The sequence below is a fragment of the Streptococcus gordonii genome (genome assembly GCF_001553855.1).
Classification (GTDB): Bacteria; Bacillota; Bacilli; order Lactobacillales; family Streptococcaceae; genus Streptococcus; species Streptococcus gordonii.
The window spans coordinates 116,041-158,251 of the sequence record NZ_LQWV01000037.1; the positions used below are offsets into that span (position 1 = coordinate 116,041).

Genomic DNA, 42,211 nt, shown 5'->3' on the forward strand with positions numbered 1-42,211 from the left:
GGTTAAGGTTATATTATTCTCTTATAACTGGAAAACAGTATCAAGAAATAAATTGTAGATATATTGTAACCAACGCTAAGCCAGTCGTCAAGCGACTTTCAGGCTTTTTAGGCAACTTGAGTAAAAAATCATATAAAGGATATAAGAACTACAGATGAACATAGAAAAAAAGTAGATGATGACCTACCTTTTTGGTTGGTCTCGCCTACTTTTTTAGTTTAGAAGATATTTTTCAATAGCTTTTGCTACCCCATTTTCGTCATTGGAGTCAGTGACGTCATCAGCGAGTGATTTAACATAGTCGCTGGCATTCCCCATGGCAATACCTAGACCTGTAAATTTTAGCATTTCAAGGTCATTGTTGGCGTCGCCAAGAGCCATGATTTCCTCTGCTTGGATATCTAATTTTTGGGCTAGTTTTTCTAATGCAAATGCTTTAGTGATACCTGCCGGCATAACTTCATAAATCACATCCTGTGAGCGTACACCGCTGAAATGCTGGCAGATATCAGAGGCATATTTTTCTTCAAAAAAATCGACTGTCTCTTTTTCTGCTAAGAACATGGCCTGGAACATCGTATACTTACCACTAACTGCCTCCTCAAGGCTGATTTCAGTGGGTGAGGTAAAAACATAGCCTGTGTCTCGAACTACGATAGGGCTTGGTGTCTCTCCGACAACGAAATAGTGTTCTTCGTCAAATAAGGTAAGTTGGATGGAGCTATCTTGGGTTAAGCTATAGAGATAGTGGATATCTTGCTTATCCAAGGCGACTGAGTCTATTACCTTCCAATCACTGGTTTGGTGGATGGCACAGCCATTGTCAACAATCACATATTCATCTTCTTGGGCGAGGCCTAAAAGTTCGTAATATGGTCGAACACCAAAAGGAGGACGACCTGTACAAAGGACCAGTTTCACACCAGCCTTTATAGCTTTGTGGATAGCAGAGATATTTTCTTGGGAAATCTTTTTTTGAGAATTCAAGAGAGTTCCATCCATATCAAGTGCAAGTAATTTTATCATTGTTTATCTCCAATATTAATCTGTGATAAGTATAGCATAATTTATGGATAAAGTCCGAGTCTATAGGAAAAATCGCGGGTCTTGTGTTATAATAAATAGAATACCCTAAAAGGATGAGAAAAATGAATTTAGAAGATTTGAAAAAACGTCAGGAGAAGATCCGCAATTTCTCCATCATTGCCCATATCGACCACGGGAAATCGACCTTGGCTGACCGGATTTTGGAGGCGACTGAGACGGTTTCCAGCCGGGAAATGCAGGCCCAACTCTTAGACAGTATGGACTTGGAGCGGGAGCGCGGTATCACCATCAAACTAAATGCTATCGAGCTTAATTACACAGCTAAAGATGGTGAAACCTATATCTTCCACCTCATTGACACGCCAGGACACGTGGACTTTACCTATGAAGTATCGCGGTCGTTAGCAGCCTGTGAAGGAGCTATTCTGGTCGTTGATGCAGCTCAGGGGATTGAAGCTCAGACCTTGGCTAATGTCTATCTAGCGCTGGACAATGACTTGGAAATCCTGCCGGTTATCAATAAGATTGACCTGCCAGCTGCGGATCCAGAACGGGTGCGAGCTGAGATTGAAGATGTGATTGGGCTAGATGCTAGCGAAGCCGTATTAGCTTCTGCCAAGGCCGGTATCGGGATTGAAGAAATCCTTGAACAAATAGTAGAAAAAGTTCCAGCTCCGACTGGAAGTGTAGAAGCACCACTCAAAGCCTTGATTTTTGACTCAGTCTATGATGCCTATCGTGGGGTAATTCTGCAAGTGCGGGTTATGGACGGTGTGGTCAAGCCGGGAGATACCATTCAGCTCATGAGCAATGGCAAGACCTTTGATGTAACTGAGGTCGGCATCTTTACTCCAAAGGCCATTGGTCGCGATTTCCTAGCGACAGGGGATGTTGGCTACATCGCTGCCTCTATCAAGACAGTGCAGGATACTCGAGTTGGAGATACTGTAACATTGGCTGACAATCCAGCTACAGAACCTCTGCATGGCTACAAGCAGATGAACCCGATGGTTTTCGCTGGACTCTATCCAATCGAGTCTAATAAATACAATGACTTACGTGAAGCACTCGAAAAGCTCCAGCTAAACGATGCCAGTCTGCAGTTTGAACCAGAAACATCTCAGGCATTAGGATTTGGTTTCCGCTGTGGCTTCTTGGGCTTGCTGCATATGGATGTCATTCAGGAGCGCTTGGAGCGTGAATTTAATATTGATCTGATTATGACAGCGCCATCTGTTATCTATAAGGTCAATATGACAGATGGTGCTTCGATTGATGTGTCCAATCCGAGCGAGTTTCCGGATCCGACCAAGATTGACTCCATTGAAGAGCCCTATGTTAAGGCGCAGATTATGGTGCCGCAGGAATTTGTCGGAGCGGTGATGGAGTTGGCTCAGCGCAAGCGCGGTGACTTTGTGACCATGGACTATATCGATGATAATCGGGTCAATGTCATCTATCAAATCCCGCTTGCTGAAATTGTCTTTGACTTCTTTGACAAGCTCAAGTCCTCTACTCGTGGCTATGCTAGCTTTGACTATGAAATCTCTGAGTATCGCTCGTCCAAGCTAGTTAAAATGGATATTCTCCTCAATGGCGACAAGGTTGATGCTCTCAGCTTTATCGTTCACAAGGAATTTGCCTATGAGCGTGGTAAGCTGATTGTAGAGAAGCTCAAGAAAATCATTCCTCGTCAGCAGTTTGAAGTACCTATTCAGGCCGCTATCGGTCAGAAAATCGTGGCTCGGACAGACATCAAGGCCCTGCGTAAGAATGTCTTGGCCAAGTGTTATGGTGGTGACGTTTCCCGGAAGCGCAAACTCCTTGAAAAACAAAAAGCCGGTAAGAAACGGATGAAGGCTATCGGTTCTGTTGAAGTTCCCCAAGAGGCCTTCCTCAGTGTCTTGAGTATGGATGATGAATAATCTCTTAAATCCCTAGGTAACATGTTCCAAAAAGGAGGAAAATCATGAAACGATCGTACTTACTTGGTGCAGTCCTTGTATTGACTTCACTTACACTTATATCTTGTGCAAAATCTCAACAAAAAAGTGAACAAACGAGCTCATCGACCAGTTCAAGTGTTCAAGTGAAAAAGGATAGTTCAGACTCTTCTTCTAAGGAAAGCAAGAGCAAAGACAATCAAGAAAGAAAACGTGTTGGCTCCCCTGAGTTTGGCTATATCGATATCCCAAGTAAATGGGTTAAATTTGTTGATGTAGATGTTGAGGGACTCGTTCAATATACAGATGGCTCTACCTATAATATCGTTACCATGAATGCCATTTCTAAGGCAGAGGCAGAAGTAGGTGAGGGGGAAACCTTCAATGCAGAAACGATTGCTCAACGCGTCGCCTATAATTGGAGTCAAAAAGATAATCTTGAAAAGATGTGGGGAACTAAGAATACCGTATCTGGCCAAGAAGCATTTCAACTTAACATCATCTTGAAGTCAGGACAACTTGCTAATACATTGGTTTTCCAAAAGGATGATAAAGTCTATATACTGTCCATTGAAGGTGACAAAGAAACGATCAATGACTTCTTGGAAAACATGAAGGATACATGGAGTCTCGACGAAAAAAATTCAAATGCTAAGATCTAAAAGACTCAAAAAAATGAGATTGACTGAAAGGTATCTCATTTTTTGATGTGTTGATGATAAACACTAAAAAGATAATTAGAAAGTAAAATATGACTCAAGAAATCGACCTTGAAAAGTACCATCAGCTAGCCCTGCAAAAGCAGAAAGAGCACCGAAAGTTTTTGGCTAACTTGAAGAAAAAACCACCAAAAAACCTCGATAAGATTGCCCAGCAAATCCATGATGAGGTCTTTGAGGAGATTGACTGCACAGCTTGCGCCAATTGTTGTAAGACCCTGGGACCAGATTTTAAGGAAGCTGATATAGTCCGTATTGCCAAATATTTCAAGATGAAGCTGCCGGCTTTTGAAGAGGAATTTCTACAGGTAGACGAAGACGGTGACAAGGTTTTCAAGGCCATGCCTTGTCCTTTTTTAGGTGGAGATAATCTCTGTTCGATCTACGATGTCCGTCCCAAGGCCTGCCGAGAATTTCCCCATACAGACCGTAAGAAGATTCATCAGATTAATCATCTGACAATTAAAAATACCCTGACCTGCCCAGCGGCTTATCTCTTTGTGGAGAAGCTGCGGGATAGGTTGTAAAATCCCCCTCTAAATCTTGTACAAAAATTCTAGGGCGGAAGTATCTTATATCTGTTAGACTATAATAGATAGGAGGTAAGAAGAAAAGAATATGATGCATCAATTCAATCGAACCATGGAATACCTGGAAAGTAAGTTAGACGCAGAAGTGGACTTGCAGAAATTTCAGCAGATATCAGGCTATTCTTATGCTCTCTTTAGCAGGCTCTTCTCCATCCTAGCAGATATGACTTTAGCAGAATACTTGCGCAATCGCAGGCTGTCTGAAGCTGTGACGGACTTGCAGGAAAGCTCTGAGAAAGTCATTGACATAGCGATGAAATACGGCTATGAGTCTTCGGATGCCTTCAGCGCAGCCTTTAAGAAATTCCATGGTTCGACCCCCTCAGAAGTTCGAAATGGAAAACCTTATCGCGTCTTTCCTAGACTTCAATTATCCTTAAAGATTACAGGAGGAAAGAACATGGATATCAAGATTCAAAAGAAACCTGCTTTTACCGTAGCAGGCGTCCTATTGGAAGCTATTGACAATAGTCAGTGCCCATCTGCTTGGGATCAACTCTATGCCAATCACAGCTTTGAAAGCCTGGAAAGTCTAGGCAGTGGCCAATCTTTTGGCGTCTGCTCGGATGTCAAAGAAGGCGAAATTATCAACTATATGGCCGCTTATGATGTGACGGATAAAGCCAAAGCAGAAGAACTTGGTCTGTCAATCAAAGAAATCGCAGAAGCTGAATATGCTATCGTACCAGTCAAGGGGGCTATACCAGCCAGCATTCACCATGCTTGGAAATATGTTTTGGAAGTCTTTTTCCCAGAAACTGGTTATCGCCACTCAGGAGCACCAGATTTTGAAGTCTACACCGAGGGTGATATGTCCTCCCCAGACTATCAAATGGAACTCTGGATACCAGTGGTGAAATAAAACGATGATTGCAAGTCATTTTTTAGGCGTTGATTACAGAGGAGGATGATGCTATGCAGATGTATTTTGGGGACGTTTCTCTTTGTTATACATATTCACTTGCGATGGCGCTGCATTCGTATGGTTATGATGTTCGCCCTGAGTTTTTGGAAGCCATTATGGTGTTGGGAAATGGCGCTAGTATTGTAAAGGAAGATGAAAAACACCCCTTAGTCTTCTTTGATAATGGAATGCCAGACAGTTCTATCAGTCATTCTTTAGACATTCTGGGCTTTACATATGACGAATACTATATAAAGGATTCTAATGCAGTGGATCTTCTCTCTATCAGAAAAATCTTAAGTAAGTTCTTACTCAGTGGGCCTCTTGTTCTTGGCCCTTTGGACATGGGTTATCTGACTTATAATCCCAATCATATTCATTTGTATGGGGTGGACCATTTTGTTTCAGTTTATGATTTAGATGATGAGTTTATTTATTTCCATGATCCAGCAGGCTTTGCTTGTATGAAAATGAGTTTCTCAGAATTTTCGAAAGCCTGGGAAGCTAAAAATATCGACTATAAAAGAGGTTCTTTCTCCATGTGGGGAAACTTCAAAAAAATCAAATCTCCAACTTCCAAAGAGATTTATCAGAAAACATCTATGCTGATGAAGCAACAATATGAACGTGGCGAGGAGAACGTGATAGCAAGATATGCTAAGTCGGTAGCGGACAATGGCTTGAATGAAGAACAAAAGCATCTTCATCAATACTTTAGTTTCAAATTAGCTTCTATCAGAAATCTATACATGAGCAATTTCTTAAAAGACCACGATACGGTCAGATCTGAACTAAAAGAAAATTTAGCAAAATTGTTTGGCCAAGCTCATTTATTTTGTATCAAGGAAGATTACCAAAAATTGTCAGAAGTCTTGTATGATATTGCAGTGCTAGATAATAAATTTAGAGATTTGTGCCTTCACTATAAGGAAGAGTAGAAGAAGTGAGAAAAACGAAGATGCTGTTTGGTAATGCAGCAGGATCGAAACTAGGGGCACCAGACTATCAAATGGAACTCCGGATACCAGTGGTGAAATAAAATGTGAATCGAGGCTGGGACAAAAGTCCTAGCCTCTCAATTGTCTTTGGATTGTCGAGCAAGACGCAGTGGTTGAGTGGGCTCTACTACGCTGATTCCATCAGCTTTTACAGCCCAACTCAACTGTGCGGAGGTGGGACGACGAAATCGAATTCTAACGAATTACCGATTTCTGTCCCACTCTCGTTTTTTTGTGGCTTGTGGTATAATAAACCTACTACAGTTACAGAAAGGATTTCGACCTTGTCATACAAATTTCTACTTTTCGACCTTGACCATACGCTGCTGGATTTTGATACGGCAGAAGACATCGCCCTGACTCATTTTTTGGAGGAGCAGGGCGTAACGGAGATTCAGACCTACAAAGACTATTATATTCCCATGAACAAGGGCCTTTGGCGGGATTTGGAGCAGGGGAAAATCACCAAGCCTGAGCTGGTCAATACGCGCTTTTCTCGTCTTTTTGCTCATTTTGGCATTGAGAAGGATGGCGCCGAGTTGGCCCTTCTCTATCAGCAGCACATTGCTCAACAAGGACAAACCTACGCTGGTGCAAGCGAGCTTTTGGACAGTCTGACAGCAGCTGATTATGAGATTTACGGCGCGACTAATGGCATCACAGCTATTCAGACTGGTCGCATGGCCCATTCCGACATCTCACCCTATTTTAACCATATCTTTATCTCGGAGCAGATGGGGACTCAGAAGCCTGAAGCATTGTTTTATGAAAAAATAGCAGAGCAGATACCAGCTTTTGAGAAGAGTCAGACTTTGATGATTGGAGACTCCTTGACAGCTGATATTGCCGGTGGAAACAATGCAGGGATTGATACGGCTTGGTATAATCCGAAGGGACTGATTAACCAAACACAGGCTAGACCAACCTACATTCTCCAATCTTATCAAGACTTGTTGGATTTGTTGTTACAATAATAAGAAGAGGCGGTTCGGCCTCTTTTCTGCTATAATAGACCTATGAATAAGCTAATCCAATCAAAGCTGGAACTGTTGCCAACCAGTCCCGGCTGTTACATTCACAAAGACAAAAACGGTACTATTATTTATGTCGGCAAAGCCAAGAATCTTCGCAATCGGGTTCGGTCTTATTTCCGTGGCAGCCATGATACCAAGACCGAGGCTCTGGTATCAGAGATTGTCGATTTTGAGTTTATTGTCACCGAGTCCAATATTGAAGCTCTGCTTCTGGAAATCAATCTAATCAAGGAAAACAAGCCTAAGTACAATATCATGCTCAAGGACGATAAGTCCTATCCTTTTATCAAGATCACCAATGAAACCTATCCGCGCCTGATTATCACGCGCCAAGTTAAAAAGGATGGTGGTTTATACTTCGGTCCCTACCCTGATGTCGGTGCGGCCAATGAAATCAAGCGTCTCTTAGATCGGCTCTTTCCTTTCCGCAAGTGTACCAATCCGCCTGAAAAGGTCTGCTTTTACTACCATCTGGGACAGTGCAAGGCCCACACTATTTGCCAGGTAGACAGCCAGTATTTCAAGGAACTAGCCCAGGAGGTAGCGGCCTTTCTCAAAGGGCAGGATGACCAGATTATTGAGGATTTACGGGGAAAAATGGCTGGCGCAGCGCAAGCTATGGAGTTTGAAAAGGCAGCAGAGTACCGCGACTTGATTCAGTCCATTGGCACCTTGCGAACCAAGCAGCGGGTTATGGCCAAGGATTTGCAGAATCGCGATGTCTTTGGCTACTATGTGGACAAGGGCTGGATGTGCGTACAGGTCTTCTTTGTCCGCCAGGGCAAGTTAATCGAGCGCGATGTCAATCTTTTTCCTTATTACAATGATCCTGACGAGGATTTCTTGACCTATATCGGCCAGTTCTACCAGGAAAAATCCCACCTCAAGCCCAATGAAATTTTGATTCCAGCAGATATTGACGAAGAAGCTGTCCGAGCCATGGTGGATACCAAGGTGCTTAAGCCTCAGCGAGGCGAGAAGAAGCAGTTGGTCAATCTGGCTATCAAAAACGCCCGAGTCAGCCTCCAGCAGAAATTTGACCTCTTGGAAAAATCTATTGAAAAGACTCAAGGTGCTATTGAGAATCTAGGGCAGCTCCTTAACATTCCAACGCCTGTTCGTATTGAGTCTTTTGATAACTCCAACATCATGGGGACCAGTCCTGTATCAGCTATGGTGGTCTTTGTCAATGGTAAACCAAGCAAGAAGGACTATCGCAAATATAAGATCAAGACTGTGGTGGGACCTGATGACTACGCCAGTATGCGAGAGGTCATCAAGCGACGCTACAGTCGGGTGATTCGGGATGGACTGACTCCGCCTGATTTGATTGTCATTGATGGTGGACAAGGTCAAGTTAATATCGCTAAAGAAGTTATCCAGGATCAGCTGGGACTAGATATTCCCATCGCTGGACTGCAAAAAAATGACAAGCACCAGACTCATGAATTGCTTTTTGGCGATCCTTTGCAAGTGGTAGAATTATCCCGCAATTCGCAGGAATTTTTCCTACTTCAGCGTATCCAAGATGAGGTCCACCGCTTCGCTATTACCTTCCACCGCCAGCTCCGCTCTAAAAATTCCTTCTCATCGCAGCTAGATGGTATTGAAGGATTGGGACCAAAACGCAAGCAAAATCTTATGAAACACTTCAAATCTCTAACCAAGATTAAAGAAGCCAGTGTAGATGAAATTGTCGAAGTCGGCGTACCTCGAGCAGTAGCTGAAGCGGTGCGGGAGAAGCTACATCTAGCAGACCAGCAGAAAGCAACGCTACCTGAAGTAGCAGAGCCGATTGAAAATATGGAATGAGAAATTAAATTGTCTGACTGGTAAAAATGTTTATTTAAGACCCATAATGTCGGATCGTAGTGTAAATGTTTCTGTATTTATGGTAAACTAATACAAATAAAAGTGATTTTGAAAAGGGCAAAAATTTGGGCATCATGGAGAACAATGTTCAACAAGTTGTTGACTTGCTCAATGATATTTCTAAAGTCGCAACCATCGTCCAAGATAATGACTTGGCTGACCTTTATATTGCTCAAGGAGGTGCCAATCTGGGCAAGGAAATGCCAGAAAAAGACTTTCTTGAAGCCGAACATAAAGTTCTGAAAATAATGGATGCTCTGAAGGATATTCATCGCGAAGTTGTTCAGAATATCGAGAATAAGTATATCAGTGGTCTTGAAGATGCAGTAGAAGCTCTCAATAAGGTCAATGAAGGGAAAAACCAATACAAGTCAGATCATTTGACCTATGAAGAAACAACAACAACCTATATAAACAATGGGTTGGCTGGGCCGGTAGAGCAGACGTCAACAGAAACCAAACATTTTACCCTATCTGATATTCTAAATAGCGATAAAAGTCCGATCCCTGCCGCTGCAGCTAAATACAATGAAAAGCTAAAAGTTGCCAAAGAGCGTCTAAAAAAACTTGAACAGTCAGACAAAGAAACCTATAATAAGATTAAGGACCTGACAGATAGAAAGTTGGTGGATAGCTTCTATCCAACCGAAATGGGGGAGTACAAGCGTCTCAAGTCTACTTGGTCCAAGGACAATGAACAGTGGCTTGGCTGGGTAGAAAACGGTGTTAAAATCGTTGGTGTTGGCTTGTTAGTTGTCGGTAGTATTGCTTCGGGAGGTACCCTAGCACCAGTAGCATTTGGGACAGGTACAGCTCTTTTAGGAGGAGAAGCACTCTATCGAGCAGGAGTTGGAGAGACGATCTCTGGAGATGTACTCTCAACAGAGCAACGCTGGTGGGCAGGAGCTGAGGCAGTTACGACACTGGCGTCTGGTGGTCTATCTACAGCTACTAAGGTAGCAGGCACTACAGCTTCGGAGTCTCTGCTAGCTGCTGAGAAGTTTGCTCATATGACTGCAAACGTCTATGATGCGGCTCAGTTTGGGCATGACTTTATGGAAGACCCTCAGATGGCCTTGACAAACCTAGCAACCAGTCAAATGATTGGTCGTACTATTGGTCATCTTGGTAGTAAATACAAGGCCTACCGAGCAAGTCAAACAGGCAATGTTGATATCCGTAGTGGTGAAGCAACCAGCTTCAAGGCCAACATCAAAGAGCGAGCTAACACAGCCTGGACGGACATCAAGACCAAGGCAGGTGATGTCAAGGTTCAAGCAGGAGAAAGTTTTGAGAACTTCAAGAATCGTGTCTCAAATGTGAAGAATCAAGCCATCTCAGCTAGTACAGAGGGGCTTTCAAACAAGGTACGGAACTTTAGCGATGCCATTGAAACTGGCCGACAAAATATTCACAACACGCTTGACTCCCTTGGGAATAAGAATCGACTTTCTTTTGTGACTGTAGATGACGTCCCAGTCGATCTACCAAAATCAAAAGTCTCAACCAAGATGGATGACTTCGCCAATCGTATCCAACAAATCTCAGTCGAACATAAACAAAAGATTGAAGCGTTTGAAGGCAGAGGTGGGGGAAGCGTTGATCCAAAAGTTAAAGTTGATGATATATCAGATACGAAAATTCACACTCCAGAGAGTATCATCTCAGAAAGAACCAAAGGTTTAGATTTAGAGCCCCATCCAACTACTCAGAAGCAACTCAGTCAAAAGAGGATGAGAGAACTGAAACAAAAGATTGCCGATCGAACAATTACAAGAGAAGAATATGAACAGTATGATTGGAATAAGAGATTTTCAAAAAGACGTAGAGACGGTGTGGATTTATTTTGGCTTGATGAACGTAAAAGGTTAATGAACGGTGAAGCGAGTAGCAGAGCATGGACCAGTTCGCAACGACAAGATATTATTGATGGTAAAAAACCAACATATAATGGCAAAACACTTCAAGGGCATCACACTTATAGTGCTTCTCAATATCCTCACTTAGCAAATAGACCCGAAGTTATTTTTCCAGCTACTTTTAATGAGCATTTTTACGGATGGCATGGAGGAAATTGGAAGATGAGTTTACCAGGTGAACGAATAAATACAATTGAAGATTTTTAAAAGGAGAAATTATGCATAAATTTATCGCTAAAATAAAATCGGATTGTAATGAGATAAAAATCGTGAAAATTATACGAGATTTTAGTCATGAACCAATTGGAATAATTAAAGAAAAAATGGCCAATAATACATCTGTAGTTGAAACAGAATATTTGAATTTAGAACAATTGAAGGTTTTTAGAAAAAAACTGGAAGAAATAATTGAATTGGGTGGGAAGGTTCAATTATTTCTTGATGACGAAATTGTATCTATGCAGTTTTTAAGTAATGTAATAGAATCACAGGAAGATACAAAAAATCAAATTGAGCAAGATGACTCTTATATGTTTGATGAAGAAGATTGAAATTCATAAAATGAAGCAGATTTATTATTTTTAAAATAAACAATATTATTTAAAATGTGATATCCAAGTGTTATCACATTTTTTATATTCTCAAAAGTTTTTGCTATACTAGATTTATACTTCTAATACTTTACTACCAGTCAAATGATTGGTCGTACTATTGGTCATCTTGGTAGTAAATACAAGGCCTACCGAGCAAGTCAAACAGGCAATGTCGACATCCACAGTGGTGAAGCAACCAGCTTCAAAACCAATCTTAAAGAACAGGCCAACACAGCCTGGACGGACATCAAGACCAAGGCAGGTGATGTCAAGGTTCAAGTGGGAAAAGGTTTTGATAACTTCAAGAACCGAGTTTCGAATGTGAAGAATCAAGTCATCTCAGCTAGCACAGAGGGGCTTTCAAACAAAGTACGGAACTTTAGCGATGCCATTGAAACTGGCCGACAAAATATTCACAACACGCTTGACTCCCTTGGGAATAAGAATCGACTTGCTTTTGTGACTGTAGATGACGTCCCAGTCGATCTACCAAAATCAAAAGTCTCAACCAAGATGGATGACCTAGCAGATCGCATCCAACAAATCTCAATCGAACATAAACAAAAGATTGAAGCGTTTGAAGGTAAAGGTGGGGGAAGAACTAGTAATAAAACTCCAAAAATTCAACATATAGATGACATTCCACGCATTGAAGAGATACAAGTTGAATTTAATCGCAATCCAAAACATCCTGAAGAAGAATTCTCACGTCAATTAGCAGATCAACAAAATGGAATGAACGAGTTGACTGTTCAGGAATATCTTGATAATCGTGAAAGATATATCGCTGAAGGTCGTGCTTTAGAAAGAAATGCTGCTCAACGAGTCGCAAGGGAGAATGCTTTCTCAGATAAGTATAACGAGTTTATTGAGAGTGGTTTATCTCGTTCAGAAGCAAAACTGAAGGCGCAAGAATGGCTAGATACCCAAGCTGCTCTTCACAATCCTGACCAGATAGCTGGAGGATATCCAGATAAGATTGGTGGCATGGGCGATACAGGTGTCAACTCATCTATTGGAATTCAATGGAGATATCGTATTGATTATGTTGATGAGCAGATTCGGGCAATGGCTAAAACAATGTCTCCAGAACAACTACAGAGTACATATTTAAATGTAAGGCTTACTTATTGAAAGGAGTATCGATGATTTCAGATTTTTTAAAAGTTGCAGACATGCCAAAAGAGGTGATTGAAAATTATAAGGATAAAGTCCCTGTTGAATTGGTTGAGATTTGGGAAAACCAAGGTTTGGGTACCTTTTTAAATGGTTATCTAAAAGTTATAAATCCAGATGACTATATTGAGTTAATTAAAGATTCATATTTTAGGGGTAATGTTGCTATTCCAATATTTGCGACGGCTTTTGGAGATATGATTGTATGTGAAGAAGGAAAATATTTAAGGATGGTAAAATACAAAGATGGAGTATTTATGACTATTTTTGAGAACCTCCCTTTGTTTCTACAATTTGTTAATGAACCCGATTTTGCAGATGATTATTTTGAATTGCCACTCTACAATGAAGCGATTGAACAATATGGCCTGTTAGATTACGATCAGTGTTTTGGCTTTGTACCCTTGTTAGCATTAGGTGGATTCAAAGATGTGGATCATCTAGATAAGGTTAAGATGTATGAGCATATCTTGTCAATTACTACGTTGGTTGGCAAGATTGGAATGTAGAATATTAGTTTAAGATATGGTGATAAGCTGAACTGAGAATAAGGAAATGCTATGTTAAGAATTTTTCCATTTAAAACGGATGGAGTACTAGATGAAGTAGAAAAATTGGAGAAACATTATTCTATTTCATTACCTGAAAAATATAAAGAGTTTTTATTAAAGTATAATGGAGGAGATACAATTGATGCTACCTTTAGAATTGATAAAGTAAGTTCAGATATTCGAGCTTTCTATGGGTTTGAAAATGCTGACTATGAATATAACTTCCAGTATTTAATTGATCATGATTTTCTATCAGATTATATTGAAGTTGATTATCTACCAATTGCAGAAGATAGTTTCGGGAATTATATTCTTCTGGGAATTGCAGAACAAAATTATAATCAAGTAGCATTTTTTGATCACGAGAAGCAAAGAATTATCCCCTTTCATGTTTCATTTAAAGAATTTTTGGGAAGTATAAAAAGTAAAGTCTGCAAAATTAAATCCATTGATGAAAGAATTCAAAAAATGAAAGAGGTAAATAGTCCAGTTATTGTTGACGACGAATTAAAGGCAATTTGGCAAGAAGAAATTGATAAGTATGCAGGCCTTGAGCAAGTCATTGTTAAGCTTTAATCTTATTGTGATAAATGTAAGACTTTGTGTTGACAGAAGTAGATTTTGGTTTAGAAAGGAATTATTATGAACGATACTATTACAAACGAGACTATTGAAATGGTCGATAAATTTTTAAGTTTAGTTACGATCGATTTGGATGAGGATCTTGACAGACAGTTAGCAGCAGCCTATATTTTCGGGATGTTAAACGGGAAGGCACAAAAGAATTCTATTTCACCAGAAAAAGTCCAAGCCTTGATGATTCGAATTGGTATTGAGAAACTTCAATATACTCCCGAGGTGGCCTTTGAAATGACACAGTTTGTCATTAATGCGACGGATAAAGAATTTCACCCGACAGTTAACGCTATTATCCATAGAGGCATAGAAGGCTACTTTCTATATGAGGGCAATCAATATGATGCTCTTTCAGAGGATTTTCAAGATATTGTTCAAGTAGTGAAAAGCTAGGTATTACAACAGAGTAAGTCTGATTTTATAGCCGGACTTATTTACTTAATTTTCAAATCATTGATAGTCACATAGTGAGAAAAATTCAAGCAATGTGAAGTAAGCATTAGAAGGCTTAGAATATTTGATAGCGAAATAATTTGACATTGAAATAATTTTATAATATAATATTCCTATTCTTTATTAATAGGAGACACTAATGAAAAAAATTGTTACAGCTAGTGTAGCGCTTTTGTCGGTTATAACTTTAGCAGCATGTTCTGGAAAATCAACTTCAGAATCTTCTGAGAAAGCTTCAAGTTCTGTAGAAAAAACTTCTACTTCAAAGAGTTCATCAAGTAGCTCTGAAACTTCATCAAAAACAGCTAGTTCAGATCTAAAAACACCAGAAATTGTTCTTTTGACAGATGAAGAAATTGACAATGCTAAAACAATTGGCGATATGAAAGCTCTTTTTGGTAAGTTGATTGATAACTATAAGAAATACATTACCGAAATCGGTAATAAAGTTCCAGAAGCTGGAAAAGAAGCATACAATCAACAAGTAGAACCAGCAATTGAATCTATGGAAACTTCGAGAGAAACATTTAACAAAACGCTTTCAGCCGCTGGTCCGGATGATACAGTAGTTCCAGAACAAAATCGTAACCTATTTCTTCAACAGTTGAAGACAGGACGTGATGCTATGAAGCAGGCTATTGAAGGTGCTTATAAATCTCTTGCTCCGCTTATTTCTGGACAATAATATCTCAACAAAGTAGGTGATTGTCACCTGCTTTTTTTGTATTCAAAATTAATAGTTTTGAAGTATAGCGAGTGACACATAAGAAGTAGATGAAATGTGATTGCTGGTGAGGAGTAAAAATCATAAACTATATCGTTTCTAAAATGATCCATAAGTTCTAATAAGATAAATCGTGCAGAGGATGGATTTTACGTTTTCAGTCATATTTTGATATACTAGATTCAAACTAAACAGTCATTTACTTAAGGAGCAAGCATGAAACAAAGAATTGCCATTTTATCTGATATACACGGAAATACGACGGCCTTAGAAGCAGTCCTAAATGATGCTAAAGAGCTAGGAGCGACCGAATACTGGCTTCTGGGTGATCTTTTTCTTCCTGGTCCGGGTGGAAATGATTTAATGGATCTTTTGGAAGGTCTGCCAATCACTGTAGCAGTCAGGGGAAATTGGGATGACTGTGTTTTAGAAGCTTTAGATGGTGTCTATGGCTTGGAAGATCCTCAAGAAATACAACTTTTGCGCCTAACCCAGTATTTGATGGAACGACTTGATACTCGCCATATTGACTGGTTGAGAAGTTTGCCACTTCTTGACAAGATTGAAGTGGATGGTTTGCGTTTTTCACTTAGTCATAACTTACCTGACAAAAACTACGGTGGAGCTTTACAGGTGACAAATGATACTTCAAATTTTGATCATTTGCTGGATGAGGAAACGGATATAGCTGTTTACGGTCATGTTCACAAGCAGTTGCTTCGTTATGGAAGTCAAGGACAACAAATTATTAATCCAGGTACGATTGGCATGCCCTATTTTGATTGGGAATCATTAAAAAACCATCGCGCCCAGTACGCCGTAATTGAAGTTGAAGATGGCGAATTGGTAAATATGCAATTTCGTAAGGTCGCTTATGACTATGAAGCGGAGTTGAAATCGGCCAAAGAAAAAGGACTTCCTTTTATTGAAATGTATGAAGAACTACGACGTGAAGATAACTATCCAGGCCATAATAAGGAACTGTTAACTTCCTTGATTCAGCAACATGATTACATGGAGGATGTCAAAGATTTCCTTCAGAAAATAAAAAATGAAAGTTAAAGAAAGATGACCTTAAATTTTGACAAACATAGAGATCATTTGGAACAAGATATTCGAGAAGAACTTCAGAGTATTTATATAGACAAATTCAAAATACTAGACATTAAAGAAAATAACATGGATCCCTATTGTCCGATCTTTTTATTTGAGATAAAGCTTGAGGACTATCGGGATAGATTAGATATTTTAGTTGATGGTAGTGATCTGATACTAGAGTGGGGAGAGGAAAAATACGCGATTCAGTATAAGTATGATCGCGAAAATCTAAAGGAAGGACTGGAAAGAATTAAGCTCTATCTAGATCAACCAGAATTGATTTTTTCTGAACCTCTAAGTCCTATAAATGTCCAACTGAAGTCTAAAGGCATTGAAAGAATGATTGCTAATGTCTTTGAGGGGAAAACGAGAACCAACTGCTGGGAAAAATCTGACCAAAAGGATGGAGATTATAAAGCTCTTATTACGACTCTCTTGCCTCGCTACCAGGCTTCTTTTACCCTTGAGCTAGCAGAACAACACTTTATCGTGAAAGATATCTTTCCTATCAAGGCCGGCATAGAAAGTCAAGGTTTTCAGATGCATCAGCCGATTGATTTAACCTCCTCAAATATGGCTTCTTTCTTGAGTGAATTTAAGGAATTTATAGAAGATGACTGGGAAAAGTGTGAAGAAAAATTAACTGACTCAATGTCTGTCTTCGAGCTCATTTTGACTACTCCTCTTAGGCCTGATACGGTAGGGGCAAAGGTTTTGCAGGTACGGAGAATTATTAGCACAAGCTTCACAAAGGACGTTTCTTTTTTTGAAACGACCAAGAGGATGAAGGATGGTAGTCTTTATGAGGTTGATTTTTTTGCAAAATCCAACTTTTATTCGGCAATCTTCTCTATTACTTTGATCGGCAGGCATTTTTATCTTCACGTGACTAGGCCAAATAAAGCAGACTTGAAAGATTATTGGGATTTATTTGGTTACCCTTATGAGTTAACTGAAGAAAATCTTAGAAAGGTAATAAAGACAGCAGAGACATATTTTGCTAGTCATCTAAAAAAGGAACAAAAGCCATCAGGTTCTAATAAGAGTAAATCTCAACTAATCCATCAAATTAAAGCCAAAGCAAGAAAAAAGAATGAGGTGCTCGCGAAAGAAAAAGCTGACAAGGAAGTTTATTTAGGACTACGAAAATTGTTGAAACTGCAAGTCCTCATTTTCTTTATCTTGATGATTTTGGCATTTGTCGTAGAGGTGTATATGGCTGGAGCAGGCTATAAAGCCTTTAAAATGAGAATTCAGTTTAGTCGGGTATCAGTGCATAGTTTTTCGCTTCTTTTTCTTACCATGTATGGTTTTTTGACGCTCTATATCACTGGGCTGAAGATTAATGGATTTTTAAAGCAGTATCCTCGTTGGAAAGGACTTCCGACCAAGGGAAGTAGTCTTCCTAAAAAAGAGACCGGTTTGACATTCTTGGTGCTTTTTCTTGTTCTTTTTCTAGGCGCCATTGAATTGACCCTTCGCAAACCTGAACCAAAAGTGGAAATACCTAAGATAGATCAAAATTTAAACAAGGTTTTTGAGCAAGAAAGAAGTTCTAGTTACAGTGATTTAATAAAGGGCTTGAGAGATTCAAGTAGCCAGAATGGAGAAAACGAAACCTCTGCTACAGAATAATCTTATTAAGTAGCAAGGGCTGATAGTTCTATCTAATAGAGAATGAAAAACCTCAGCAAACTCTTACAAAATATGATAAAATGAAGCTAGTATATTAAGAAAAGGAAGAGACCTATGAAATTTCTAGAACTCAATAAAAAGCGTCACGCAACCAAGCATTTCAATGATAAGCCTGTGGATCCAAAGGATGTTCGCACAGCGATTGAAATTGCGACTTTGGCTCCAAGTGCCCACAATAGCCAGCCATGGAAATTTGTAGTAGTGCGAGAACGCAATCAAGACTTAGCAGAAATTGCTTTTGGCTCTAACCAAGATCAGGTTAAAGAAGCACCAGTAACCATTGCCCTCTTTACGGATACTGATTTGACCAAGCGGTCTCGTAAGATTGCACGTGTGGCTGGAGTTAAAAATTTCTCTGATGAGCAGCTTCAATTCTACATGCAGAATCTACCAGCTGAGTTTGCTCGCTATAGCGACCAACAAAAGAGTGATTACTTGGCCCTTAATGCTGGTCTAGTAGCTATGAATCTCGTTCTGGCTTTGACTGACCAAGGTATCGGATCCAATATTATTCTAGGTTTTGATAAATCTAAGATTAATGAAGTCTTGGAGATTGATGAGCGTTTCCGTCCGGAACTCTTGATTACGGTTGGTTATACTGATGACAAATTAGAGCCTAGCTATCGTTTGCCAGTTGACGAAATCATTGAAAAACGTTGATACAGCAGTATTGATTTAAATCGAATTAGAGATTGGGGTAATATAATGACAATTGATTTTAAAGCAGAAGTTGAAAAACGCAGAGAAGCTCTCTTGGCCGACCTGTTCAGTCTTTTGGAAATTAACTCAGAGCGGGATGACTCTAAGGCAGACAAGGAGCATCCTTTTGGACCTGGACCTGTTCAAGCCCTACATAAGTTTTTAGAAATCGCTGAACGAGATGGATATGAAACCAAGAATGTAGACAATTATGCTGGTCACTTTACTTTTGGCGAGGGTCAAGAAGAACTAGGGATTTTTGCCCACATGGATGTGGTTCCTGCCGGAAGTGGCTGGAATACAGATCCTTACAAACCTGAAATCCTTGATGGTAAGCTTTATGCGCGTGGTTCATCTGATGATAAAGGTCCAACCATGGCTTGTTACTATGGTTTGAAAATCATCAAAGACTTGGGACTGCCAGTATCGAAGCGTGTGCGCTTTGTGGTGGGGACTGATGAGGAATCCGGTTGGCAAGACATGGACTATTATTTCAAGCATGTTGGTCTGCCTGAACCAGACTTTGGTTTCTCACCAGATGCGGAATTTCCAATCATTAATGGAGAAAAAGGGAATATCACCGAGTACCTCCATTTTGGAAATGACAACACTGGGAATGCTAAACTTCATAGCTTTACAGGTGGCCTCCGTGAAAATATGGTGCCAGAGTCTGCAACAGCAGTTGTATCTGGACAATTACCGGATCTTGCTGGTCTCTTAGATGCCTTTGCCAAGGAACACAAGCTTCAGTATGAAATCTCAACTGTTGATGAAGAAACCTATACCATTACGATTATTGGTAAGTCTGCTCATGGATCAACTCCTGAAGATGGAATCAATGGTGGGACCTACTTGGCCCTCTTGTTGAACCAATTTGACTTTGGTGGTGCTGCCAAGTCTTATCTGGAAGTGGCAGCTCGAGTACTGCACGAGGACTTTACTGGTGAGAAGTTAGGAATTGCATATACAGATGCTAAAATGGGCTCTCTCAGCATGAATGCTGGTGTCTTCCATTTTGACAGTGCTAAGGCAGACAATACTATTGCTCTGAACATCCGTTACCCGCAAGGAACTGATCCGAAAGCGATTCAGGCCAGTCTTGAAAAAGTTGCTGGTGTTGTGTCAGTAAGCCTATCTGAGCACGGACACACTCCACACTATGTTCCAGCAGATGATGAATTGGTAGCAACTCTTTTGAGTGTTTATGAAAAACAAACAGGTCTCAAGGGACATGAGCAAGTCATTGGTGGTGGAACCTTTGGCCGTCTTTTGAAGCGTGGTGTGGCTTTTGGTGCTATGTTCCCAGACTATGTCAACACTATGCACCAAGCTAACGAATTTACAGATGTAGAAGATCTTTTCCGTGCTGCGGCCATTTACGCAGAAGCTATCTACGAATTAATCAAATAAAAAAGAAGAACTCGTTTGGTCTTTCCAAATGAGTTTCTTTGCAAGGAGCTATCATGCAAACAATAGAGGATATTGCTAAGGCCATCATGGCCGACCCAGAAAATCAAGCATATACAAAGCAGGGAATCAAGCCACTCTTTGCGGCACCAAAGAATGCTCGAATTAACATTGTTGGTCAAGCACCGGGACTTAAAACTCAAGAGGCTGGACTTTACTGGAAGGACAAGAGTGGTGACCGTCTTAGAAAATGGCTTGGTGTCGATGAAGAGACTTTTTATAATTCTGGTTACTTTGCAGTTTTGCCCATGGATTTTTATTTCCCAGGGCATGGAAAGTCTGGGGACTTACCACCTCGTAAGGACTTTGCAGATAAATGGCATCAACCGATTTTAGATCTTTTGCCAGATATTGAGCTGACTATTTTGATTGGTCAGTATGCGCAGAAATACTATCTACATCAAACAGGAAATGTCAAGTTGACTGAGACGGTCCAACGTTATAAAAACTATCTGCCTGACTTTTTTCCTTTAGTTCATCCATCGCCCCGCAACCAAATCTGGATGGCTAAAAATCCTTGGTTTGAGGCTGAAGTGGTGCCAGAATTGCAAGGATTGGTACAAAAGATTATTCATCAATAAAGGAGTAAAACTATGGATGCATATCAACAAGTGGCTAACAAGTTGCAAGAGTTGGGGATCACTTTTGATGTAGTGGAGCACCCACCTGCATTTACGACAGAGCAGGCAGATAGTTATATTGAAGGCATGGAAGGCGTTCGAACTAAGACCATGTTTTTGACTAATAAAAAGAAAACTCAGTATTACCTACTGATTATGGATGACAAGAAAAGTCTGGATATGGACTTGTTTAAAGAGCTAGTTTCAGCCAATCGTATTCGTATGGCTTCAGCGGATTCCCTCTATGAAAAAATGCAGTTACCACCAGGAACGGTATCACCTTTTGGTCTGCTCAACAATGAGGAAAAGGATATTCAAGTTTATTTTGATAAGGACATTGTATCAGAGGATATCATGACTTTCCATCCCAATACCAATGAAAAGACCATCTTTGTCTCTACAACAGATTTGTTTAAGTTCCTGCAAGATCTGGGATATTCTTATGAAGTACTGGAGCTTTAGCCAGCTAATTCTCTGAAAAAGAGGAGTATTAAAAGTAGAGAGGAGATAAAAAGATGGCATCTAGCAAGGAATATCTGACTTTTATCTTGGAGCAGTTATCTGATTTAGATGAGATCAGCTATCGGGCTATGATGGGGGAGTATATTATTTATTACAAAGGGAAAATAGTCGGTGGCATCTATGATGATCAGCTCTTGATCAAACCAGTCAAAGCGGCTCAGAAATATCTGTCTGAAGCTGTGCAGGTGTCTCCCTATCCTGGTGCTAAAGAAATGCTACTGGTAGACAATTTGGACAGTAAAGACTACCTAACCACTTTATTTGAAGCTATGTTTGAAGAGCTACCAGCTCCAAAACCCAAAAAGAAGAAATAAGTAGTAAGAAGCCGCTTTCTGATGAAACTGGTTTTTCTTGTCATAATGAAATGCTCCTTAACAGTGTTGTAAGTGTTTTACAGTGAAAACTAAATCTTTGACAGCTATTATTCTATTTAATATAATTAGAAAATAGTTCTATATCGTAGATTATAAAGGAGGAAAAATGACGAAACAGCTTAACTGTGGTTTTTATATCGGGAAGATCCACAGATTATCCAACCGACTGATGAATCGGATATTACTGGACCAAGAGATTCAGGATTTTAATGGTGAACAAGGACGGATTCTTCATGCTTTGTGGCAGCAAGATCGACTGAGTCAAACGCAACTAGCAAATAAGACAGGTCTTACACTCAATACTCTAACAAAGATGTTAGAGCGGATGATGGAGATGAATCTGGTTGAACGTTGTCCCCATGAAAAGGATAAGCGAAAGAAAGTCATTTGTTTGACTGATCATGCTAAGAGTTTGAAAGATGATTATGATCGAATTTCTAAGGAAATGACAGAGATCATATATCAAGATTTTTCCCCAAAAGAAGCAAAAGATTTTGAAACTTGTCTTGAAAAAATTCTGCTCAATTTGGAAAGAGTGGAAAAAGAAGAAGGATGAGTGAGCCTATAGTATTATCTTGAATTTAAAAGAAGTCTTAGCATAGTGGTGATGGATTCAAATATAAAATGCCTTCCAGAGCCTTTTACAGTTTTTGGTTTTCACTATAAGAATTGTCGATTAAGTTAAGTCTAAGTTTGATTAGTTACACTATCCAAAAAAAGGGAGGTGATCCTATGAAAAAAATGAGAGCTATTGTTATTTATGATCCGGGAGGACCAGAAAAACTTCTTTTAGAAGAAAGACCTATTCCTGAATTACGAGAAGGATGGACTTTGGTTAAGGTTAGAGGATTTGGAATAAATCATTCAGAAATCTTTACACGACAAGGCTTGTCACCTAGTGTTAGCTTCCCTAGAATTTTAGGCATTGAATGTGTTGGCCAGGTAGCTGAGACGACCCGGACAGATTTAGAGATTGGTCAGAAGGTAGTCTCTATTATGGGAGAAATGGGGCGAGCTTACGACGGCTCATATGCTGAGTACGTCCTCCTGCCAAATGACCAGGTTTATCCTGTCGAAACCAGTCTGTCTTGGGCTGAGCTAGCTGCGGTTCCTGAGACCTATTATACAGCTCTTGGCTCTTTAAAAAATTTGCATATTAAGCCCGAAGATAAGATTTTAGTTCGGGCGGCAACCAGCGGTGTTGGTCTAGCTTTTGCTCGCCTTGCCAAAGCTCAGTTTCCTGATGTTCATATCGTTGGTTCGGTTCGAAGTGGCTCTAAACAATTTTTACTTAAGCATCAAGCTTATGATGACATTGTTATTGATCAAGATGGTCGCTTGGAGACTGAGGAGCAGTTCGATAAAATTCTAGAGTTGGTAGGTCCATCGACTATTAAGGATTCATTTGTTCATATTGCTCCGGGCGGAATTATCTGTGTAACTGGTCTCTTAGGGGGACAGTGGGAGCTAGAAGGATTTAACCCAATTGAAGAGATAAGGAATAATAGTTTTATGACGACCTTTCATTCAGCTCAAGTCAACCAAGAATTGATGGATGAGTTGTTTGACTATATTGACCGATACCAAGTAGATGTTTCCCCGAGGCGCGTTTTTTCCTTGGAAGAAGTGCCCGAAGCTCATGCTTATATTGAAGGGAAGACAGGTTTTGGTAAGGTTGTGATTATCAATGAAAATAAATAGGAGAAGCATGATGAAAAAGATTAGTGCAAAAGAATTACAAGGTCTTTTACAGACTGAAAAGATTGAATTGATTGATGTTCGTGAAGTAGATGAGTTTGCGAATGGGCATGTAGCTGGCGCTCGCAATTTGCCTCTTAGTGGCTTAGCAGAAAACTATCTTAGCTTAGATAAGAGGATTTCCTACCATGTCATCTGCCAAAAAGGAGGTCGGTCTGCACGGGCATGTGAATTTTTGGAAGGCCAAGGTTATCAGGTGACCAATGTAGAGGGCGGAGTCGAAGCTTATCCAGATGAATTGACGCAATAGAAATTTTGAGAAGACCACTAAAATTCATTGAATTTTTGGTGGTCTTTTTGTAGAATGTAGGTAAGAATTTCTCTTGTTTTATATGTCTTGTGAATGGAGGATCTTTTCCTATGAAAATGAAAACAATAGCTTATTTATTGCTTGGCTTCTCTGCCTTTACATTAGTTGCTTGTTCACTTGATAAGAAAGCTAAGGAAAGTTCTAAGACGTCAGGATCAACTTCTGTTCAAACAAAAGAGCATTCTGTCAATCAGCAAATAGAAAATCAAGCAGAAGATAAGAAAACAAATAAAAAACAAAAGGATGCAGAGCTTTCTTATAACGGAAGTTATTATAGTCTACAAGGAAAGTATGAGGAGATCCTGATTGTAAATAAAAAGTACCCTCTCTCTTCTCATTACAATCCTGGAGAAAATCCTACTGCTAAGGCAGCCTTACTTAAGCTGATTGCGGACATGAAAGCCGCTGGTTATGCTGTAAGTGACCAATACAGTGGTTTCCGCAGTTATGATACTCAGCTAGAACTTTACCAAAATTATGTCGATAGAGATGGAAAGGAGGCTGCCGATCGTTATTCAGCTAGACCTGGATATAGTGAACATCAGTCTGGTTTAGCCTTTGACTTGATTGATACAGAAGGAAATCTGCTGGAAGAACCAGGTGCCAGCCAGTGGCTTTTGGATAATGCTGCCAATTATGGCTTTATTGTGCGGTTTTTAAAAGGTAAGGAAACTTCAACAGGCTACATGCCAGAAAGCTGGCATCTGCGTTATATTGGACGGGAAGCTAAGGAAATTGCTGATTCAGGGAAATCATTAGAAGAATACTTTGGTATTTCTGGAGGAGATTATCAAGATTGATAGAATGGGGCTCCGTCTTTTCTATAGGTCATTATAAAATAAAACAAGGAGGATAAATTTATGAAATTTTACAAAATTGATCCATCAATTGATGTTGTTGAGACACCTGTTGAAGAAAGAGGTCGTTTGATCCGTCATCTTCATTTGGCAAAGGGGAAGGAAATTCCTGAACATAAGGCTGATGCATTAGTGACAGTAGTTTGCTTGGAAGGTAAGGTGAATTTTACTGCTTTAGGAGAAACTGTTCAAATGCTTCCAGGAACTTTTCTTACAATGGAACCCAATGAACTGCACAGTTTATATGGTGTGGAAGAAAGTCACGTCCTAGTTATTCAGCAATTGATTTATTAAGAACAAAAAAGAAGTCTGATGTTTTACATCAGACTTCTTTTTTAATCGAGTTCTAAGGTGGATTAAATAAAGAGAAGTGGATCTTCTAGTTATGGATTGGTAGTTACAAGACCTTGTTCATTAAAGGTATATTGTTTGCCATTGATTAGAAGAGTTTCACTGTGAGCCATTTTCCCATCTTCTTTAAGGTAATACGAACCCTGCCAAGCATTTGAGAGCATGGATCCATCTTCAGTTGCGAAGTAATACCATTCGTCAGCGATCTGTTGCCAACCAGTTAACATTTCCCCGTTTACTGGATTAAGATAATAAGATTTTCCAGTATCACCTATTTGATGAAGTCCTGTTAGCATATATCCATCAATCGGCTGAAAATAATACCATTTTCCTTGAATATTTTGCCAGCCTGTGAGCATACTTCCGTCTGTTGGATTAAAATAATACCAGGCTGGCCCTTCATGGTTACCAGCACCTGTTAATTGTTGCCATCCAGTCTGCATATCCCCATTTTTATCATGGAAATAATAACATTCACCGTTTTCACCAACCTGCTGGACTCCAGTTAGCATATAACCTTCAGCAGGATCAAGGTAGTACCACTTACCTTTGATATTCTGCCATCCCGTCTTCATATCTCCATTTTCTGGGTCGAAATAATACCAAGATCTTTCTTTGTAATATCCAAAACCATCTAATTCTTGCCAGCCAGTCAGCATATAGCCGTTGACGTTGAAGAAATAATACCTTCCATTAATTTGCTGCCATTGATTTCTGGGAAAACTACCATCTGGATATTTGTACCACCAACCCTTCTTATCTTTAATCCACTGTCCATCTGTGTGATTAGTGATTTGCGGTCGAATCTGTTGGGCTTGAACAGAAATACCATCTTGTATCACTAAAGTTGCTAATAGACCAACTAACAATAAAAGTTGTATAAGGAATAGCGAGCGACGTTTCATTTTTTCCTCCTTCAAAGGTTTCAGCTGGAGTGAAATAAAAATTTCACAGAGAGAAGTGTTACTGCAGTTAAGATACCATATTTTCTTTTATTCTTCAAACAAACAGAAATGTCTAATTTATTCAAGCATATTTATTATTTGCATTTGTAATCAAAAATAAACGAGTCTATCTAGATGGCTTTAAAATAAGTATTTATAAGAATGTAATATTCTTCTATTTTAGATAAATATCTAAAACAACGAATCTTTCAAAAATTAGTGATATATTAAAAGCATATTTTGTTTCATGTATAAAACAAAAATAAACACTGTTTTATAGATATAATACCTTTTTGTATGAAATAGCTTCACAGATCAAACCATAAAAGCACTTACTGTCTTGTTTACAAATAAAAAATAGGGTTAACTCTTAAAATATCAAAAAATTGCATGTAAAATAAAACAAAAACGAACATAGATAAAAAATAGAATTACATTAAGAACAATATTGAAAAAAATAATTTTGAAAACACGAACAAATTTCTTGCTTTGCCTAAATTTTTGTGTTATAGTTTAGGTCGATGTGAAATATGCATAAAAAAGAATTTTTTAGCAATATTGATATTGGGTAGTTTTTCTTTTTGTCAAATTATTTGTCTCAGAAGTTTACGCGAAACTATCTGATTAAAACATGATTGATGCTGATCTAAAGATTCAAGTCCTAGATATCATATTTACTGAAGAATTATTTTTTGTCATGGCACGTCTAAAATATCAGATCATTCTAAAAGATAAATGAATGATTTTGGAGGTTTATTATAATGTCGAAACGTCTAAGATTTTTATCTTGTTCAGTTTTAGCTGCAGCAGCAGTGATTCCAGCTTTTTCTGGAAATACTGTTCAGGCCGCTGACTACTATGGTTATAGTTCTCGCTATAGTAACTTATACCAACCAGGTGTTAATTACTGGAATACTGGCTTCACAAGTCGCCGTAATACAGTAACTAACAGCCGTACTAGTCGTCATAGCAGTCGTCGTAACTCTCGTTACAACAACTACAGCTATGGTTACAATAACTATGGATACGGATATGGCTATGGATACAATAACTATTATTTAGGTTCTAATATTTGGGATTATTTCTATCCAAATTACAACTACAATAACTATGGTTACAACTACAATAACTATGGTTACAATGGTTGGAACAACTACAACAACCTAGTAAACGATGAAAACTATATCTACTGGAATGGTAATCACTACTACCGTATGAACGATGGTAGCTACCGTATTTACCGTGACGGTGAATGGAAACCATTGACAAACAATAGCAACAATAACTCATCATCTAACAATTTGGAAAACGATCCTCATTACCGTTATGAAAATGGCTACCATTACTATGTTTTAGAAAATGGTGACTATTACTATTACCAAGATGGTAAATGGGTATTGGTTAAGACTTCAACCAACAATTCAACAACTCCATCACCTCAAGCTCAGCCGGAAACTCCAAGTACAGAACAACCAGCTGAAGATCCAAAACCAGCACAACCAGCTGAGGATCCAAAACCAGAAGTTCCAACTCCAACTCCAGCACAACCTGAGGCTCCAACTCCAGCGCCTAGCGATAAACCTGAAGAGCCTACTACACCTGCTGAACCAAAACCAGAACAACCAACAACTCCAAGTCTTGATTTACCAGAAAATCCGCCAATTAACGGTGCAGATAGTGATTTTGATCCATTCAAACCATCAACAGAAACGCCGGCTGAGCCTAAACCTGAAACACCAGCAACACCAGCTGTTCCAACAACACCAGGTTTGGTAACAACTGAAGAATCAAGTGAAAACCAAATCCCTGATTATGTTGAAAAACCAGCAGAAGGACTTGAGCACTTGGCATGGGCACCAAATGGACAAACGCCAAAATTGGTTTACCCACCAGGAAAACCAGGTGATAAAGCCCTTAAGAATGATAAAAACTACTACTTCGATGGTAGCACACATTACTACTATGTACCATCTAACTCAGACCGTACAGGTTATTCAGCATATTGGAAGTGGATTGGACAAAAATGGAAACTTCAAGGTATGACAGATCCAAACGATCCAGGTATTGATCCAAAACTTCACGAAAATACTGCTGACGATGAGTACATGTACAGTGATCAAAACTCTAGCGTGAAACTCTACTCAACAAACTTGGTAACTACTGCCAAAGCTGGTCAACCATTGCCATTCAAGAACGTTGAAGAGTTCAAGAAATACGTTATCGAAAAAATGAATCCTAAATTCCTTGATAACGCTGGATGGGATGCTAAAGCTGAGTGGGAAATCGAAGATGCAGATATCTTTGAAAAGACTAAAGAAAACCCATATGCTAAGGACTATGTCTTGATTGCAAACCTCAAGAGTGGTGTTGAGGACAAGAAATACAGTGACGTAGAATTTGGTTATGTGAAGTTTGTTTACCGTGTTGAAGCGACAAACGATACAAACTATGACTATGTTTCAAAAGCGAAAGAAGCTTTCGCTAAAATCAATGAAACTCGTAAAGCTCAAGGTTTGAAAGAGTTGACTTGGTCAGAAGACATTTATCAAAACCAAGCACTTCCGAAAGTAAACGAAATTTCACGTCAATACGATAGCGCTGGCTTTGTCGGACGTCGTGATGAAGATGCAGCTACTGTCGTTAAGAAATGGGCAAACAGCGGTTTGAGAGAATTGCTTCTTGATCCAAACGTAACTGAAGGAGCTGTAGCGACAGTCGTAGATGGAAACGGTGTATACTACTGGACTTACAACTACAAATAATCAATCTTTTCCTAATGATTTCACTTAATTAACTAGAAAATCCCTTAAGATCAAATTCTTAAGGGATTTTTGTTCAAAAACTTCAATAGTATATATGCAAAAAAACACAAAAAAAATAGGATAATATTTATGTTTTTGTTTGACTAAGAGATTAGATGGGGATAGAATACTATATAGAGGAGGAGTAGACTATCATTGTTTTTATTACAAAGGAGTATAAGTAATGAAATCAAAAAGAAAGTATCTATCGAGAGTGATGCTGTTTAGTTCTGCCTTAGTATTAGCTTTTCTTGCTACAAATACTGCTCAGGCAGAGGAACATAATGACGTATTTTATTCTCGCTATCGTCCAGGATTTAACTATTATAATCCGCGCGTCAGAAATAACTATAATTACGGTCGATACCCTGGTTATTACAATCCATGGTATAACTATAATGTCTTTTATTGGAATGGAAATTACTACTATAAAAACCAGAACGGAGACTATTATGTCTACAAGAATGGTAAGTGGGAACTCTATTACCAAGATGGCTTTAATAAACTGAAGAATGATCCGCATTATCGTTATGAAAATGGCTATCACTATTATGTGTTGGATGATGGTTCATACTATTACTATGAAAATGGTAAGTGGGTTTATGTTAAGAAAGCAGAAGATCCAACTCCAGAACCAAATCCGACTCCAGATCCTAAGCCAGATCCTGAAACACCTAAGCCAGAGAAGCCTGACTGGGCACCAAATCCAAATATAGATTATAGTAAATTGCCAAAACCTCTCTACAGACCTGATGATCCTCGGATGAAGAGTGATCCTCGCTTTGTAGATGATAACGGCACCTATTATTACCGAGTCCATCTTGGAGACGAAAACCCTGATGGTATCGATGGATATTACAAGTGGATGGGCGACCGCTGGAAACTATTTAACGGAACGGATCCAAATGATCCGGCTCTTGATCCAAATAATCATTCCAATCCAAAGGACGATGAATATAATTATGATGATAATGCTTCTACAGTTAAACTATACTCAGAGAATCTAGTTGGTACTGGTAAAGCAGGAGATCCTCTTCCATTCAAGAGCAAGGAAGAATTTATCTCTTATGTTCAGCAACATCTGGCACCAAAAATGATAGATAATGCAGGCTATGACTGTAAGGTGACATATGAACTCGAAGAAGAAGATGTCTTTAATCAAGCAGTGGATCATGCTTGGGCTAGAGATTACGTTTTGACAGCTTATTTGACAAGTAGCGTCAAAGGATATGAAAAAACAGAATTTGGTCATGTGAAGTTTATTTATCGTGTGGAAAAAACTGAAAACTCAAACTTCCCTAATATTGATAAGGCTAAAGCTGCTTTTGCAAAATTAAATGCGGAACGTAGAAGACTTGGCTTACAAGAACTAACATGGTCCGATGAACTTTATAACAATCAATCTTTACCAACAGCTCAGAAACTTTCTGTCAATTATGATAGTAGCGCTGGTATCACCTTCCGTCGAGAAGAAAATGCTGAAGTAGTTGCTAACAAATGGCTAAACTCAGGAAATAGAGAATTGATTCTAAATCCTGATGCCAAAGAAGGTGCCGTTGCCTGTGTACAAGCAGGTGATGGTACATATTATTGGGTGTTTAATTATAAATAAAATAAATGAATATAATGGTCTATTCCTTTAACCGAGAACTTCCTCCATCTTTTAGATGGGGGGAGTTTTATATTACTAAAAGCAAAACAAAAGCCACTTCCGAGTAATCGGAAGTGGCTTGAATTCAATAATCGAATGTATTGAATAGATGTTCTTATTTGAGACCGTATTTTTTGTTGAAACGATCCACACGTCCATCTGCTTGAGTGAACTTTTGACGTCCAGTGTAGAATGGGTGTGAGTCTGATGAAATTTCAACACGGATCAATGGGTAAGTTTCCCCTTCGAATTCAACTGTTTCGTTTGAACGCTTAGTTGAACCACTAAGGAATTGGTAACCAGTTGAAGTATCCATGAAGACAACAGGACGGTATTCTGGGTGAATATCTTTTCTCATTTTAAAAAATTTCCTTTCTGCCATGGTCTCTTTGCGAGCCATAGATTAGTTACTTTGATAGTTTATCAAATTTCATTTGCTTTGACAAGCCTTTTCGCTCATTTTCTTTGCTTTTTGGCTAATTCTTTTAATTCTTGGAAGATTTCTTCATTTTCTTCTAGTGAATAGGAGTTGGCGCCACTAGCTAAGGGATGTCCTCCGCCATGATGATTTTTTGCGACTTCATTGATTGGAATGAATTTGCTGCGCAATCGTACACGGTAATGACCGCTTTCTTGTTCAACAAAGATTCCCCACAACTTGACGTCCTCAATTCGACCAGGAGTTGCGACAATATCTGCAGTTTCGGCATCTGTAAGTTGGTGAGCTTTTAGTAAATCCTGAGTGATGATGACACGAGCAGCTCCATTTTCATCAAGTTCAAGATGATCGTAAACATAGCCTTGAAGCTTAGCAACTTTGTAGCTGAAAGAGTCCATTTTCCGAGCCAGCGTAGCAAAATCAAAGGGAAATTCTCTTAATTGACTAGCGACTTGTAGGGTTCGAGCGGTAGTAGCGGGATAAAGAAAGCGTCCCGTGTCACCAGTAATTCCAGCGTAGAGGAGTTTAGCGATATATGCATCCATTTTTAGGTGATTGTCTAAAGCGAATAAAGAAATTAGTTCGCAGGTGCTACTTGAATTGGTATCAACCCACGCTAAATCACCATAAACGTCATCGTTAGGATGATGATCTATTTTAATCAGAAATGATCCATTTGGATACCTTTTATCATCAATTCGAGCTGTATTAGCAGTGTCGCATACGATAACCAAGGAGTTTTCATAATCTTGATCTGAGACATCATCCATTTGGGCTAGCCAAGTTAGACTTGGTTCATCGTATCCAGTTACCTTAACTGTTTTTTCAGGGAAATTTAGCTGAAGGAGCTTTTGTAAACCGACTTGACTACCTAAGGCATCAGGATCCGGATTTACATGGCGATGAATGATAATCGTTTTATATTCCTTGATCTTTTGTAAAATTTGATGTTGAATTGTCATAGAAAAAATCGTTCCTTCTTGCTTAGAGTTATTGTTTAATTGTAACACAAGATTTCTATTTTTAAAATGAAAAATATGTGCTATAATTATCAATAGAAGATATTTTGGAGGAAACTATGGCTTTAGCAAAAATTGTATTTGCAAGTATGACAGGTAATACAGAAGAAATCGCTGATATCGTTGCTGATAAGTTAAGAGATTTAGGCTTAGATGTTGATGTTGATGAGTGTACGACAGTTGATGCTTCAGATTTTCTAGAAGCAGACATTGCTATTGTGGCGACCTATACGTACGGTGATGGAGAATTACCTGACGAAATCATGGATTTCTATGAAGACTTGGCTGATTTGGATTTATCTGATAAGATTTATGGTGTCGTTGGCTCAGGTGATACTTTCTATGACGAATTCTGTAAAGCAGTAGATGACTTTGATGCTGTTTTCGTTTCAACTGGTGCAACAAAAGGTGCTGAAAATGTTAAGGTTGATTTAGCAGCAGAAGAAGATGATATTGAAAATCTGGAGAATTTCGCTGCTAGCTTAGCTGCAAAAGTAAGCTAAGATATTTCCTAAAAAGTATAGAATAGTCAAAAGACGGAATATATGGGAAGGAAGAGAGGATTTGTTGTTCTCTCTTTTTTTCTTTAGTTTCATCGGGAGTTTTTCTGTAAAAAATGCTACAATAAGAAGATAAAAGAAAAGGAGAGAAGGATGGAACCTAAAGAAAAAGAATTTAGCATGAGTTGGTTTTTTAGATGGTTTTTGGATAATAAAGCCATTACGGTTTTCTTAGTTTGTTTATTGATTGGACTCAATCTCTTGGTCTTGAGTAAAATTAGTTTTATTTTCACCCCTATTATTGAGTTTATTTCAGTTATTATGTTACCAGTGATACTGGCAGGTTTGCTCTATTATCTGCTTAATCCTCTGGTAGACATGATGGAAAAGCGGAAGATCAATCGTCTTGTAGCAATTACGATTGTTTTTGTATTGATTACCGTGCTTTTGATTTGGGGGTTGGCGGTTGTCATTCCAAATCTTCAGGCTCAGATTGTAAGTTTCTTTAGAAACATGCCTTCTTATCTCAAGCAATCTAAAAAAATAATTGATGATTTATTGGATAGTCGCCTGTCTGAAGAGTTTCGTCCGCAGATTGAGCAAGTTACGGAGAATATTTCTTCTCAATTAACGACATGGGCAAGTAACTTTTCTGCTCGGGCGGTTAACTGGGCTAGTAATTTTGTCAGTGCTGCTTCTCAAGTTATTGTTGCTGTCATTATTATGCCTTTCATTCTATTCTACCTCCTTCGAGATGGGAAAAATTTGAAAGGCTATGTAACTCAGTTCCTACCTAAGAAATTACGTGAGCCGGTTGGTCAAGTTTTGTCCGACGTGAATAGTCAGTTGGCTAATTATGTTCGCGGACAGATAACAGTTGCAATCATTGTTGCCTTTATGTTTATGATTCTCTTTAAGATCATTGGACTGCGCTATGGAGTGACCTTGGCAGTCGTAGCTGGAGTGCTCAACTTGGTTCCGTATTTAGGAAGCTTTTTGGCTATGCTACCGGCGCTTGTTTTGGGGCTGATTGCGGGACCTGTTATGCTCTTGAAAGTTATCATTGTCTTTATTGTGGAGCAAACAATAGAGGGGCGTTTTGTCTCTCCCCTTATTTTAGGTAGTCAATTGAGTATTCATCCGATTACTATTCTTTTTGTACTCTTAACATCTGGATCGATGTTTGGGATTTGGGGGGTCTTGCTGGGAATTCCAGTCTACGCTTCTGCAAAAGTGGTGATTACAGCTATCTTTAAGTGGTACAAAGTAGTGAGTGGTTTGTATGATGATGAAGTAGAGGAAGAAGTAAGTGAACAATAGTGAGAAAATGCTGTCTGCCATTGAGGCTCAGGATTTAGTGCAAGCAGAACAGTGGTTTGAAAAAGCCTTGTTAGAGGATAGTGATTCTATCTTATTGGACCTAGCAGAATATTTAGAAAGTATCGGCTTCTTTTTACAAGCCAAGCGTATCTATAATAAACTGGCTCCCCTTTATCCGCAGGTTAATCTAAATTTGGCGGCTATTGCCAGTGAAGATGGAGACTTAGAGGAAGCTTTTGGCTACTTGGAGGAAATCAGATCGAACGATCCGTGGTATGTCAATGCTCTTTTGATTAAGGCAGATTTATACCAGATGGAAGGTCTAACTGATGTAGCGCGTGAGAAACTAGTTGAAGCCAGTCAATTAAGTGACGATCCTATCATTACTTTTGGAATGGCTGAAATAGATTTTGAATTAGGCAATTTCACACAGGCGATCAAGGAATATGCCAGTCTTGATAATCGGACAATTTATGAGCAGACAGGGATCTCAACCTACCAGAGAATAGGGGTGAGCTATGCCAGCTTAGGAAAGTTTGAAGCTGCCATTGAATTTCTTCAAAAGGCTATTGAAATAGAATATGACGAATCTGCAGTATTTGAATTGGCCGTGATCCTTTACGATCAAGAAGACTATCAGAAGGCTAATCTCTATTTCAAACAATTGGATACTCTTTCGCCAGATTTTGAAGGCTATGAATATATCTATGCACTGTCTCTTCATGCAGACCATCAAGCTGAGGTGGCTCTATTCATTGCCCAGCAAGGTTTGAATAAAAATCCGTTTGATAGCCAGCTAGCACTATTAGCCTCGCAAGTTTCCTATGAACTTCATGATACTGAAAAAGCAGAGAGCTATCTATTAGATGCCTGGGATAATGCTGATGATCTAGAAGGGCTAGCTCTGCGCCTGACTAACCTTTATCTAGAACAGGAGAGATATGAAGATATTCTTGCTTTGGAGGATCAGGATTGGGACAATGTGTTGACTCGATGGAACATAGCTCGAAGTTATCAGGCCTTAGAGGACATAGAAAAAGCCCAAGAGCTCTATGGAGAATTGCATAGGGATTTGAGAGATAATCCAGAATTTTTGGAAGAATACATTTACCTGTTGAGAGAATGTGGCGAGCTTGAAAGAGCCAAACAAGAAGCTCAGCACTATTTGAGTCTGGTGCCAGATGACAGTGCAATGCAAGAATTTTATGATAGCCTAGACTGTTAAATTTTTTATAATTAATTGTAAAAGCATATCATCTAGATATGTTTTTTTGCAATTATAAAATTTTGTGTTATACTAATTTTGCTTTATAAGAGAAGATGAAAGAAGAGTAGAGGATTAAAAATGTTTGAACCGGTTAAATTATTTCAATATAATACTTTGGGCGCCTTGATGTCTGGTCTTTATGGTGGGACAATGACGATTGGGGAGTTGCTTCAATATGGTGATTTAGGTATAGGTACTTTGGATTCTATTGACGGGGAGTTGATAGTTCTAGATGGCAAGGCTTATCAAGCCAAAGGATCTGGAGAAGTACCAGAAGTAGTTGAGGTGGATCCGTCAGAGACGGTTCCCTATGCAGCGGTAGTCCCTCACAAGGCAGAGGTGATTTTCCGCCAGCGTTTTGAAATGAATGATAAGGAACTGGAGGAAAGAATTGAGTCCTATTATGATGGGGAAAATCTTTTTCGTTCCATCAAGATTCATGGCAACTTTTCTCATATGCGCGTTCGCATGATTCCTAAGTCAACGTCAGACCGAAAGTTTGCAGAAGTTGCTGTTAACCAACCTGAATACAGTAAGGAAAATGTAACTGGGACAATCGTTGGTATCTGGACACCAGAGATTTTTCATGGTGTTAGCTTAGCAGGATATCATCTTCATTTTGTATCAGACGATTTGAGCTTCGGTGGACATGTCATGGACTTTGTCATCAAAGAGGGTATTGTTGAACTTGGAGCAATTGACCAGTTAGATCAACGTTTCCCTGTTCAGGATCGTGACTATCTATTTGCCAAATTCAATATGGATGAAATGAAAGAAGATATTGATCGAGTAGAATAATAAGATAAATTCCTTGGCCAGCAACCTAAATTTAGGTTAGTTTGGTCAGGGTTTTTATTTTGTAAGATAAAGGAAAGTATAGGGATTCAATTTATGTAAATTTTAGACCACGTGAGCAAGATTTACCTGTTTATTTCTAATGCTTATACCGTCAAGTATAGGCTAGATAATTTCTTTTTATAATGATGTGTGATCTATAATGATTGCTGATCCCTTTCAAAGTTCTTTAAAAGCATCGAAAATCTAATTTTTTAGTATATTTTATATAGCCAAGCAGAAAAAAATAATGTATAATAGGCTGGAATATAATGAATAAATAGGAGATCATTATGGGAAAAGATTTGTTTAATCCACACCTGCGTAAGTTTTCTATTCGAAAACTAAACGTCGGTGTTTGTTCTGTGCTCTTGTCAACCCTTATACTATTAGGGGCAGCAACGCAGGTTAGCGCTGATGAAACAAGCGCTTCTGGTATTCAAAACGAGGTTGCTCGAGCTGACCTTGCTGAATCACCAGCAACTGCTACAGCACCAGTAGCTTCAGAAGCTTCACAAAATGCAGAAACTACTGTAGCAGCCACAGCTACTGAGGCACCTCAGACAGCTGAGCATACTGCACCTACAAACTCAGCTTCAGAGTCTACTGAGAAACCGAAGGATGAGCAACCAGTAGCTTCTGAAACACCTCAACCTTCAGTTGAGAAGCCGGTCCTTCCTACAGAAGTTAAGCCTGCAGAGAATACTAATCCAGCTTCAACTGAGGCTAGTTCAGACGCTGTAAGCACTTCAAGAACTACAGAACAACCAGTAGCGACTAGGGAAGCTACACAACCTACACGTTCTCGCCGAGCACGACGAGACGCTACGCCTACTGGTTTACGAGATGGTGACCCAAATAATACTATTGAGAAACCAACTTTAGCGGATTCTGAGAAGAAGAGACCAGCAGACTTAGTGAAACAGATCAACTGGCTAGATTTTGGTGATTCTCAGGCATTTAGAGATCTTGATACTGACGGCTCTCTAAAAGTAGGAAGTGTTTATGAGAAGGAAATCTCTCCAGGCTATGTAGTTAAATTAACAGTTACAGAATTAAAACCTTTCCACTCAACTGAGATTTATCGTGATCGTGTAGCAGGCACTCAGTATGCTAATACCTATGATCCTGATGCCAAAAACACTTGGTTTAGATATGTCCCTGCAGATTATAACCGTCAAGTTAGTGAAGGTGATTCTGCGCGACCAAAAATCATTGGGGCGCCGATGAACAAATGGACTGCCTTGCGCGAGCAAGGAATTGATACCAACGGTAGGAAAACTCAGCTTCAGGTACCTAAAAATGGTGCTAGCTACGGTGTGAAGTTTAAGGTTGAAGCTACTTACCTTAACAAGCCAGTCAAAGCAACAGTCGTTATGGCGGATGGTGAAGAAGCTAACCCAGGTGAATATGCTATCTTTACTACTAATGGGCAAGGATGGGAGCATCTAGCAGAATGGAAACGTGTTGCGCCAAATGGTAATGTGATTACAGATACCTATGCACCTATGAATCCGAATCGGCTTGGCCAGTATATTGGTGACAACGCAACTACTCCAACAATTGACTGGACTAAATTCACAAACCCAGATCAAAAAACGGGTGGTTTAGGTTCACAAGTCTTTGGTCCTAACACGTCTAAGGATCACACTGTGCCAATCGTAATGACTCGTGAGGCATCTGAAGTAGGCATTTATATCGCCTCATCTGGTCAACAGGGAGCCATGATTGGGTTTATGGTTGTCGATACTGGTGACGCGCCTGAAAGCTATGGCAATGCTGTTCATGCTATTTCTGGTTACAATGCGGCTACAGGTGCACAAAATCCGCAACCTTACCTTGGCCGAAAGCCTGCGGATATTGATACTACGTCAGGTAATGATTGGACCCATGATGATAGCACTGATCATGCTGATGAAGGGATTGATCAGCTTTTACCAGCAGACTTAGTTGGCAAGACTCATGACTTGTTCCAAGCAGATCGTCTTCGTGATGGGGATTATTCGCTTCGTTTCCATGCTTCAGCTAATGGAAATGAAAAAGCCTATGTTCGAGCTTGGATTGATTTCAACAATAACGGAAAATTTGACGAGAACGAAGCCAGTGAGTTTACTGAAGTCACTTCTGAAGGAGACTACACAGTTACTTTCAGAAATCATGCTCCAATGAATGACGACTCAGTCAAGAAGTTAGGGATGCGTGTTCGTATTGCCTTGAATCAAGGTGATATCGAGAAGCCTACCGGTACAGCCTTCAGTGGTGAAGTTGAAGACTTACAAGTCAACCTTACATACCCACCAAAGGGTGAGAAGAAGGAAACCAAGGGCTTACGCGATCAACAACAACAAACAAGCCTACACTTCACATCTCGTGGTTATTCTAAAGAAGATGAGAATGCTAGAACAACAATTGATACTAATAAGGCACCTGTTGTTTTAGATAATAATGGACGTGAATTAACGGCAGATGCAGAAGGTTGGTATACAACTGCAGAAGGCCGTTACAAAGTGACGCCAAATGGTGATAATGTCGATGTTGTTTTTGTTCCAAATGCTGGATACGTAGGGACTACATCAGGTATTAACATCCGTCGCTTTGATAGCAACGGTGCAAGCACTGAATGGTCAGCGAAAAACAATTCAGAACCAGTCATCAACCAACCTCTAAATTCTATGGATGCTCGTTATGTTCCTACAGTATTTGATTACACTGAGCATCGTTCGACTGATGCTCAAGGTTTAGCGCAAGTAAAAGACATCTCATTTACAGATGGTAATCCAGCCAACACACCGGTTCAACCATCTGCAAGTAATCCTGCTACTTTCTTAGATGGAAATGGAGATCCTATCTCAGGAACTAGTATTCCTGCAACATCAGGTGGTAAAGAGGTTGGTACCTTCAACTTAGATCCAACTACAGGTCGAGTAACCTTTACCCCAAATAAATCATTTGTAGGAACTGTTGATCCGATTAAATTAAAAGTAAATGATGCAAGTGGTAATGATCACTTTGCAACTTATCAACCAACTGTTACCCGAGTTGTTCCAACATCTCAAAACGCAAGTTCTGAAGGTATTCAAGGGGCAGAACAATCTGGGAACTTGATTTTCACTCCAGGTGATAACCGTGTTCCGATTGATGAATCAATTGCGCCAACCTTTGACAACGGTCAATCGACAAAAGAGGTTCCTGGTGTTGGAACTTATAAGGTGGATAGTACAGGACGTGTTACATTCCAACCAGTTCCTGGCTACTCTGGACGTCCAACTGCAGAAACCGTTAAGCGTGTAGATAAGAACGGAACAGAAGTAACAGCTACTTACCAAGCAGATGTTAAGGCTGCAACTCCAACAGGTCAAGGAGCAGAAACTACTGGACTTCAAGGTCAAAAACAAGACAGCCACCTCACCTTTACTCCTGGTCAAGCAACTATCAATGGTCAAAATGAGACTGTGCCATTTGCACCAGAAGGTCCACAATTTGTGGTTAATGGACAAGTTCAACAAGGTAACAGCTTACCAGTACATGATGCTAGCGGTAAACTTCAAGGAACCTATACTGTTCAACCGAATGGGGATATTAGCTTCCAACCAGCACCTGATTTCTATGGTACACCAACTCCTGCAACTCTTCGTGTGACAGATAAGAATGGTTCTACTGCTGAAGCTGTTTATCAACCTACAGTGACTAAAGTCACTCCAACAAGTACAAATGATACCTCAACTGGTCTGCAAGGACAGCCACAAAGCGGTAAGCCAACCTTTACAGCAGGTGATCCAGCAGTTCCACTAGATGATACGAAACCATTGACATTCGAAGATGGTCAGTCAACGAAGACTGTTTCGGGTGTAGGTGTGTACGCTATTAACTCTGATGGATCTATTACCTTTACGCCAGAAAAACAATATGTTGGTACACCAGATCCAGTCACACTGAAACGAGTGGATAAGAATGGTACAGAAGTCACTGCGACTTATACCCCAACAGTAACCAAGGTAACACCAACTTCAACGGATGCCACTTCAAATGGTATCCAAGGTCAACCGCAAAAAGGAACCCCAACCTTCACAGAAGGTAATCCATTGGTTCCAATTGATGATACGAAACCAATGACTTTCGAAGATGGACAGTCAACGAAAACAGTTCCAGGTGTAGGTGAATACAACATCAATCCAGATGGCTCTATTACCTTTACACCGGATAAGAAGTACGTTGGTACTCCTAATCCAGTCACAGTGAAACGTGTAGATAAGAACGGTACAGAAGTTACTGCAACTTATACACCAACAGTGACTAAGGTAACCCCAACTTCAACGGATGCCACTTCAAATGGTATCCAAGGTCAACCGCAAAAAGGAACCCCAACCTTCACAGAAGGTAACCCATTGGTTCCGATTGATGATACGAAACCAATGACTTTCGAAGACGGTCAGTCAACGAAAACAGTTCCAGGTGTAGGTGAATACAGCATCAATCCAGATGGCTCTATTACCTTTACGCCAGACAAACAATATGTTGGTACACCAGATCCAGTCACAGTGAAACGAGTGGATAAGAATGGTACAGAAGTTACCGCAACTTATACACCAACAGTGACTAAAGTGACTCCTACAGGAACTGACGCAACCAGCACAGGTCCGCAGGGTGTTCCACAAACAGGTACCCCAACCTTCCAAGGAGGTGACCCACTGGTTCCAATCGATGAAACAGTTGAGCCAACCTTCGCAGATGGAAGCAAAGAGAAGTCTATTTCAGGACAAGGAACTTACACAATTGCACCAGACGGAACTGTAACCTTTACTCCAGACAAGCAGTTTGTCGGAAATCCTGATCCAGTCACCGTGAAACGCGTGGATAAGAACGGCACTCCAGTCACTGCAACCTACAGTCCAGAGTTTACTAAGGTAACACCAACTGGTACTGGTGATAAGACAGAAGGACTTCAAGGTCAGGTCCAAGAAGGTAAAGTGACCTTCACTCCAGGCCATGACTCTGTTCCATTCCCAGCGGATTCGACTCCACTATTTGACAATGGGACAGCTGTGAAGGAAGTTCCAAATGTTGGTAAGTTCGAAGTGAACGCAGATGGTAAGGTGACCTTCACTCCTGATAAACAGTTCAAGGGTGAAACACCAGAACTTGAATTGACTCGTGTGGATGCCAATGGAACTCCTGTTACTGTCAAGTACCAAGCAGTGGTGAAAGAAGTAACACCAACTTCAACGGATGCCACTTCAAATGGTATCCAAGGTCAACCGCAAAAGGGTACCCCAACCTTCACAGAAGGTAATCCATTGGTTCCGATTGATGATACGAAACCAATGACTTTCGAAGATGGACAGTCAACGAAAACAGTTCCAGGTGTAGGTGAATACAGCATCAATCCAGATGGATCTATTACCTTTACGCCGGATAAGAAGTACGTTGGTACTCCTAATCCAGTCACAGTGAAACGTGTAGATAAGAACGGTACAGAAGTTACTGCAACTTATACACCAACAGTGACTAAAGTGACTCCTACAGGAACTGACGCAACCAGCACAGGTCCGCAGGGTGTTCCACAAACAGGTACCCCAACCTTCCAAGGAGGTGACCCACTGGTTCCAATCGATGAAACAGTTGAGCCAACCTTCGCAGATGGAAGCAAAGAGAAGAACATTCCAGGTCAAGGAACTTATATGATTGCGCCAGATGGAACTGTAACCTTCACGCCAGACAAGCAGTTCGTTGGTAAACCAGATCCAGTCACCGTGAAACGCGTGGATAAGAACGGCACTCCTGTCACTGCAACTTACAGTCCAGAGTTTACTAAGGTAACACCAACTGGTACGGGTGATAAGACAGAGGGGCTTCAAGGTCAGGTCCAAGAAGGTAAAGTGACCTTCACTCCAGGCCATGACTCTGTTCCATTCCCAGCGAATTCGACTCCACTATTTGACAATGGGACAACTGTGAAAGAAGTGCCAAATGTTGGTAAGTTCGAAGTGGACGCAGATGGTAAGGTGACCTTCACTCCTGATAAACAGTTCAAGGGTGAAACACCAGAACTTGAATTGACTCGTGTGGATGCCAACGGCACTCCTGTTACTGTCAAGTACCAAGCAGTAGTGAAAGAAGTAGTTCCAACCAGCACTAACGCAACTAGCACAGGTCCTCAAGGACTTCCTCAAACTGGTACCCCAACCTTCCAAGGTGGCGATCCACTGGTTCCAATTGATGAAACGGTCGAGCCAACCTTCGACGATGGCAGCAAAGAGAAGTCTATTCCAGGTCAAGGAACTTACACAATTGCGCCAGACGGAACAGTAACCTTCACTCCAGACAAGCAGTTTGTAGGCAAACCAGACCCAGTAACGGTTAAACGCGTGGATAAGAACGGTACAGAAGTTACTGCGACTTATAGTCCAGAGTTTACTAAGGTAACTCCTACAGGAACTGGTGCAACTAGCACAGGTCCTCAAGGCCTTCCTCAAACTGGTACTCCAACCTTCCAAGGTGGCGATACACTGGTTCCAATTGATGAAAC

Annotated in this window: 37 protein-coding genes; 33 read left to right on the forward strand and 4 right to left on the reverse strand. The window is 39.9% G+C overall.

Annotated features, from left to right (window positions below; translation table 11 throughout):
• Window positions 1–213: 213 nt before the first annotated feature.
• Window positions 214–1,026, reverse strand: coding sequence for a Cof-type HAD-IIB family hydrolase (locus AWH02_RS07825; RefSeq protein ID WP_060553964.1), 813 nt, complete (start codon window positions 1,024–1,026; stop codon window positions 214–216).
• A 122-nt stretch (window positions 1,027–1,148) separates the two neighbouring features.
• Between AWH02_RS07825 and lepA the strand changes: the two genes are divergently transcribed.
• The 26 genes from lepA to AWH02_RS07955 all read left to right on the forward strand — a co-directional run bounded on the left by lepA (window position 1,149) and on the right by AWH02_RS07955 (window position 24,853).
• Window positions 1,149–2,972: a translation elongation factor 4 gene (lepA, locus tag AWH02_RS07830; RefSeq protein WP_060553963.1), complete on the forward strand. Its 1,824-nt coding sequence runs from the start codon at window positions 1,149–1,151 to the stop codon at window positions 2,970–2,972.
• Between the two features lie 44 nt (window positions 2,973–3,016).
• On the forward strand, window positions 3,017–3,652 hold the full coding sequence (locus AWH02_RS07835; RefSeq protein WP_060553962.1) for a hypothetical protein: 636 nt from the start codon (window positions 3,017–3,019) through the stop codon (window positions 3,650–3,652).
• 89 nt (window positions 3,653–3,741) lie between these two features.
• On the forward strand, window positions 3,742–4,236 hold the full coding sequence (locus tag AWH02_RS07840; RefSeq protein ID WP_048763203.1) for a YkgJ family cysteine cluster protein: 495 nt from the start codon (window positions 3,742–3,744) through the stop codon (window positions 4,234–4,236).
• 91 nt (window positions 4,237–4,327) lie between these two features.
• Window positions 4,328–5,161, forward strand: coding sequence for an AraC family transcriptional regulator (locus AWH02_RS07845; RefSeq protein ID WP_060553961.1), 834 nt, complete (start codon window positions 4,328–4,330; stop codon window positions 5,159–5,161).
• Between the two features lie 53 nt (window positions 5,162–5,214).
• On the forward strand, window positions 5,215–6,141 hold the full coding sequence (locus tag AWH02_RS07850; protein WP_060553960.1) for a DNA repair protein RadC: 927 nt from the start codon (window positions 5,215–5,217) through the stop codon (window positions 6,139–6,141).
• 344 nt (window positions 6,142–6,485) lie between these two features.
• Window positions 6,486–7,175, forward strand: a complete 690-nt coding sequence (gene pynA / locus AWH02_RS07855) for a pyrimidine 5'-nucleotidase PynA (protein ID WP_060553959.1) — start codon at window positions 6,486–6,488, stop codon at window positions 7,173–7,175.
• A gap of 42 nt (window positions 7,176–7,217) precedes the next feature.
• Window positions 7,218–9,047, forward strand: a complete 1,830-nt coding sequence (gene uvrC, locus AWH02_RS07860) for an excinuclease ABC subunit UvrC (RefSeq protein WP_060553958.1) — start codon at window positions 7,218–7,220, stop codon at window positions 9,045–9,047.
• A gap of 134 nt (window positions 9,048–9,181) precedes the next feature.
• Entirely contained in the window at window positions 9,182–11,233 is a 2,052-nt protein-coding gene (locus tag AWH02_RS07865; RefSeq protein WP_060954920.1) for a hypothetical protein, read from the forward strand.
• 11 nt (window positions 11,234–11,244) lie between these two features.
• Window positions 11,245–11,577 (forward strand): hypothetical protein, encoded by a 333-nt coding sequence (locus AWH02_RS07870; protein ID WP_048778043.1) that lies wholly within the window; start codon window positions 11,245–11,247, stop codon window positions 11,575–11,577.
• Window positions 11,578–11,721: 144 nt separating this feature from the next.
• Entirely contained in the window at window positions 11,722–12,753 is a 1,032-nt protein-coding gene (locus AWH02_RS11195; RefSeq protein ID WP_223358733.1) for a polymorphic toxin type 15 domain-containing protein, read from the forward strand.
• Window positions 12,754–12,764: 11 nt separating this feature from the next.
• Complete coding sequence (locus tag AWH02_RS07880) at window positions 12,765–13,304, forward strand: T6SS immunity protein Tdi1 domain-containing protein (protein WP_060553956.1); 540 nt, start codon at window positions 12,765–12,767, stop codon at window positions 13,302–13,304.
• A 51-nt stretch (window positions 13,305–13,355) separates the two neighbouring features.
• A complete protein-coding gene (locus AWH02_RS07885; protein ID WP_060553955.1) occupies window positions 13,356–13,922 on the forward strand; it encodes an SMI1/KNR4 family protein in 567 nt (188 codons plus the stop codon).
• Window positions 13,923–13,988: 66 nt separating this feature from the next.
• The gene (gene imm48, locus AWH02_RS07890) at window positions 13,989–14,375 is read left to right on the forward strand and encodes an Imm48 family immunity protein (RefSeq protein WP_060553954.1); all 387 of its coding nucleotides are present in this window, start codon (window positions 13,989–13,991) and stop codon (window positions 14,373–14,375) included.
• A 199-nt stretch (window positions 14,376–14,574) separates the two neighbouring features.
• Window positions 14,575–15,120, forward strand: coding sequence for a hypothetical protein (locus tag AWH02_RS07895; protein WP_045502271.1), 546 nt, complete (start codon window positions 14,575–14,577; stop codon window positions 15,118–15,120).
• Between the two features lie 255 nt (window positions 15,121–15,375).
• A complete protein-coding gene (locus tag AWH02_RS07900; protein ID WP_060553953.1) occupies window positions 15,376–16,221 on the forward strand; it encodes a metallophosphoesterase family protein in 846 nt (281 codons plus the stop codon).
• A 117-nt stretch (window positions 16,222–16,338) separates the two neighbouring features.
• Window positions 16,339–17,892, forward strand: a complete 1,554-nt coding sequence (locus AWH02_RS07905; RefSeq protein WP_223358735.1) for a hypothetical protein — start codon at window positions 16,339–16,341, stop codon at window positions 17,890–17,892.
• A 114-nt stretch (window positions 17,893–18,006) separates the two neighbouring features.
• Window positions 18,007–18,612 (forward strand): nitroreductase family protein, encoded by a 606-nt coding sequence (locus AWH02_RS07910; protein ID WP_012000291.1) that lies wholly within the window; start codon window positions 18,007–18,009, stop codon window positions 18,610–18,612.
• A gap of 45 nt (window positions 18,613–18,657) precedes the next feature.
• Window positions 18,658–20,061 carry a dipeptidase PepV gene (gene pepV, locus AWH02_RS07915; protein WP_060553951.1) on the forward strand — a complete coding sequence of 468 codons (1,404 nt, stop codon included), beginning with the start codon at window positions 18,658–18,660 and terminating at the stop codon, window positions 20,059–20,061.
• Window positions 20,062–20,114: 53 nt separating this feature from the next.
• Entirely contained in the window at window positions 20,115–20,699 is a 585-nt protein-coding gene (locus AWH02_RS07920) for a uracil-DNA glycosylase family protein (protein WP_060954918.1), read from the forward strand.
• A gap of 12 nt (window positions 20,700–20,711) precedes the next feature.
• The gene (locus AWH02_RS07925; protein ID WP_060553949.1) at window positions 20,712–21,200 is read left to right on the forward strand and encodes a prolyl-tRNA synthetase associated domain-containing protein; all 489 of its coding nucleotides are present in this window, start codon (window positions 20,712–20,714) and stop codon (window positions 21,198–21,200) included.
• 53 nt (window positions 21,201–21,253) lie between these two features.
• Entirely contained in the window at window positions 21,254–21,574 is a 321-nt protein-coding gene (locus AWH02_RS07930) for a TfoX/Sxy family protein (RefSeq protein WP_060553948.1), read from the forward strand.
• 166 nt (window positions 21,575–21,740) lie between these two features.
• A complete protein-coding gene (locus AWH02_RS07935; RefSeq protein ID WP_060553947.1) occupies window positions 21,741–22,190 on the forward strand; it encodes a MarR family transcriptional regulator in 450 nt (149 codons plus the stop codon).
• Window positions 22,191–22,366: 176 nt separating this feature from the next.
• Window positions 22,367–23,335 carry a zinc-binding alcohol dehydrogenase family protein gene (locus AWH02_RS07940; RefSeq protein WP_060553946.1) on the forward strand — a complete coding sequence of 323 codons (969 nt, stop codon included), beginning with the start codon at window positions 22,367–22,369 and terminating at the stop codon, window positions 23,333–23,335.
• The gene (locus AWH02_RS07945; protein ID WP_081041947.1) at window positions 23,328–23,642 is read left to right on the forward strand and encodes a rhodanese-like domain-containing protein; all 315 of its coding nucleotides are present in this window, start codon (window positions 23,328–23,330) and stop codon (window positions 23,640–23,642) included. Before AWH02_RS07940 ends, AWH02_RS07945 begins: the two co-directional genes overlap by 8 nt.
• A gap of 116 nt (window positions 23,643–23,758) precedes the next feature.
• A complete protein-coding gene (gene ldcB / locus AWH02_RS07950; protein WP_060554088.1) occupies window positions 23,759–24,502 on the forward strand; it encodes an LD-carboxypeptidase LdcB/DacB in 744 nt (247 codons plus the stop codon).
• Window positions 24,503–24,562: 60 nt separating this feature from the next.
• On the forward strand, window positions 24,563–24,853 hold the full coding sequence (locus tag AWH02_RS07955; RefSeq protein ID WP_045502298.1) for a cupin domain-containing protein: 291 nt from the start codon (window positions 24,563–24,565) through the stop codon (window positions 24,851–24,853).
• 89 nt (window positions 24,854–24,942) lie between these two features.
• On the opposite strand, the gene AWH02_RS07960 is transcribed toward AWH02_RS07955, so the two are convergent.
• The gene (locus AWH02_RS07960; RefSeq protein ID WP_060553944.1) at window positions 24,943–25,815 is read right to left on the reverse strand and encodes an N-acetylmuramoyl-L-alanine amidase family protein; all 873 of its coding nucleotides are present in this window, start codon (window positions 25,813–25,815) and stop codon (window positions 24,943–24,945) included.
• A gap of 800 nt (window positions 25,816–26,615) precedes the next feature.
• On the opposite strand from AWH02_RS07960, the gene AWH02_RS07965 reads away from it, so the two are divergent.
• Together AWH02_RS07965 and AWH02_RS07970 are read left to right on the forward strand one after the other, a co-directional pair.
• Window positions 26,616–28,616: a CAP domain-containing protein gene (locus AWH02_RS07965; RefSeq protein WP_060553943.1), complete on the forward strand. Its 2,001-nt coding sequence runs from the start codon at window positions 26,616–26,618 to the stop codon at window positions 28,614–28,616.
• A gap of 223 nt (window positions 28,617–28,839) precedes the next feature.
• Window positions 28,840–30,267 (forward strand): CAP domain-containing protein, encoded by a 1,428-nt coding sequence (locus AWH02_RS07970; RefSeq protein WP_060553942.1) that lies wholly within the window; start codon window positions 28,840–28,842, stop codon window positions 30,265–30,267.
• Between the two features lie 154 nt (window positions 30,268–30,421).
• On the opposite strand, the gene AWH02_RS07975 is transcribed toward AWH02_RS07970, so the two are convergent.
• Together AWH02_RS07975 and AWH02_RS07980 are read right to left on the reverse strand one after the other, a co-directional pair.
• Window positions 30,422–30,664, reverse strand: coding sequence for a type B 50S ribosomal protein L31 (locus AWH02_RS07975; RefSeq protein WP_002895374.1), 243 nt, complete (start codon window positions 30,662–30,664; stop codon window positions 30,422–30,424).
• A 98-nt stretch (window positions 30,665–30,762) separates the two neighbouring features.
• Complete coding sequence (locus AWH02_RS07980) at window positions 30,763–31,707, reverse strand: DHH family phosphoesterase (protein ID WP_060553941.1); 945 nt, start codon at window positions 31,705–31,707, stop codon at window positions 30,763–30,765.
• Window positions 31,708–31,823: 116 nt separating this feature from the next.
• On the opposite strand from AWH02_RS07980, the gene AWH02_RS07985 reads away from it, so the two are divergent.
• The 5 genes from AWH02_RS07985 to AWH02_RS08005 all read left to right on the forward strand — a co-directional run.
• Complete coding sequence (locus AWH02_RS07985) at window positions 31,824–32,267, forward strand: flavodoxin (protein ID WP_008808931.1); 444 nt, start codon at window positions 31,824–31,826, stop codon at window positions 32,265–32,267.
• A 150-nt stretch (window positions 32,268–32,417) separates the two neighbouring features.
• Window positions 32,418–33,584 (forward strand): AI-2E family transporter, encoded by a 1,167-nt coding sequence (locus AWH02_RS07990; RefSeq protein ID WP_060553940.1) that lies wholly within the window; start codon window positions 32,418–32,420, stop codon window positions 33,582–33,584.
• Entirely contained in the window at window positions 33,574–34,809 is a 1,236-nt protein-coding gene (locus AWH02_RS07995) for a tetratricopeptide repeat protein (protein ID WP_060553939.1), read from the forward strand. Before AWH02_RS07990 ends, AWH02_RS07995 begins: the two co-directional genes overlap by 11 nt.
• A 120-nt stretch (window positions 34,810–34,929) precedes the next feature.
• Complete coding sequence (gene budA / locus AWH02_RS08000) at window positions 34,930–35,649, forward strand: acetolactate decarboxylase (protein WP_060553938.1); 720 nt, start codon at window positions 34,930–34,932, stop codon at window positions 35,647–35,649.
• A gap of 329 nt (window positions 35,650–35,978) precedes the next feature.
• Window positions 35,979–42,211, forward strand: a 6,233-nt coding sequence (locus AWH02_RS08005) for a CshA/CshB family fibrillar adhesin-related protein (RefSeq protein WP_060954919.1), incomplete at its 3' end; no start/stop codon positions are given.

Bases quoted from the DNA above. Each gene is read 5' to 3' on its own strand.
- AWH02_RS07870 (WP_048778043.1), top strand. From the start codon at position 11,245: ATGCATAAATTTATCGCTAAAATAAAATCGGATTGTAATGAGATAAAA.
- AWH02_RS07955 (WP_045502298.1), top strand. From the start codon at position 24,563: ATGAAATTTTACAAAATTGATCCATCAATTGATGTTGTTGAGACACCT.
- imm48 (WP_060553954.1), top strand. From the start codon at position 13,989: ATGAACGATACTATTACAAACGAGACTATTGAAATGGTCGATAAATTT.
- lepA (WP_060553963.1), top strand. From the start codon at position 1,149: ATGAATTTAGAAGATTTGAAAAAACGTCAGGAGAAGATCCGCAATTTC.
- uvrC (WP_060553958.1), top strand. From the start codon at position 7,218: ATGAATAAGCTAATCCAATCAAAGCTGGAACTGTTGCCAACCAGTCCC.
- AWH02_RS07985 (WP_008808931.1), top strand. From the start codon at position 31,824: ATGGCTTTAGCAAAAATTGTATTTGCAAGTATGACAGGTAATACAGAA.
- pepV (WP_060553951.1), top strand. From the start codon at position 18,658: ATGACAATTGATTTTAAAGCAGAAGTTGAAAAACGCAGAGAAGCTCTC.
- AWH02_RS07880 (WP_060553956.1), top strand. From the start codon at position 12,765: ATGATTTCAGATTTTTTAAAAGTTGCAGACATGCCAAAAGAGGTGATT.
- ldcB (WP_060554088.1), top strand. From the start codon at position 23,759: ATGAAAACAATAGCTTATTTATTGCTTGGCTTCTCTGCCTTTACATTA.
- AWH02_RS07865 (WP_060954920.1), top strand. From the start codon at position 9,182: ATGGAGAACAATGTTCAACAAGTTGTTGACTTGCTCAATGATATTTCT.
- AWH02_RS07895 (WP_045502271.1), top strand. From the start codon at position 14,575: ATGAAAAAAATTGTTACAGCTAGTGTAGCGCTTTTGTCGGTTATAACT.
- AWH02_RS07930 (WP_060553948.1), top strand. From the start codon at position 21,254: ATGGCATCTAGCAAGGAATATCTGACTTTTATCTTGGAGCAGTTATCT.
- AWH02_RS07845 (WP_060553961.1), top strand. From the start codon at position 4,328: ATGATGCATCAATTCAATCGAACCATGGAATACCTGGAAAGTAAGTTA.
- AWH02_RS11195 (WP_223358733.1), top strand. From the start codon at position 11,722: ATGATTGGTCGTACTATTGGTCATCTTGGTAGTAAATACAAGGCCTAC.
- AWH02_RS07850 (WP_060553960.1), top strand. From the start codon at position 5,215: ATGCAGATGTATTTTGGGGACGTTTCTCTTTGTTATACATATTCACTT.
- AWH02_RS07900 (WP_060553953.1), top strand. From the start codon at position 15,376: ATGAAACAAAGAATTGCCATTTTATCTGATATACACGGAAATACGACG.
- AWH02_RS07925 (WP_060553949.1), top strand. From the start codon at position 20,712: ATGGATGCATATCAACAAGTGGCTAACAAGTTGCAAGAGTTGGGGATC.
- AWH02_RS07960 (WP_060553944.1), bottom strand. From the start codon at position 25,815: ATGAAACGTCGCTCGCTATTCCTTATACAACTTTTATTGTTAGTTGGT.
- AWH02_RS07905 (WP_223358735.1), top strand. From the start codon at position 16,339: ATGGATCCCTATTGTCCGATCTTTTTATTTGAGATAAAGCTTGAGGAC.
- AWH02_RS07825 (WP_060553964.1), bottom strand. From the start codon at position 1,026: ATGATAAAATTACTTGCACTTGATATGGATGGAACTCTCTTGAATTCT.
- budA (WP_060553938.1), top strand. From the start codon at position 34,930: ATGTTTGAACCGGTTAAATTATTTCAATATAATACTTTGGGCGCCTTG.
- AWH02_RS07935 (WP_060553947.1), top strand. From the start codon at position 21,741: ATGACGAAACAGCTTAACTGTGGTTTTTATATCGGGAAGATCCACAGA.
- AWH02_RS07885 (WP_060553955.1), top strand. From the start codon at position 13,356: ATGTTAAGAATTTTTCCATTTAAAACGGATGGAGTACTAGATGAAGTA.
- AWH02_RS07840 (WP_048763203.1), top strand. From the start codon at position 3,742: ATGACTCAAGAAATCGACCTTGAAAAGTACCATCAGCTAGCCCTGCAA.
- AWH02_RS07970 (WP_060553942.1), top strand. From the start codon at position 28,840: ATGAAATCAAAAAGAAAGTATCTATCGAGAGTGATGCTGTTTAGTTCT.
- AWH02_RS07975 (WP_002895374.1), bottom strand. From the start codon at position 30,664: ATGAGAAAAGATATTCACCCAGAATACCGTCCTGTTGTCTTCATGGAT.
- AWH02_RS07835 (WP_060553962.1), top strand. From the start codon at position 3,017: ATGAAACGATCGTACTTACTTGGTGCAGTCCTTGTATTGACTTCACTT.
- AWH02_RS07940 (WP_060553946.1), top strand. From the start codon at position 22,367: ATGAAAAAAATGAGAGCTATTGTTATTTATGATCCGGGAGGACCAGAA.
- AWH02_RS07990 (WP_060553940.1), top strand. From the start codon at position 32,418: ATGGAACCTAAAGAAAAAGAATTTAGCATGAGTTGGTTTTTTAGATGG.
- AWH02_RS07920 (WP_060954918.1), top strand. From the start codon at position 20,115: ATGCAAACAATAGAGGATATTGCTAAGGCCATCATGGCCGACCCAGAA.
- AWH02_RS07910 (WP_012000291.1), top strand. From the start codon at position 18,007: ATGAAATTTCTAGAACTCAATAAAAAGCGTCACGCAACCAAGCATTTC.
- AWH02_RS07965 (WP_060553943.1), top strand. From the start codon at position 26,616: ATGTCGAAACGTCTAAGATTTTTATCTTGTTCAGTTTTAGCTGCAGCA.
- AWH02_RS07980 (WP_060553941.1), bottom strand. From the start codon at position 31,707: ATGACAATTCAACATCAAATTTTACAAAAGATCAAGGAATATAAAACG.